60 protein-coding genes (2 of these 60 only partly in view) are annotated in these 55,983 nt (G+C 58.6%); 40 read left to right on the top strand and 20 right to left on the bottom strand.

The window, feature by feature from the left end:
- The 5 genes in view from DQ393_RS05980 to DQ393_RS05960 are tightly spaced (at most 17 nt apart) and all read left to right on the top strand, a layout consistent with a single transcriptional unit that may run on beyond the window.
- On the top strand, positions 1-685 hold the 3' portion of the coding sequence (locus DQ393_RS05980; protein ID WP_112340878.1) for a baseplate J/gp47 family protein. 398 nt of this gene lie to the left of the window's left edge; the window shows 685 of its 1,083 coding nt (coding positions 399-1,083); the start codon falls outside the window, past its left edge; the stop codon is at positions 683-685.
- Positions 675-1,451 (top strand): putative phage tail protein, encoded by a 777-nt coding sequence (locus tag DQ393_RS05975; RefSeq protein ID WP_181592290.1) that lies wholly within the window; start codon positions 675-677, stop codon positions 1,449-1,451. Before DQ393_RS05980 ends, DQ393_RS05975 begins: the two co-directional genes overlap by 11 nt.
- Positions 1,452-1,468: 17 nt before the next feature.
- Positions 1,469-2,590, top strand: coding sequence for a hypothetical protein (locus DQ393_RS05970; RefSeq protein WP_112340876.1), 1,122 nt, complete (start codon positions 1,469-1,471; stop codon positions 2,588-2,590).
- 9 nt (positions 2,591-2,599) lie between these two features.
- Positions 2,600-3,133, top strand: a complete 534-nt coding sequence (locus tag DQ393_RS05965) for a DUF4376 domain-containing protein (RefSeq protein WP_112340875.1) — start codon at positions 2,600-2,602, stop codon at positions 3,131-3,133.
- Positions 3,134-3,148: 15 nt separating this feature from the next.
- Positions 3,149-4,273: a hypothetical protein gene (locus DQ393_RS05960; protein ID WP_112340874.1), complete on the top strand. Its 1,125-nt coding sequence runs from the start codon at positions 3,149-3,151 to the stop codon at positions 4,271-4,273.
- An 82-nt stretch (positions 4,274-4,355) separates the two neighbouring features.
- Here DQ393_RS05960 and DQ393_RS05955 read toward each other — a convergent pair whose 3' ends face one another.
- Positions 4,356-6,503 (bottom strand): acyltransferase family protein, encoded by a 2,148-nt coding sequence (locus DQ393_RS05955; protein ID WP_112340873.1) that lies wholly within the window; start codon positions 6,501-6,503, stop codon positions 4,356-4,358.
- A 52-nt stretch (positions 6,504-6,555) separates the two neighbouring features.
- Between DQ393_RS05955 and DQ393_RS05950 the strand changes: the two genes are divergently transcribed.
- The 4 genes from DQ393_RS05950 to DQ393_RS05935 all read left to right on the top strand — a co-directional run bounded on the left by DQ393_RS05950 (position 6,556) and on the right by DQ393_RS05935 (position 8,486).
- Complete coding sequence (locus tag DQ393_RS05950) at positions 6,556-7,242, top strand: TIGR02594 family protein (protein WP_112340872.1); 687 nt, start codon at positions 6,556-6,558, stop codon at positions 7,240-7,242.
- A 26-nt stretch (positions 7,243-7,268) separates the two neighbouring features.
- Positions 7,269-7,604, top strand: coding sequence for a cell wall anchor protein (locus tag DQ393_RS05945; RefSeq protein WP_112340871.1), 336 nt, complete (start codon positions 7,269-7,271; stop codon positions 7,602-7,604).
- A gap of 11 nt (positions 7,605-7,615) precedes the next feature.
- Positions 7,616-7,873, top strand: a complete 258-nt coding sequence (locus DQ393_RS05940; protein WP_112340870.1) for a hypothetical protein — start codon at positions 7,616-7,618, stop codon at positions 7,871-7,873.
- 133 nt (positions 7,874-8,006) lie between these two features.
- Positions 8,007-8,486: a hypothetical protein gene (locus DQ393_RS05935; RefSeq protein WP_112340869.1), complete on the top strand. Its 480-nt coding sequence runs from the start codon at positions 8,007-8,009 to the stop codon at positions 8,484-8,486.
- On the opposite strand, the gene DQ393_RS05930 is transcribed toward DQ393_RS05935, so the two are convergent.
- The 4 genes from DQ393_RS05930 to DQ393_RS34090 all read right to left on the bottom strand — a co-directional run bounded on the left by DQ393_RS05930 (position 8,476) and on the right by DQ393_RS34090 (position 10,434).
- Complete coding sequence (locus DQ393_RS05930) at positions 8,476-8,670, bottom strand: hypothetical protein (RefSeq protein WP_112340868.1); 195 nt, start codon at positions 8,668-8,670, stop codon at positions 8,476-8,478. The two genes, DQ393_RS05935 and DQ393_RS05930, sit on opposite strands and share 11 nt — an antisense overlap.
- Entirely contained in the window at positions 8,667-9,395 is a 729-nt protein-coding gene (locus DQ393_RS05925; RefSeq protein ID WP_112340867.1) for an SOS response-associated peptidase, read from the bottom strand. Before DQ393_RS05925 ends, DQ393_RS05930 begins: the two co-directional genes overlap by 4 nt.
- An 11-nt stretch (positions 9,396-9,406) precedes the next feature.
- Positions 9,407-10,135, bottom strand: coding sequence for a hypothetical protein (locus DQ393_RS05920; RefSeq protein ID WP_112340866.1), 729 nt, complete (start codon positions 10,133-10,135; stop codon positions 9,407-9,409).
- Positions 10,136-10,200: 65 nt separating this feature from the next.
- On the bottom strand, positions 10,201-10,434 hold the full coding sequence (locus tag DQ393_RS34090) for an Arc family DNA-binding protein (RefSeq protein WP_112340865.1): 234 nt from the start codon (positions 10,432-10,434) through the stop codon (positions 10,201-10,203).
- 199 nt (positions 10,435-10,633) lie between these two features.
- Here DQ393_RS34090 and DQ393_RS05910 point away from each other — a divergent pair, with 199 nt between their 5' ends.
- Positions 10,634-11,035 carry a hypothetical protein gene (locus tag DQ393_RS05910; protein ID WP_112340864.1) on the top strand — a complete coding sequence of 134 codons (402 nt, stop codon included), beginning with the start codon at positions 10,634-10,636 and terminating at the stop codon, positions 11,033-11,035.
- 6 nt (positions 11,036-11,041) lie between these two features.
- On the opposite strand, the gene DQ393_RS05905 is transcribed toward DQ393_RS05910, so the two are convergent.
- Complete coding sequence (locus DQ393_RS05905; RefSeq protein WP_281023972.1) at positions 11,042-11,287, bottom strand: Arc family DNA-binding protein; 246 nt, start codon at positions 11,285-11,287, stop codon at positions 11,042-11,044.
- Between the two features lie 88 nt (positions 11,288-11,375).
- On the opposite strand from DQ393_RS05905, the gene DQ393_RS05900 reads away from it, so the two are divergent.
- A complete protein-coding gene (locus DQ393_RS05900; protein WP_245430263.1) occupies positions 11,376-11,531 on the top strand; it encodes an Arc domain-containing protein in 156 nt (51 codons plus the stop codon).
- Positions 11,532-11,578: 47 nt separating this feature from the next.
- Entirely contained in the window at positions 11,579-11,962 is a 384-nt protein-coding gene (locus DQ393_RS05895; RefSeq protein ID WP_245430262.1) for a thermonuclease family protein, read from the top strand.
- A gap of 317 nt (positions 11,963-12,279) precedes the next feature.
- Here DQ393_RS05895 and DQ393_RS33340 read toward each other — a convergent pair whose 3' ends face one another.
- The 5 genes from DQ393_RS33340 to DQ393_RS05875 form a co-directional block, all read right to left on the bottom strand.
- The gene (locus tag DQ393_RS33340) at positions 12,280-12,441 is read right to left on the bottom strand and encodes a hypothetical protein (RefSeq protein WP_169645987.1); all 162 of its coding nucleotides are present in this window, start codon (positions 12,439-12,441) and stop codon (positions 12,280-12,282) included.
- A gap of 224 nt (positions 12,442-12,665) precedes the next feature.
- Positions 12,666-13,439 carry an amino acid ABC transporter ATP-binding protein gene (locus DQ393_RS05890; RefSeq protein ID WP_095434785.1) on the bottom strand — a complete coding sequence of 258 codons (774 nt, stop codon included), beginning with the start codon at positions 13,437-13,439 and terminating at the stop codon, positions 12,666-12,668.
- Positions 13,440-13,457: 18 nt separating this feature from the next.
- The gene (locus tag DQ393_RS05885; RefSeq protein ID WP_112340861.1) at positions 13,458-14,612 is read right to left on the bottom strand and encodes an amino acid ABC transporter permease; all 1,155 of its coding nucleotides are present in this window, start codon (positions 14,610-14,612) and stop codon (positions 13,458-13,460) included.
- Position 14,613: 1 nt separating this feature from the next.
- Positions 14,614-15,807: an amino acid ABC transporter permease gene (locus DQ393_RS05880; protein ID WP_112340860.1), complete on the bottom strand. Its 1,194-nt coding sequence runs from the start codon at positions 15,805-15,807 to the stop codon at positions 14,614-14,616.
- Positions 15,808-15,902: 95 nt separating this feature from the next.
- Positions 15,903-16,928, bottom strand: a complete 1,026-nt coding sequence (locus DQ393_RS05875) for an amino acid ABC transporter substrate-binding protein (protein ID WP_112340859.1) — start codon at positions 16,926-16,928, stop codon at positions 15,903-15,905.
- A gap of 371 nt (positions 16,929-17,299) precedes the next feature.
- Here DQ393_RS05875 and DQ393_RS05870 point away from each other — a divergent pair, with 371 nt between their 5' ends.
- Positions 17,300-18,487, top strand: a complete 1,188-nt coding sequence (locus DQ393_RS05870) for a cystathionine beta-lyase (RefSeq protein ID WP_112340858.1) — start codon at positions 17,300-17,302, stop codon at positions 18,485-18,487.
- Positions 18,488-18,589: 102 nt separating this feature from the next.
- On the opposite strand, the gene DQ393_RS05865 is transcribed toward DQ393_RS05870, so the two are convergent.
- Together DQ393_RS05865 and DQ393_RS05860 are read right to left on the bottom strand one after the other, a co-directional pair.
- On the bottom strand, positions 18,590-19,753 hold the full coding sequence (locus DQ393_RS05865) for an FAD-dependent monooxygenase (RefSeq protein WP_112340857.1): 1,164 nt from the start codon (positions 19,751-19,753) through the stop codon (positions 18,590-18,592).
- Between the two features lie 28 nt (positions 19,754-19,781).
- A complete protein-coding gene (locus tag DQ393_RS05860) occupies positions 19,782-20,027 on the bottom strand; it encodes a zinc-finger domain-containing protein (RefSeq protein WP_112340856.1) in 246 nt (81 codons plus the stop codon).
- A 201-nt stretch (positions 20,028-20,228) separates the two neighbouring features.
- Between DQ393_RS05860 and DQ393_RS05855 the strand changes: the two genes are divergently transcribed.
- Entirely contained in the window at positions 20,229-21,014 is a 786-nt protein-coding gene (locus DQ393_RS05855; RefSeq protein ID WP_112340855.1) for an alpha/beta fold hydrolase, read from the top strand.
- Positions 21,015-21,022: 8 nt separating this feature from the next.
- Here the strand turns inward: DQ393_RS05855 and DQ393_RS05850 are convergent, their stop codons facing one another.
- A complete protein-coding gene (locus DQ393_RS05850) occupies positions 21,023-21,823 on the bottom strand; it encodes an enoyl-CoA hydratase-related protein (protein WP_112340854.1) in 801 nt (266 codons plus the stop codon).
- Between the two features lie 77 nt (positions 21,824-21,900).
- Here DQ393_RS05850 and cysE point away from each other — a divergent pair, with 77 nt between their 5' ends.
- From cysE to clpA, 5 genes are all read left to right on the top strand, one after another.
- Positions 21,901-22,764, top strand: coding sequence for a serine O-acetyltransferase (gene cysE, locus DQ393_RS05845; protein ID WP_112340853.1), 864 nt, complete (start codon positions 21,901-21,903; stop codon positions 22,762-22,764).
- Between the two features lie 125 nt (positions 22,765-22,889).
- Positions 22,890-23,093 carry a DUF3126 family protein gene (locus DQ393_RS05840; protein WP_112340852.1) on the top strand — a complete coding sequence of 68 codons (204 nt, stop codon included), beginning with the start codon at positions 22,890-22,892 and terminating at the stop codon, positions 23,091-23,093.
- A 350-nt stretch (positions 23,094-23,443) separates the two neighbouring features.
- Complete coding sequence (locus DQ393_RS05835) at positions 23,444-23,809, top strand: phasin family protein (protein ID WP_112340851.1); 366 nt, start codon at positions 23,444-23,446, stop codon at positions 23,807-23,809.
- 286 nt (positions 23,810-24,095) lie between these two features.
- Positions 24,096-24,449 carry an ATP-dependent Clp protease adapter ClpS gene (gene clpS / locus DQ393_RS05830; RefSeq protein WP_069612294.1) on the top strand — a complete coding sequence of 118 codons (354 nt, stop codon included), beginning with the start codon at positions 24,096-24,098 and terminating at the stop codon, positions 24,447-24,449.
- 10 nt (positions 24,450-24,459) lie between these two features.
- Complete coding sequence (gene clpA, locus DQ393_RS05825; RefSeq protein ID WP_112340850.1) at positions 24,460-26,994, top strand: ATP-dependent Clp protease ATP-binding subunit ClpA; 2,535 nt, start codon at positions 24,460-24,462, stop codon at positions 26,992-26,994.
- A gap of 107 nt (positions 26,995-27,101) precedes the next feature.
- Here the strand turns inward: clpA and DQ393_RS05820 are convergent, their stop codons facing one another.
- The 4 genes from DQ393_RS05820 to DQ393_RS05805 all read right to left on the bottom strand — a co-directional run bounded on the left by DQ393_RS05820 (position 27,102) and on the right by DQ393_RS05805 (position 30,069).
- On the bottom strand, positions 27,102-27,530 hold the full coding sequence (locus DQ393_RS05820; protein ID WP_112340849.1) for an HIT family protein: 429 nt from the start codon (positions 27,528-27,530) through the stop codon (positions 27,102-27,104).
- 41 nt (positions 27,531-27,571) lie between these two features.
- Positions 27,572-28,759, bottom strand: coding sequence for a GNAT family N-acetyltransferase (locus DQ393_RS05815; RefSeq protein ID WP_112340848.1), 1,188 nt, complete (start codon positions 28,757-28,759; stop codon positions 27,572-27,574).
- Positions 28,760-28,882: 123 nt separating this feature from the next.
- A complete protein-coding gene (locus DQ393_RS05810; RefSeq protein WP_112340847.1) occupies positions 28,883-29,602 on the bottom strand; it encodes a glycerophosphodiester phosphodiesterase in 720 nt (239 codons plus the stop codon).
- Complete coding sequence (locus tag DQ393_RS05805; protein WP_112340846.1) at positions 29,602-30,069, bottom strand: RidA family protein; 468 nt, start codon at positions 30,067-30,069, stop codon at positions 29,602-29,604. The genes DQ393_RS05810 and DQ393_RS05805 overlap by 1 nt, the downstream gene beginning before the upstream one ends.
- A gap of 135 nt (positions 30,070-30,204) precedes the next feature.
- On the opposite strand from DQ393_RS05805, the gene DQ393_RS05800 reads away from it, so the two are divergent.
- From DQ393_RS05800 to lpxB, 14 genes are all read left to right on the top strand, one after another.
- A complete protein-coding gene (locus tag DQ393_RS05800; RefSeq protein ID WP_112340845.1) occupies positions 30,205-31,032 on the top strand; it encodes a cell envelope integrity EipB family protein in 828 nt (275 codons plus the stop codon).
- Positions 31,033-31,237: 205 nt separating this feature from the next.
- The gene (gene rpsB / locus DQ393_RS05795; RefSeq protein ID WP_047633284.1) at positions 31,238-32,005 is read left to right on the top strand and encodes a 30S ribosomal protein S2; all 768 of its coding nucleotides are present in this window, start codon (positions 31,238-31,240) and stop codon (positions 32,003-32,005) included.
- 376 nt (positions 32,006-32,381) lie between these two features.
- Positions 32,382-33,308, top strand: coding sequence for a translation elongation factor Ts (gene tsf, locus DQ393_RS05790; RefSeq protein ID WP_112340844.1), 927 nt, complete (start codon positions 32,382-32,384; stop codon positions 33,306-33,308).
- Positions 33,309-33,546: 238 nt separating this feature from the next.
- A complete protein-coding gene (pyrH, locus tag DQ393_RS05785; protein ID WP_047633286.1) occupies positions 33,547-34,266 on the top strand; it encodes a UMP kinase in 720 nt (239 codons plus the stop codon).
- Between the two features lie 55 nt (positions 34,267-34,321).
- Positions 34,322-34,882, top strand: a complete 561-nt coding sequence (gene frr / locus DQ393_RS05780; protein WP_112340843.1) for a ribosome recycling factor — start codon at positions 34,322-34,324, stop codon at positions 34,880-34,882.
- A gap of 109 nt (positions 34,883-34,991) precedes the next feature.
- Positions 34,992-35,738 (top strand): isoprenyl transferase, encoded by a 747-nt coding sequence (locus DQ393_RS05775; protein WP_112340842.1) that lies wholly within the window; start codon positions 34,992-34,994, stop codon positions 35,736-35,738.
- Positions 35,738-36,571 (top strand): phosphatidate cytidylyltransferase, encoded by an 834-nt coding sequence (locus DQ393_RS05770; protein WP_112340841.1) that lies wholly within the window; start codon positions 35,738-35,740, stop codon positions 36,569-36,571. The genes DQ393_RS05775 and DQ393_RS05770 overlap by 1 nt, the downstream gene beginning before the upstream one ends.
- Before the next feature lie 125 nt (positions 36,572-36,696).
- The gene (gene rseP, locus DQ393_RS05765) at positions 36,697-38,370 is read left to right on the top strand and encodes an RIP metalloprotease RseP (RefSeq protein WP_112340840.1); all 1,674 of its coding nucleotides are present in this window, start codon (positions 36,697-36,699) and stop codon (positions 38,368-38,370) included.
- 200 nt (positions 38,371-38,570) lie between these two features.
- Positions 38,571-40,904: an outer membrane protein assembly factor BamA gene (bamA, locus tag DQ393_RS05760; RefSeq protein WP_112340839.1), complete on the top strand. Its 2,334-nt coding sequence runs from the start codon at positions 38,571-38,573 to the stop codon at positions 40,902-40,904.
- A 51-nt stretch (positions 40,905-40,955) separates the two neighbouring features.
- Positions 40,956-42,023: a UDP-3-O-(3-hydroxymyristoyl)glucosamine N-acyltransferase gene (lpxD, locus tag DQ393_RS05755; protein WP_112340838.1), complete on the top strand. Its 1,068-nt coding sequence runs from the start codon at positions 40,956-40,958 to the stop codon at positions 42,021-42,023.
- Positions 42,016-42,489: a 3-hydroxyacyl-ACP dehydratase FabZ gene (gene fabZ / locus DQ393_RS05750; protein ID WP_112340837.1), complete on the top strand. Its 474-nt coding sequence runs from the start codon at positions 42,016-42,018 to the stop codon at positions 42,487-42,489. Before lpxD ends, fabZ begins: the two co-directional genes overlap by 8 nt.
- Positions 42,486-43,301: an acyl-ACP--UDP-N-acetylglucosamine O-acyltransferase gene (gene lpxA / locus DQ393_RS05745; protein ID WP_112340836.1), complete on the top strand. Its 816-nt coding sequence runs from the start codon at positions 42,486-42,488 to the stop codon at positions 43,299-43,301. The genes fabZ and lpxA overlap by 4 nt, the downstream gene beginning before the upstream one ends.
- Position 43,302: 1 nt before the next feature.
- The gene (locus DQ393_RS05740; protein WP_112340835.1) at positions 43,303-44,184 is read left to right on the top strand and encodes an LpxI family protein; all 882 of its coding nucleotides are present in this window, start codon (positions 43,303-43,305) and stop codon (positions 44,182-44,184) included.
- A complete protein-coding gene (gene lpxB, locus DQ393_RS05735) occupies positions 44,181-45,362 on the top strand; it encodes a lipid-A-disaccharide synthase (RefSeq protein WP_112340834.1) in 1,182 nt (393 codons plus the stop codon). Before DQ393_RS05740 ends, lpxB begins: the two co-directional genes overlap by 4 nt.
- A 27-nt stretch (positions 45,363-45,389) precedes the next feature.
- On the opposite strand, the gene gltA is transcribed toward lpxB, so the two are convergent.
- The gene (gene gltA / locus DQ393_RS05730) at positions 45,390-46,679 is read right to left on the bottom strand and encodes a citrate synthase (protein ID WP_112340833.1); all 1,290 of its coding nucleotides are present in this window, start codon (positions 46,677-46,679) and stop codon (positions 45,390-45,392) included.
- 281 nt (positions 46,680-46,960) lie between these two features.
- Here gltA and DQ393_RS05725 point away from each other — a divergent pair, with 281 nt between their 5' ends.
- The gene (locus DQ393_RS05725; protein ID WP_348627995.1) at positions 46,961-49,459 is read left to right on the top strand and encodes a ComEC/Rec2 family competence protein; all 2,499 of its coding nucleotides are present in this window, start codon (positions 46,961-46,963) and stop codon (positions 49,457-49,459) included.
- Here DQ393_RS05725 and lexA read toward each other — a convergent pair.
- Positions 49,440-50,162 carry a transcriptional repressor LexA gene (lexA, locus tag DQ393_RS05720; RefSeq protein ID WP_112341060.1) on the bottom strand — a complete coding sequence of 241 codons (723 nt, stop codon included), beginning with the start codon at positions 50,160-50,162 and terminating at the stop codon, positions 49,440-49,442. The two genes, DQ393_RS05725 and lexA, sit on opposite strands and share 20 nt — an antisense overlap.
- A 426-nt stretch (positions 50,163-50,588) precedes the next feature.
- Between lexA and DQ393_RS05715 the strand changes: the two genes are divergently transcribed.
- The 6 genes from DQ393_RS05715 to DQ393_RS05690 all read left to right on the top strand — a co-directional run.
- The gene (locus DQ393_RS05715; protein ID WP_112340832.1) at positions 50,589-51,476 is read left to right on the top strand and encodes a VOC family protein; all 888 of its coding nucleotides are present in this window, start codon (positions 50,589-50,591) and stop codon (positions 51,474-51,476) included.
- A complete protein-coding gene (gene kdsA, locus DQ393_RS05710) occupies positions 51,473-52,312 on the top strand; it encodes a 3-deoxy-8-phosphooctulonate synthase (RefSeq protein WP_112340831.1) in 840 nt (279 codons plus the stop codon). The genes DQ393_RS05715 and kdsA overlap by 4 nt, the downstream gene beginning before the upstream one ends.
- Positions 52,313-52,461: 149 nt before the next feature.
- Positions 52,462-53,736, top strand: coding sequence for a phosphopyruvate hydratase (eno, locus tag DQ393_RS05705; protein WP_112340830.1), 1,275 nt, complete (start codon positions 52,462-52,464; stop codon positions 53,734-53,736).
- Between the two features lie 222 nt (positions 53,737-53,958).
- Complete coding sequence (locus tag DQ393_RS05700; protein ID WP_112340829.1) at positions 53,959-54,270, top strand: FtsB family cell division protein; 312 nt, start codon at positions 53,959-53,961, stop codon at positions 54,268-54,270.
- Between the two features lie 157 nt (positions 54,271-54,427).
- Positions 54,428-55,471 (top strand): pyruvate dehydrogenase (acetyl-transferring) E1 component subunit alpha, encoded by a 1,044-nt coding sequence (pdhA, locus tag DQ393_RS05695; protein WP_095434818.1) that lies wholly within the window; start codon positions 54,428-54,430, stop codon positions 55,469-55,471.
- A 16-nt stretch (positions 55,472-55,487) separates the two neighbouring features.
- Positions 55,488-55,983: the 5' portion of a pyruvate dehydrogenase complex E1 component subunit beta gene (locus DQ393_RS05690; RefSeq protein WP_112340828.1), read on the top strand. The gene runs 887 nt beyond the window's last position; 496 of the gene's 1,383 nt are visible here — the first part of the coding sequence; its start codon is at positions 55,488-55,490; the stop codon falls past the right edge of the window.

Raw genomic sequence — 55,983 nt, 5'->3', positions numbered from 1 at the left:
GTCCGAGAACAAGGGCTCGATTGCCAACCGCGAGAGCGACGGCCTCCTGTCGCTGGCGGACCCTGTGCTCTATCCGGATCTCGGTACGAGCTGGACTGTGGCATCCGGTGGTCTTGGCGGCGGCGCTGATATTGAACTGGACGACAGCCTGAGAGCGCGCGGTCTGCAGCGCAAGCGCAACCCTCCGGGTGGCGGAACGCTGACGGATTATGAGCGCATCGTGCTGGCCGTACCGGGCGTCAAGGCGGCATGGGCGTTTCGCGGAACCCTGTCACCGGGAACGCTCTTCGTTTTCTTTCTTTTCGAAGGGCGGGCAAACTATATCCCCGAGCCATCCGATGTCGTAGTCGTTCAGGCGGCCGTCGATGCGCAGCGGCTGATCCGGGTCGATGACGGCGTCATGGTTGCGCCGACGCCGCTTCCTGTGAATATCACCATCCACGATCTTTCGGCCGACACCCCGGAGATTCGCGCCGGCATCGCCAGCGCCATCCAGGCGATGTTCCTCGCCAAATGCAGGCCAGGCATCGCCGGCAATACCTTCACGCTCTGGGATGCATGGATCGATGAAGCCATTTCCGGCGTGGCGGGTGAAGACAGCCACGAGCTGATTGCGCCGTCCGCGCCGATCGTGCTCACCAATGGGCAGTTTCCGGTGCTGGGGACGATCGATTATGGCCCGTGATCCCGGACTGAATACCGTGACGACAGCGGCATCCGGCGCCAGTGATGTCCTCGCGATTACCGGTCCCTATGATGCGCTTGCGAACCCGAGCAATGACGACCTGATCGGCGCGGCTCTTACGATGCTGCCACAGGGTGCCGCATGGGGATCGCCGGATGGCCAGGCGATTTCGCTGAAAAGTCGGTTGGCCGGCCTGATGCGCGTTGTGGTCGACAGCTTCCAGTGGCTCTATCAGCGCATTTGGACGCTCGCCCGCAATGCCAGTGTGCAGGGCGTGGACGAGCTGCTGCCGGAATGGGAGGCCGAATACGGCCTGCCCGACAATTGCGTGACGGGTGAAACCAGCGTCGCCGAAAGGCTTCGCGCCCTGGCGGCGAAGGTGGCCGCGATCGCGATCATTACGCCGGGAGATTTCATTCGGCTGGCGGCGACCTATGGCTTCGCCATCCAGATCGAGGAGCCCGCGATTTTCGAATGCGGCTTCTCCGAATGCGGCGGCGAACACACGGTCGGCGACGTCAGACAGGAATGCTACTGGATCATCCGGACTTACAGCCTGGCAGTGGACTACTTCCGGGTCGGTGAGAGCGAATGCGGCTACGACCTGCTGTTTGATTACGGCGACGGCGATCGGCTTCTCTGTATCCTGCGTCGCGTGGCGCCTGCGTGGACCATCCCGATCATCGAAATCATCTACCTGCTGACCGACGAAGACGGTCGTGTCCTGACCGACGAAGGCGGCAATTTCCTCAACGTGACCATCTAAACCTCTGTGAGGCTTTCATGAAATATCAATCGCCATACGGATCGGATGATCCGGATGCATCGTATGTCGACCGCAACAACGCGACAGCAACAAAGGGTTCCGCAGTTCCAGCAAAAGCAATCGAGCAGCCCCAGCGTGAGTTGGTGGCGTTGATTTCGGCTGCCGGCCTGACGCCTGGCGATGGCGATCTATCTCAGGTAGCGAAAGCCATTCAGGCCGGCAAAATCAACTACGCCGTTGCCGGCGGCACTGCAAACGCGTTGACGGCAACCCTGACGCCGCCGCCAACTCAGCTGACGGTCGGCATGCGGATTTTTCTGAAGACCCCTTTCATCAACAGCAGCGCGACGCCGACACTCAACGTCAACGGCTTCGGTCCCGCAACAATTGTTGGCAATGACGGATCGACATTGCCGGCGCGCGCATATGTGACGGACATGGTCGCCGAGTTCGAATGGGACGGGGCCAACTGGCGTCTGCTCGACTATACCTCTCTGCAAACGCCGCCGCGCAATGTCACGTCTTATTCAGTGGCTGGAAGTTATACGTTCATCGTGCCGGCGGGCGTCTATAAGCTCTATTGCACGTGCGTTGGTGCCGGTGGTGGGGCCGGAGGTATCGGACAACGTTCGGACGGCAGCCCGAAAGCCGCCGGCGGCGGTGGTGCGGGGGGATCGGCATTCGGGTGGATCGATGTCGATCCTGGCCAATCCATCGCTATAACCGTCGGTGCAGGCGGCCCTGGCGGCGCGGCAAGCGCCAATGCTCCGAGCTCGGACGGCGGCTCTGGTAGCACTGGCGGGACTTCAAGCATAGGCGCGTACATGTCTGCGACTGGCGGGTCCGGCGGCAGTGGTGTGGATTGCTCTGGTGGCGCCGGCGGCACGGGTGTTGGTGGTCAGATCAATCAAATCGGCGGAGCCGGCACAGATGGTTCTGGCGCTACCAATTTGAATTCATACGGCGGCGCCGGCGGCGCTTCAAGCCAGGGCGGCGGCGGTCGGCCCTCTACCACTAAAAACACAATTCAGGATGGACAGGCCAAGGGCAGTGGCGCGGGGTCCTGCTACTACAATGGCTGGACAAGCACCAAGTCTGGCGGCAATGGCGCTTCCGGCCTTGTCATCCTTCAATATTGAGGATTGGAAATGACACAGACTTTTGCTCGTGTGGCCGATGGCCTTGTCATAGAAGTTGTCACGCTTCCGGATGGTGTAGACATCGCAGAGAGCTACCACGTCGATCTCGCCGAGACCTTCTTTTCTTGCGACGCGACGGTGCAGCAAGGATATGCCTATGACGGCAAGAAATTCACATCGCCTGTGGCTCCCGAGATTACCATGGCCGATCTCGTTGCCTATGCCGCAGCAAAGCGGTTTGCCGTCGAAACCGGTGGGATATTTGTTGGTGGATTCTCAATCTCTACCGATAGGGCGAGCCAATCTCTAATCATCGGGGCTTATAATTATGTGCAGGCAAACCCGGATGTAACAGTGAAGTTCAAGACGGCGGCCGGTTTTGTCAATTTGACGGCAGCGCAGATAATGACGGTTGCGAATGCGGTCGGCGCGCACGTCCAGGCAGCTTTTGCAGCGGAATCAGAGATCATTGCTAAAATTTCCGACGGCACGATTAATGCGCCTGCTGACATCGATGCGGCTTCTTGGCCTGCCAATAGCTAAAAATAGGAATAGACGATGAAGCTGACCAAGCTCTTGCTCGGCGCCTTGGCCTTGTGTGCCATTGCGTTCGGTGCGCACGCACAATCTGCCTCGGTATCGGTCAACAATCTTCCGACCAGGACGCTCACCAATGTCGTTGGGCACGATATCAACGGTTTGGCCGGCCGCGAACCCGTCACGGACTTTGTTAAGCCAGGCACGACATCGCCGACTTCGGGTAATCTTGCCTGCTGGGGTACGACTGCCAATCTGATCGCCGATTGCGGAACACCGGGTACGGCCGCCACCAAGAACATCGGCACGAGCGGCGCGAATGTTCCGCTTCTGAATGGGGCGAATACGTGGAGCGCTGCGCAAGCGTTCAGTAGCCTGACATCTTCCAGTGCAATTCCCGTCACATCCGGCGGTACCGGCGGCACGACCCAGGCGGCGGCACGCATTGGCATTGGTGCGGCAGCCTCGGGTTCCAATGGTGACATTACGTCTCTCTCCGGTCTAACCACGGCGCTATCCGTGGCTCAGGGAGGTACGGGGGGCAATACGCAAGCAACGGCTCGCACTGGCCTTGGTCTGGGCAGCATCGCCACGCAGGCTGCTTCTGCTGTTGCCATAACGGGCGGTTCCGTAGATGGAACGGCAGTTGGCGCAACGACCGCGACGACCGGCCGTTTTACGACCGTGACGGCGACTGGCACGATCACACCATCTTCCACGGCTGGCATCTTGGGAACTGCGACAAACGATAATGCCAATGCCGGCAGCATCGGGGAATTTCAATCGGCGACTACCACGGGCACGGCGATCACGGCGAGTGCAGCTCAAAATGCCACGAGCGTCAGCCTGACCGCCGGCGACTGGGATGTGCAGGCCACGGCCGTATTTACAAATAGCTCATCTGAGGTAGCGCCATCCAACGTTCAGGTTGGCGTCAACACCGTCAGCGCCACAATGCCCACGACTCTGGGATCAAGAACACTGAATAATGCGACCTTCGCGGCTGGGGCCGTTATAGGACAATCTTCGCCCATCGTGCGCATCAGTCTGGCCGCCACGACGACTGTATATGCGGTGACATTTCAGCAGACGGCCGGCGCCTCGGCTACAGTGAGCGGTTTTATCCGGGCAAGGCGGGTGCGATAGCAGTCATCGGAATCGCCGGAATTGGAATTCCTTGGCCGATGTGGCCGTGATCCGCTCAGCTGCTTCACTGAGGCTGGTACGGTCATTTGAGAAGCGTATAGCCGATGCGTTTCGCCAAAGCTTTCCCGACAATCACTCCAGCCGTTAAGGATAGATGGTCGCGGTCTCGGTAGAAAACTTGCCCGTCTTTCTGGACTGGACATCCGTTATTATCGCAAAGGTGGTCCTGGCTGTCGAAAATGAAGACTCGATCGCGATAGCGATCTCTGAGTGATGAAAATTCGCTCATCATGCTGGCCCGCTGTTCGCGGGCTTCATCCACGTCAACCGTGCAAGATAAGTTCTCTGCAGTCCAACCGATCTTGATCGGTCGGGTGGGAAGGAGGCATGTGCGATAATTTGCGAGCGTCAGTGTTGGGTTGTCGCCGACAAGGAGAACTTTCTTTCCTGCGCTTATGAGCCTCGCAACGGTATCGGCGAGAGCTAGCGTCGCAACATTCAAATTTCCGCCATTCCTGCCGTTGTAGGAGTATTTGTCAGCGCCGTTTTCATAATGTGACTCGTTGGAGTTGTATTCTGTTGCAACAAAGGCAAGGATCACGACTGAGGCCTTTGACGCAGCGGCGTACCCGATACGAGCATTGTTGATCTCGCTGCACTTTGCTCCCGAGTCACCATAGGGGTCTAGTGGACGGCCGCCAGCGAGGCGCTCGACCCCGAGGAGGGGTGGACAGCCGCCGTTCAGGATAAACGCCTGGATAGGGGCAATGCTGCTCGATTGGGCTAGCCCTGGCAAGAGTTGACCGGCGTGGCTATCGCCGAGAAGGATTGCCTTCGGCTCCCGCCCGCCAGTGAAATCGTAGCAGTCAGTATACGACCCCACCTTAAATGGGCACGGGGACCGCATAGCCTCTACTACTTGGAGAAAGGTCTTGTTGTCGTTTGGCACTCCCGCAAACGCGGATTGTCGTAAGTCGAGCTGAAAAATGGCGATCGAAGCAGCGGCCGCCAGGCAGGTAGTCGCTGTAATGGCCGGTTTGGCATTGCCTGTACGTCGCCTAAATGGCTGCTCGACAAAGTAAAAAGTTGCGGCAGCTAAAGCAAAAGCTGCACCAATGGCCGCCAATCTGGTCCATATCGACGGCTCCACATCGCTGACGATGTGGAGATAGGAGATGATTGGCCAGTGCCACAAGTAGAGGGAGTAGCTAATCCTCCCCACCCATACGATGGGCTTTGCAGAGAGAAACGTTCTATTGAGCAGAGCAGTCTGCCCAGATTGTATAAACAATACCGCCGCCAAAACAGGGGCCAGCGCCGCAGCCCCCGGGAATTGGTTTTCGCGGATGAATGCAAGTCCTAGGACAAGGATGATCGCGGCTGAGACGGAATAAACTCCGCCGAAGGGATGGGGGCGGCTGAAACGACCATTTCTGCGTTGGTGCAAGAAGGCGAGAGCGCCGCCGGCAGCCAGTTCCCAGAAGCGAGAGATTGGAGAGTAAAATGCCATCGCTTGATCGCGAGGAAGCTCAAACACGCTGTACGCAAATGATCCAAGTATAAGGATGGTAAAAAATAAAATGCCTAGCCGAAGCCGATACATCGCCACGCAGACAATCGGCCAAAAAATATAGAACTGTTCTTCAATTGCTAGACTCCACGTGTGGAGCAGAGGCTTGTAGATGGACTCCGTATCGAAGTAGCCGGCTTCATTCAGCAGCGTGAAATTAGCCGCGAAGAAGGATGCACCTATGGCGTGTTTCGCCAGCTCCTCCATTTCGTTTGGAAACAGCACAAGCTTTCCAAATGCGATAGTCGCTAGAAGCACAACGGCAAGGGCAGGAAATATCCTTCTTGCCCGGCGCTCATAAAAATCGAGTACGCTAAAACCCGGGCCAGCGATCTCTTTCATCAGGATTGTTGTGATGAGATATCCTGAAATGACGAAGAAGATGTCGACGCCGATGAAGCCGCCACCCACCAAAGAAGGGAAGGCATGATACAAAACCACTGACGAAACGGCGATGGCCCTCAAGCCGTCAATGTCAGGGCGATACTGCAGATTTGACAAGCGCGAGCTTCCCTTCAAGGCGCAATCTCTTTGGTCGAATTTCTTCGACTTAGCAACGCAATTCCTGATTTCATAGCGCTCTTCAGGGTGGTTTTTCAAGGCGACCACCGGCTGATCTGAAATACGATCCTTTAGACACGCCGTGGCGCGCCCGCTCAATTTTCTCTTCCACCAATGGCCGCGTCGGCGGCCTTTTTCATTGGAGCATCACATGGATACCACCGTGCAGACAGCGCAGCGGCGCTTGATCGCGCTTGGCTATAGTGTCGGCAACGCCGGCGCAGACGGGATCCTCGGGAGGGCAACGATCGCTGCCTTGACCAAGTTTCAGACCGATAGGGGCTTGGACCTGCAATATCCCGGTACGCTCGGGCCGAAAACCTTGGCTGCCCTCGATCTCGATAAATCGCCGGCGCTGCCGCCATGGATCAGCCTGGCGAAAACGAAGATGGGGCTGAATGAAGTGCGCGACAACAAGGCGTTGTCGTCTTTCCTGAAGAGCGATGGCGTAACCCTTGGCGATCCTGCGAAGCTGCCCTGGTGCGGCGATTTCGTCGAGACCTGCATAGCGGTCTCTTTGCCGCGCGAGCCGATGATCGCCAATCCCTATTGGGCGCTCAACTGGCTGAAATTCGGCGTCGAAGTGCCGAAAGACCAGCCCGTCATGGGCGCGATCGGTGCGGCCGAACGCAATGGCGGCGGCCACGTCTTCTTCGTCGTCGGCCAGGATACGAACTATTACCACGCGCTCGGCGGAAACCAGTCGAATTCCGTCAGCATTGTCAAGATGGACAAGGGCCGCGTTCGTGGCCTTCGTTTCCCATCGACATACCCAATGCCGTCCGACGTGCTGCCCTACACCACGTTTAACGGCCAGATCTCCGTAAACGAAGCCTAGCCCCTCAAAAACCAAAGGATCATTCCATGCGCATCCTCCATCTCTCGATGGCGGCAAGCCTTGTGCTGTCCGCTGTTTCGCTCTCCGCCTGCCAGACGACCGGCCAGGTCGACACTGCAATTCAGCAGAACCTTCCGAAAGTATGTTCGGCGCTCGAAATCGCGCACGTCGCGTTCTCGGCCGTCGCCGCCACCGGCAAAATCGGGTCGAAAACGGTTGCCAAGGAAGCGGCAGCCTATGCCGGTGTCGAGACGATCTGCGCCGACCCATCCCACACAACTGTCGTCGATGCCGTCGTGAAGGTCGCTCAGGCCTACGCCGTCGTCACCAGCGCCCTCCAGCAGGCCAAGGCCGCTCAGTAAAGGAAAGCAACATGTTCAATACGAATGCCATCCACAATCTTCTCAATATCCTGATCGCGGCCCTGGCGGCCGCTACGGCCTTCATGATCGCGAGCGGCTGCACGCAGCTCGTCACTGGTCTCCTGGAATGCTCTCAGTCCTGGATCAGCCCGAAATATGCGGCAGCAATCGTGGCGCTGCTCGGCTCGTCGAAGATCCTGATTAACGTCGTCCGGGACGGGTTCGGCGGATTGATCAAGCCGCAGCCGCCGGTCGACAAGAGCAAGTGATCGAGCGGCTTCTCATCGGCGGATTTTGCATCTCATGCGCCACGCTGACAGCTCTCCTGCTGCTGGCGTGGCATTCAATCTAAATTATCAGGGCACGAGACTTCAAAGGGGCGGCACGTTGGAAGAGGTTGTCATGCAGTTTCCACAGAGAAGCAAGCGATTTGAGTGGAATTTCAATACGATCGTCACACTTGGAAGCATGGTGGCTGGCCTCGCCGTCACTTCGGCCGGCTGGGGAATAACCTATGCAAACATGCGGAATGACAATGCCGATCTGCGAAAGCAGATCATCGATCTGACAAACCGCATGGATAAGGATGGAGCCGATAAAAAGGCCCAGCTTGCCGACGTCCAACAGCAGCTCGCACAAATAGCGCCTTTGACGTTCCAGACGACGCGCGCCACCGAGAGCGCAGCCGAAAACAAGAAGGCGATAGAAATGACAAACGCCCGCATCGATCGTGTCGTCGAAGCGTTCGGCGGAAAGTTGGATACCGTGATCGACAGCGTCAACAAGGTCAGCACACAGGTCCAGGTCCTCAGCTCGAAGCTTGAGGACATGCAGGGAAAGGCCGACAAGACACTGTTCCGAACGCCGGTCGTCAGGCCTTAGGGCGATCCCCATAACGCGGCTGGCGATAGTCCAGCCACTGATGCTCATAGCAGAACCATTTCGTCTCGCCCTTGCCGATATCGTATCCCCAGCCGCCCCACGCCTTGCAGCCGGGATGCTCGCAATAGTGATTGACGTGAACCGTATCCATCGGCCGATCTATGGAAGGGGCTGTTTCGCTCATAGCAATGGCGGCTCCGATTCGTCTTCGACCGGCACAATGAGGTCGGGCCGGTTATTTTTCACTGAACCGACGTCGCGGCCGATTTTCCACATCGTCATCAGATCGGCCGGGAATGGCTTCATGATGTCTGCGGGATCCGGTTCAGGCGACAGCCAGCGCTCATAGTCGTCCGGGTGCAGGATCACCGGCATGCGGTCGTGAATGGTTGCCATCAATTCGTTTGGTGCGCAGGTGATGATCGCGAACGTCCTTCGATCGAGGCCTGTGTCCTTATCGCGGCGAAGGGACCAGATGCCGGCGAGAACGAAAGGACTGCCGTCCTTCATGGCGATGGCATAGGGCTGCTTGTTTTTGCCGGTCCCATGAATGTCTTTCCACTCGAAAAACCCGTTGATCGGCACCAGGCAGCGCTTTGACTTGTAGGCCTGTCGGAACAAGCCGTTCGTCTGAATGCCTTCCGCCTTAGCATTGATCGGAGCCGGCCGGCCGATTCCTTCATCCTTTGCCCACTCCGGCACAAATCCCCATCGGGCTGACGCGAAGATCGGCCCCATAATGTCCGGTTCCTGCACGACATCCCTGATGATGATGGGATAGGATTGCGTCGGCGCTCCATTATAGTTTGGAAAGCTGTTCGATAGCGGCTCGGTATCGCCTGGGCGTGCAAACGAAAAGTTCGATAGCAGTTCCCGTAATGACGCCTTGATATAGATGCGACCGCACATGCCTTCTCTCCCTAAGCCTGTTTCCCGTTCAATCGCATGATGGCGTCGTAGCACTTCTCCGCTCGACACGCCGCCTCTCTGGCTGATCGCTCCCAACCGGCAGAGCGGCTTTCCCGTTCCGGCCGCTCCAGCGGAATGTGCTCTACCAGCCAAAACCATTTTTCGTCCTGCCTGATATAATCAAGCTTGAAGACGCGCCCGACACAGGCGCCATTCTTGTATCCGACCAGATCATTGCCATTGCGGTCCGCCCATGTGTGCCGCCACTTATAGCGCGGCTTCTCGTCGGAACCGATGCGTTCGTAGGCCTTCCAGCCATTGAACTCTTCTGGCTTCGGTGGCTCCGGCTCCTTTTCGATCTCCGTTACGGTGTAGTCGGAAAGCATCATTGCGCGCACCTGGTCGCAGATCAGGTCGACGACCTCTTCCTTCTCCTCGGTCGAAATGCTTGCCAGCTTGAAAGCCGTTTCGTCATCGATACCGAGAAGGATCGCTTCGATCTTGGCGGCAACTTCTTCCTGGTCGGCGGCCATCTCTCCCTTGGTGACATCAAGCGATCGAAGCAGCTCTTTCGCCATATCTCTCGCAATGTAGGGCACCACATCCAACTTGCGGCGCTTGCCGACTGCATAACCGGCGAAATCGCGCCGCGTCTGCCTGCTCGTGCGCCCGATACAGGCGCATGTGACAAAGCGAAGAATTTCGTAGGCGGGTGTGATCTGGCGAATATCGCGGGGCATAAACCTTCCTCATCTTTTGTTGCCGCCGCATGATCGTTCTTATTATGTTCCGGGTGAGGGTTGAGTCAAGATCGCTTCAATCTGATCAGTTTCAGCTTCAGCCGCTCGATATCAGCAAGAATATCGGCAAGCTCCGCATCTGGCGCTTCTGCGGGGGAGATGGCTGCCACGAACGACGCTTCGAGGCGCGCGAGGATCTCTGCCGTCATCGACCTTTCGCTGGCGCGGGAGGCGGCAGCAATTCGCCGCTTCAGGTCTTCGGGTATCCGCAGTTTGAAATGTAAGTCTTCTCTTGCCATGCCAGGCTATACCCCCGGCTTCTTCGCTGTTGTCATCCCCCAGGTCGACGACCATAGCATGGAACGAAAGCAAAGTCTTAACCATGCATCACCTCGCATCGCGTGCCGCCAAGGTGGGCCATCGGTGGGACATATCACACAGGCTGTAATTATGGCATGCGTATAAACGTTGAGGCTTTATTTCGGGGGCAATACCGTAATGGAATACGATGCACAGCGTGCCGGGATTGACGCCGGCGCGGAAGATATTCCGTGTCCGACACGGCGGGGAATTCTGGGTGGACTGGCGACCTTCGCCGCCGCCGCCTCCATGCGGCAAATCGTGGTGGCGCACGATCAATATGACGCCGTACTCCGCTATCTTCACAGTGAGTTTATGGATGCCGCGGCTCGCCTCCGTCGAGCGGACGCTCAGACATATAACGGCTTGTATCGGCGTATGCTGGCTCTCGCGACAGCCCTTTCGGTTGTTCCGGCCGCTGCGCCTCGGTCCCTTCGGCTCAAGCGGGAAGTGGCTTGCTGGTCTCTTGAGGATGGCTGCTACACCGTGGTGTTGCCGCCTGATCTGACGGCGGCACTGACCGGTAACTGCGCGACCTGACTCGGCCTACTTCTTCCGGCTTAACTTCGCGACTTTCGATTTCAGCCGCTCCAGCTCCTCCAGGATGTCGACGATCTCGACATCCTTCGGATCGATGCCAAGCGCTCGGCCGGACTGAAACGATTCCTCAAGGCGAGCGAGGATTTCCGCGTTGATCGAGCGGTTGTTACGTGCGGCTGCCGCGACGATGGCGGCCTTGACCTCAGGCGTCATCCGGATCCTGAATTGGAGCTTTGTCTGATCTTCTGCCATGGGACACGAATTGCACCAAAGGGGTCCTTGATGCAATTGGGCCACATTGGTACTAGTACCATCATGGTCCATATAGGAGAAGCTTCTTATGAGCGGGCAAAATCTGGTTCAGGTGAAGATCAAGCTTCCAGTCGACATCAAGAAGTGGGTAGAAGGCGAGGCGGAGAAGAACATGCGCTCGCAGAGCGCCGAGATCGTCTTCGCCCTCAAGGAAAAGATGGACCGGCAGAGGGCTCAAAAATGATAATCCGATCTCTAGCTCTTACTTCGGTCGCCATAGCGGCGATCGCCATGCTTCCGCATGCAGGCCTGGCGCAATCCACACCGAAGCATTTTACGATCTGCGAGGAAGGCATTCGCCGGATCGACTGCGTCGTCGATGGCGATACCTTCTGGATGGACGGCATCAAGATCCGGATCGCCGATATCGATGCCCCGGAAACGCATCCGGCGCGCTGCGACAGCGAACAGCAGCTCGGCGACGCTGCAACCAGGCGCCTGCAGGATCTGCTCAATGCCGGTCCATTCGAGTTGGCCGCCGCAGATCGTGACCAGGATCTGTATGGCCGCAAGCTGCGGATCGTTGAGCGCGACAGTCAGTCGATAGGCGTAGAGCTGGTGAGCGAGGGGCTAGCTCGAAAATGGGAGGGTCATCGCAGGCCTTGGTGCTACTAGTTGCAGACCCTCCAGGCTTACCAAGTTGCGTTTGGCAATCGAAAGTTCGCATCACAAACGGGCCGCGACGTCCAGCTCATTGCTCGAATATATGAGGGGATGACCGAGAAAATATCTAACAAAATCAAACGTCACCAATCGCCCCTCATTTCTTGCTTCCATCATTGAAATTATTAGTAAATTTCCAACTTTTGGGAGTCCTGCAGGGGTCGCCACTTTCTCGTTGGTCCATACCGAAGACATAGGTAACAGATTGTCCCTAAGGCATGGGTAACAATCTGGTGCCGTTAGCCGAGTGATATCAGGACCATTCCTGTTCAGTTTGCCGCCGTCGGCCAGCCGCCGGCATCCGCAGGCCTTGTGGCGTCGACCGTCATCTGGATGAGGTCGTAGCCGAACATCGATCCGGCCAGTTTGATGGCGATGATGGCTGCGCTTAAAAGTGCAAGGCCACCGATGATTCTGTCGCTTTTCTTCACGGCCCACTTCCCGACGTCTCGTGAACGCCGCGTTATTCACGGCGGCAGAAAGTATATCGCGTTTTATGAGAAGCGCTACAGGGCTTGCTCATGCTGCCAATCGCCAGACTTATGCTCTGCCGTTACGCCGATTGCTTGTCATTGCCTCGGGCAATATTGCGCCCCATAAAAAACCCGCCGGCTGCGATGCAGGGGCGGGTTTTGTTCATTCGATCTATTTCAAATCAGTGCAGGATCTGGCTGAGGAATAGTTTGGTGCGCTCATGCTGCGGATTGTCGAAGAATTCCTTCGGCGAATTCTGCTCGACGATCTGGCCCTGGTCCATGAAGATGACGCGGTTGGCGACCTGGCGGGCGAAGCCCATTTCGTGGGTCACGCAGAGCATGGTCATGCCTTCCTCGGCAAGGCCCACCATCGTGTCGAGCACTTCCTTGATCATTTCCGGATCGAGTGCCGAGGTCGGCTCGTCGAACAGCATGATCTTCGGGTTCATGCAGAGCGAGCGGGCGATCGCCACGCGCTGCTGCTGGCCGCCGGAAAGCTGGCCGGGATATTTCTTGGCCTGCTCCGGGATCTTGACGCGCTTGAGGAAGTGCATGGCGATTTCTTCCGCCTGCTTCTTCGGCATCTTGCGCACCCAGATCGGCGCCAGCGTGCAGTTTTCCAGAATGGTCAGGTGCGGAAAGAGGTTGAAGTGCTGGAACACCATGCCGACTTCGCGACGCACTTCGTCGATCTTCTTCAGATCATTGGTGAGCTCGACGCCGTCGACGATGATCTGGCCCTTCTGATGCTCTTCCAGGCGGTTGATGCAGCGGATCATCGTCGACTTGCCCGAGCCCGAGGGGCCGGCAATGACGATACGCTCGCCGCGCATGACCTTCAGGTTGATATCGCGCAACACATGGAAGTCGCCATACCACTTGTTCATGTTGATCATATCGACCGCGACCTCGGTCTCGGAAACGGTCATTTTCTTCGATTGGGCTTCAGCCATTTTATATTTCCCTCAATTTTATCGCTTGTGGCCGGTGTCGAGGTGGCGTTCCACGAACCCTGAATAGCGCGACATGCCAAAGCAGAACAGCCAAAAAACGAAGCCGGCAAAAACAAGACCCGTCACCGGCGTCACCGCAGTTGCCCAATTGGCATCCGAGAAATTCTGACGGACGATGCCGAGCAGGTCGAACATGCCGATGATCGCAACGAGTGATGTGTCCTTGAACATGCCGATATAGGTGTTGACGATGCCGGGAATGACCAGCTTGATCGCCTGCGGCAGAATGATCAGCCGCATCTTCTGCCAGTAGCCGAGGCCGAGCGAATCGGCGCCCTCGAATTGGCCCTTCGGTATCGCCTGCAGACCGCCGCGAATGACCTCCGCCATATAGGCCGAGGTGAAGATCGCAACGCCGACCACGGCGCGCAGCAGCTTATCCACTGTCCAGCCCTGCGGCATGAAGAGCGGCAGCATGTAGCTGGCCATGAACAGCACCGTGATCAGCGGTACGCCGCGGATGATTTCGATGAAGGTCACGCACAACATGCGAAGGATAGGCAGCTTCGACCGGCGTCCCAGCGCAAGCAGAATGCCGAATGGAAAGGACACCGCGATTGCGACGAAGGCGATCACCAGCGTCACGAGCAGACCGCCCCATCTCTCTGTTTCCACGGTTTCAAGCCCGAAGCCGCCATGCAGCAGGAAGAACGAGATAACCGGCAGCACGAAGAATGCCAGGATCGCATTCAATCCTTTTCTAGGAACCGACGGTATCAGGAGCGGCACGAAGGCGATGACCGTGAGGATGATGACGAGCACCGGCCGCCAGCGCTCGTCCGGGGGATAGAGGCCGAACATGAAGACGACGAATTTCGCGCGAACGAAGGCCCAGCAGGCAGCGTTCCAGCCATCCGGCTGCGTTCCGCCCTGAACCGTGGTGGCGCAGAATGTGCGGTCGGTTCCGTTCCATACCGCCTGTATGAACAGCCAGTTGACCAGATGCGGGATCGCCCAGGCAAGGAATGCGATGGCAAGCACGGTCAGAACGATGTCCTTCGGCGTGGCGAAGAGGTTCTTTTTCAACCAGTGCCACACGCCTCTTTCGCTGGCGGGTGCCGGCTGTGCCGTCAGAAGCGACTTGCTGACGAAGTGTTGATCTACGCTTGACATCCTATCTCTCCACCAGGGCCATCTTGGCGTTGAACCAGTTCATGAACAGCGACGTTACGATGCTCAAGGCGAGATAGATGACCATCCATATGATGACGACCTCGACCGCTCGGCCGGACTGGTTGAGGATCACGCCGCCGACGGCGACGAGATCGGCATAGCCGATAGCGATGGCGAGAGACGAGTTCTTGATGAGGTTGAGATATTGGCTCGTCAGCGGTGGAATGATGATGCGCAGCGCCTGCGGAATGACGACAAGCCGCGTGACGGCGGTTGCGCGGAGGCCGAGTGCGCCCGCCGCCTCCGACTGGCCCTTCGGCACGCCGCGAATGCCGGCGCGCACGATCTCGGCAATATAGGATGCGGTATAGAGCGAAAGCGCCAGCAGAAGCGCGATGAATTCCGGCCCTACGACCGTTCCGCCCGTAAGATTGAACTTGCCGGCGACGGGATAGTCGAAGGAAAGCGGCATGCCCGCCGCCAGGAAGACGAGCAGCGGCAGGCCGATCAGGATACCGAGCGACACCCAGATGGTATGGAATTGCTGCCCGGTTGCCGCCTGACGCCTATGTGCCCAGCGCGCCACGAAAAATACGGCCGCTATGGCGACGAGGAAGGCAACGCCGACGGCCCACATGCCCGCGGCGAATATCGGGCTCGGAAAGGCGAGGCCGCGATTGCTGAGGTAGCTGTAAAACGGCAGATGCACGGCATCGCGTGCCTGCGGCAGCAATACCAGAACGCCGCTGTACCAGAAGAAGATGACGAGCAGCGGCGGGATATTGCGGAAGATTTCGACATAGGTATGGGAAAGCTTCGCAACGAGCCAGTTGCTCGAAAGTCTGCCGATACCAACGACGAAGCCGACGATGGTCGCAGCGATGATGCCCACAAACGATATCAGAAGCGTGTTGAGCACGCCGACGATGATGGCGGTGCTATTGGTGGAGTCGCTGGAATAGGGGATCAGGGCCTGTCCCAGATTGAAGCCGGCACGACCTTCGAGAAAGCCAAATCCGAAGGAGCGGTTCAATGCGTGCAGATTGTCGATCGTATTCGTGACGATGAACCAGCAGAGGCCGGCCAGAATGATGATCGTGATGGCCTGATAAAATGCACCCCTGACTTTGGGGTCGTATAGCGCCGCCGATAAGGGTGAGCGCTCGCCTTCAGGCGAATTTGCGGTAATTGCCATGCAGATTTTTCCCCAATGTGCCCGTTTCAGGCTTGTTTTCTTGAGGTGAGAAAGGCGGTTTGCCGCCTTTCTCCGATAGTTAGGCTATTTCCGGCTTAGCGGACCGGAGGCGCGTACTGGATGCCGCCCTTGTTCCACAGAGCATTGAGGCCGCGAGCGATCTTCAGCGGGCTGCCTGCACCGATGTTGCGGTCGAAGATTTCGCCGTAGTTGCCGACGCCCTTGATGATGTTATAGGCCCAATCGTTGGTGAGGCCGAGATCGGTGCCGATGGTGGAACCCTGCTCGGCGCCGAGGAAGCGCTTGATATCAGGATTTGCCGAGCCCTTCATCTCGTCGACATTCTTCTGCGTGATGCCGAATTCTTCGGCATTAACAAGCGCGTAGGCCGTCCAGCTAACGATATTGAACCACTGGTCGTCACCCTGACGAACGGCCGGGCCGAGCGGCTCCTTGGAGATGATTTCGGGCAGAACGACGTTATCGTCCGGGTTCTTCAGCGTCAGGCGCAGCGAATAGAGGCCGGATTGGTCCGTCGTGTAGACGTCGCAACGGCCGGAATCATAGGCGGTATTGACTTCCTCGAGCTTGTCGAAGACCACCGGATTGTACTGCAGGTTGTTGGTCTTGAAGTAGTCGGCAAGATTGAGTTCGGTCGTCGTACCGGACTGGACGCAGACGGCAGCGCCGGAGAGTTCGAGCGCCGACTTCACGTTCAGCTCCTTGCGAACCATGAAGCCCTGGCCGTCATAATAGGTGACGGGGCGGAACTTGAGGCCAAGCGCGGTGTCGCGGTTGATGGTCCAGGTCGTGTTGCGAGAAAGCACATCGATTTCGCCCGACTGCAGGGCCGTAAAGCGGTCCTTTGCGCTGAGAGGCGTGTACTTGACCTTGGTCGGATCGCCGAAGACGGCCGAAGCCACTGCCTTGCAGAAGTCGATGTCGAAGCCGGCCCAGTTGCCGGATGCGTCTGGCTGCGCAAAGCCGAGAAGGCCGGTATTCACGCCGCATTGAACAAAGCCCTTGGCCTTTACGTCGCTCAGCGTCGACGCCGAAGCGCCCGACGCGGTGTAGGCCAATGCTGCGGCTCCGAGGAATGCGGAGAGAGCAAACTTTTTCATCTTTCCCAACCTTTGTCTCTTTGTTTTATAGTAAAATGTAATCGCTTCCGAAGCAGGCTCTTGGAGAACCACGTTCCTTCCCCTCCCGGTGCGAGTGGTTCTATCACAGTCGCAAATGGTGTAGCGGTCAAGAGATCGCCTCAATAATTGCGGATTTATTCGGCATTTTTGCCTTTCGCGGCTGAAAAAATGGCGTTTGGCGCCAAAATGGGCGGCATTTTGCCGAAAAACTGCGCGAAATTGGAGTTTTTTCAATGGTTTCGTTATTTTAGCCTTCGAATAAAAAGCACTGCGGGAAGGATCGGGGTTGACCCCACCGGACTTGCCCGCCACAACTCCGGTTTCCTACAGCGCCAAAGGCATATCCGGATATGAAAGACAAAGACACATTGCTGCAGAACGCCGGCATCAACACGCGTTTATCCCATATCGGCAACTCGCCCTTCGATTTTCACGGATTCGTCAATCCGCCCGTCGTCCATGCTTCCACGGTGCTGTTCCCCAATGCGCGCGTCATGGAGACGCACGACCAGAAATATACCTATGGCACACGCGGCACGCCGACGACGGATGCGCTCTGCGAGGCGATCGATGCGCTGGAAGGGTCGGCTGGAACGATCCTCGTGCCGTCCGGGCTTGCGGCGGTCACCGTGCCATTCCTCGCTTATTTGTCTGCCGGTGATCATGCCCTGATCGTTGATTCGGTCTACGGCCCGACACGCTTCTTCTGCGACACCATGCTGAAGCGCTTGGGTATCGAGGTTGAGTACTACGATCCCATGATCGGAGCCGGCATCGAACAATTGATCAGACCGAATACCAGGCTGGTTCACACCGAGGCGCCGGGTTCCAATACTTTCGAGATGCAGGATATTCCCGCCATCTCGGCGGCGGCTCACCGGCATGGCTGCGTGGTAACGATGGACAATACCTGGGCGACGCCGCTCTTTTTCAAGCCGCTCGATCACGGTATCGACGTCTCCATTCATGCGGTCACGAAATATCCGGCCGGCCATTCCGATATTCTGATGGGAACCGTCTCCGCCAATGCGGCGCATTGGAAGCAGTTGATCGGCGCGCATGGGCAGCTCGGCCTCTGCGGTGCGCCGGACGATGCCTATCAGGTGCTGCGCGGTCTGCGGACCATGGGTGTGCGCCTGGAGCGGCATCAGGAGAGCGCGCTTGCGATCGCTCGGTGGCTCGAGGGCAGGGAAGAGGTCGCACGCGTACTGCATCCGGCCCTACCGAGCTTCCCTGGCCACGAATTGTGGAAGCGCGATTTCAAAGGCGCAAGCGGGATATTCTCTTTCGTTCTCGCAGTCGACGATGCGCAGAAGTTCAAGGCGAAAGCCCATGCCTTCCTCGATGCCTTACGCATTTTCGGTCTCGGCTATTCCTGGGGCGGCTTCGAAAGCCTTGCCCTGCACGTCAATCTCAATGACCGGCGCGTCACCAAGGCTCCGACGGAGGGTCCGGTTATCCGTCTGCAGATCGGCCTCGAAGACGTCGCCGATATCAAGGCGGATATCGAGAAGGGCTTCGCCGCAGCTGCCGCATAATTCCTTAAATCGGGATCGATTTAAGGATAAAGTTATGCAGCAGGTTGAAAGTGTTACAGCGCCGCGCGTCACATGTGACGCGCGGCGCTGTGGGAGGCTTGATCAGCCGATGGCGCGATAGCCGTAGATCCAGTCCATGTCCGCCGCGAGGCTTTGCGGCGGACGGAACGAAAGGACGAGGTCGCGCGCCATCCGGATCGGCCCGCGCGCGTGATAGGCGAATTGATTGAAGGCGGCGCGCTGGCGCAGGCGGGCGATACGCGGAGCTCGATGTTTCTCGTAGAGATCGAACGCTTCCGCCAGCGGACGTGTCGCCAGCATACCCGCCAGCTCGAAGGCATCCTCAATCGCCATCGCCGCGCCCTGAGCCGCAAACGGCATCATCGCATGCGCGGCGTCGCCGATCAGGATCGTGTCTTTGCCGTTGTGCCAGCGGCCGTCACCGATCTCGTAGAGTGGCCAGAAGCTCGCCTGCTCCTGTCTTTCCAGCATGTGCAGGATCGCATCGTTCCAGCGGGAGAAGCCGCGCAGCATACTTTCTCGCTGAACCTTGCTGCCGGTGGCGTTCCAGTCATGGCTGGCGCTGCTGCCGGAAACGATCGCAACCATATTGAACGCAGCATTTTCCCTGATCGGGTAGCAAACGAGATGGCTGGAGCGGCCGAGAAAGGCCGTGACGCTGGTGCGGTTCAGGATCGACGGCGCGGATGCTTCCGGCATCGTGAAACGCCATGCGATGTTTCCGGAAAAGAGTGGCGAGGGGGCGCCGGGCACGAATGCGCGTGTCTTCGACCAGACGCCATCGGCGCCGATGACGAGATCAAAGTCGCGGTCAGCAATCGCGTCCGGTATCGCTTGGTCTTCAATATCGATGCGTCGGCCAAGATGCAGTCTGCACAGCGCATTGCCGGCGACGGCTTCGAGAAGCGCCTTCTGCAGCGTGGCGCGATGCGCCGTCCCGTAGGGTGCGCCCCACCGGTGTCTTGCAAAATTCCCGCATGGGACGGATGCGATTTGCCGTAGCGAGGAGCCGGAAACCAGCTGAACCTCGTCAGGCTCCAGCCAGACGGGCCGAAGCGCATCGAGCACGCCAAGCGTGTCGAGGATGCGGGAAGCGTTCGGGGATATTTGCAAGCCGGCGCCGACTTCGGTCAGCGCTCCGGCCTGTTCGAAAATGTCCGATTCTATGCCATGTCTTGCCAGCGCCAGCGCTGCCGTCAATCCGGCTATTCCGGCGCCGACGATGGCGGCTCTTTTGACCGGCATCGATTGTGTCCGATCGCAATCGACGGGATTAGGCTGCCTTGAAGTGGAAGACGCAGCCGGCGGGGTTGGTCTGATCCGCCTTCAGCGACGGATTGTAGCGATAAAGCGTCGAGCAGTAGGAGCAGACTTTCTCCGTCTCGTCGCCGAGATCGATGAAGATGTGCGGATGATCGTAGGGAACCGAAGCGCCGGTGCACATGAATTCCTTCACGCCGATTTCGATGACGCGATGTCCGCCGTCGTTCTGGAAATGGGGAATATTGTGGCCGGCCATGATGATCTCCGAATGCGTCCTGCCGTGAGCGGCATGAATGTTGCGCCAGACTTAGTAGCCCCTCTTTATAATCCTTCTTCCCGATTGTGTAGTGCGAAAGTCCGGCTTGATGCAGAGATTTTCGCAGGCATAGGGTTCATTTGATACTGCCGATAAAATATGGTCCGGCGCCAACAGAACCAAGCTTGTAAAGACGAAGCCATGAATTTGAATGCTCCCAGGATGTCCAATTTCGTCAGAGATGGATTGAAGCTTGCCTTTTTCGATGAAGGCGATCCCAGCGGCGCCCCGGTGCTGCTGATTCACGGTTTTGCCTCGACGGCGATTGCGAACTGGGTCAATCCGGGCTGGCTCAAGACATTGGGCGAAGCGGGTTACCGTGTGATCGCCATCGACAATCGTGGCCACGGCTTGAGCGACAAGCTTTATGACGCCGATGTCTACCACCCCTGGATCATGGCCGAGGATGCCGTGGCACTGCTAGACCATCTGGCTATCCCCGAGGCACACGTGATGGGTTATTCCATGGGCGCGCGCGTTGCCACTTTCATGGCGATCGCGCATCCCGATCGTGTCCGCTCGCTGGTGCTGGGGGGGCTTGGCATCGGCATGGTCGAGGGGGTCGGCGACTGGGATCCGATCGCGGACGCTCTGGTGGCGCCGTCGCTCGATGACGTCACGCATCCGCGCGGGCGCATGTTTCGCGCCTTTGCCGAGCAGACCAAAAGCGACCGACACGCGCTGGCCGCCTGTATTCAGGGCTCGCGCGATCTGGCGGCGAGGGAAGATGTGGCAAGGATCGAGGCGCCGGCTTTGATCGCCGTCGGCACCAGGGACGATATTGCCGGCTCCGGTCAGGAATTGGCTGCACTGATGCCGAATGCGGAGGCCATCGACATCCCGAACCGCGACCATATGCTGGCGGTCGGCGATAAGATCTTCAAGGCAGCGGTTCTGGAATTCTACCAGCGCTTGGAGAAGCGTTAGGTTTCAAATCACCTGCCGGTGAAATGGGGTTTGCGCCGCTCGGCAAAAGCAGCGCGGCCCTCGGCATAATCGGCGCTGTCGAAGGTCTCGGCGCCGATCACCTCCGCTTCGCGCAGCAGGTCGGAATTCTGCTCGATGGCGGCGCGGATCGCGAGTTTCGAGGCGTGCAGCGCGATCGGCGCATTGGCAGCGATCGCGTGGGCGAGGGCGGAGACTTCACTGTCGAAAGCACTTGCGTCGATTTCCTCAAGAAGAAAACCGGCGGCAACCATCTTCTCGCTCGACATAGGCGCGCCCGTGAACAGCGTGACCTTGGCCATCTGCGCTCCGAGGGCATTGACGATGTCCTGCACGGCATCAGCTGGATAGGCGATGCCGAGGCGAACGGCGGGGACGGAAAACCGGGCGCCTCGTTCGGCGATCCGCAAATCGCAGGCCGCCGCCAGTCCGAAGCCGCCGCCATAGCAGATGCCGCGGATTGCAGCGATCGTCGGCACGCGGCAATGCCGGATTGCCTCGAAAGCCCGGCTGTTCAACGCCTCGTAGGAGACCGCTGTCGCGGAGTTCTTGCGCTCGCTGTCGAATTCGCTGATATCGGCGCCGGCGGAAAAATCCGCGCCGCTGCCGCGAAGGACGACCACATGCGCGTGCGCTTCGTCGGTCAGGATGCGCACGGCCTGGGGGATGGCGCGCCACATGGCGGCGGTCACCGCATTTTTCCGATCGGGGTTACTGATGGTGATGGTGCCGATGGCATCGCCGCACGTCGCGCGGATGAGACCGCCGGCAAAATCATGCTCGAAATTCATCACCTGACCGACCCATTTGTCTTGTGTGGCATTTATTCTATATAATGCACCCCTGACAGAAAATCGGGAGGCCGCCAATGGTCGCAGCAACGGACATTCGCCCAGTAGAGGGCTTGGGCGCGGTTAAGGTCATGGATCCTATCTGGGACAGCATGCGCGAGGAAGCTCGCGCCGCTGCCGAGCGGGATCCGCTGCTTGCCGCCTTCCTCTATTCGACGATTATCAATCACCGTTCGCTGGAGGAATGCGTCATCTATCGCATCTGCGAGCGCCTCGATCATCCCGACATGCAGGCCATCCTCCTGCGGCAAACGTTCGAGGAGATGCTGGCCGACTGGCCCGAATGGGGGTCGATTCTCCGCGTCGATATCCAGGCCGTCTACGACCGTGATCCCGCCTGCCTGCGTTTCCTGGAGCCCGTGCTTTATTTCAAGGGATTCCACGCGTTGCAGACGCATCGCCTTGCGCACTGGCTCTACAATCACGGCCGCCGCGATTTCGCGCTCTATCTGCAGAGCCGTTCCTCCAGCATCTTCCAGACAGACATCAATCCGGCGGCGCGCATCGGCAAGGGAATCTTCCTCGACCACGCGACCGGCCTCGTTGTGGGTGAAACGGCCGTGATCGGCGACAACGTCTCGATCCTGCACGGGGTCACGCTTGGCGGAACCGGCAAGGAAGGCAGCGACCGTCATCCGAAAATCGCCCATGGCGTATTGATCGGCGCCGGTGCCAAAATTCTCGGCAATATCCAGATCGGCCATTGCTCGCGCATAGCCGCCGGCTCCGTGGTGCTGAAGGAAGTGCCGCCGAAGACGACGGTTGCCGGCGTTCCGGCTAAGGTGGTCGGCGAGGCCGGTTGTTCCGAGCCGTCGCGCTCCATGGATCAGTTGCTCGCCGAACGCATGGTCGTCGATCAGATCCTAGGTGCGGGAATCTAGGAAAAATTCAGCCTGACTTTCGGAGGCTTACGCTGTCGGCGGAAAGGTATGCACGCCTCCGGTCTTTACACCGCCGCTTTTCCTATGCAAGAAGCAGCCAACCGAGATCCTCACGGAGAAGCATTGTGAAGCCTGAAGAAATCAAGAAGCTCGACGCCTATTTCAAGCGCACGTTCAACCCGCAGATGGTGGTGAAGGCCCGTCCGCGCAAGAACGATTCTGCGGAAGTCTATCTCGGCGAAGAGTTTCTGGGCGTCGTCTATATCGATGATGAAGATGGCGATCGCTCCTATAATTTCTCGATGGCGATCCTGGACGTCGATCTCTGATTTTGTCGATCTCGTACAGTGATTGAACATTCGGGCCGTATTTCATTGAAATGCGGCCTTTTTCTTTGGCAATTGCCGATTTAATCATTCCGGAGCCGTTTTGAATCGCCGCTGCTTTTCCAGTCTAGCTGCCAATATTTTGACCAAAGCCTGTGGTTGCAAGGACGATGATATATATTAGAAAAAACAAAATGATGCGGCGCACTCATCGTCGCTGACACCGTATTGTTATCGGAAATGCAACTAAGGGAAGATATTGCGTCGCACAAGACTACTTGACTAATTGTGCGGCGCATTTAAGCTTTACCCTGTAAACCGGCCGTCGGCCGGCCAACAAGGGACGGAGAAGCATGTTCAATTTCGATGAAGCGAACAAGAAGGGCAAGGAAGCCATGGACACGGCGCTGAAGAGCTATTCCGATGTCACCAAGGGCTTTCAGGCGATTGCTGCCGAAGCTGCAGAATATTCCAAGAAATCTTTCCAGGATGGTGTTGCACACTTTGAAACGCTCGCCGGAGTCAAGAGCTTCGAAGCTGCCTTCGAACTGCAGAGCAGCTATGTGAAGTCCTCCTATGAAAACTTCATCGCCGAAGCCACCAAGCTCGGCGAAATGTATGCCGATCTCGCCAAGACCGCCTATAAGCCGTATGAAGCGCCTGTCGCTGCCGCGACCAAGGCTGCCGGCAAGGCCGCCGCAACGGCAACCGCCGCTTAAGTTCTCGCCGAAAGGCAAATTTCCGGAAGGACCGGCTACGCGACGCGTGGCCGGTCTTTTGCGTTTTGGCGTGCCGAACCTGAGCCAAGGATATGCAGCGACTTTTTTGGCCGCAGCCCGCTTTGTCAGCGAATTGTGATTGCAGTGTCCAGCAAGGGGCTTAAAATCACGCCAATATGAACTAAGTTAGAGGTTCGGATATCCGGCCCGACCAAGTGAAGAACCCAACCCCAGTGCCAAGTCGGAATGCGATAGCTTCTGCCGGATGATTTGAGGAATGAATGAAATGATCGCTGAGCCGATCCGGATGCAAAACAACAGCGAAAGGAACGGGGACAACGGAAATCGCGGGACCTCGGTGATTACGCGCACCAAGCCCAAAACCAAGAAACCCAATCTATACCGCGTGCTGCTTCTGAATGATGACTATACGCCCATGGACTTCGTGATCCATATCCTGGAGCGTTTCTTTCAAAAGGATCTCGAGAGTGCCACCCGCATCATGCTTCATGTCCACAATCACGGCGTGGGCGAGTGCGGGATATATACATATGAAGTAGCCGAAACGAAGGTGAGCCAGGTGATGGATTTTGCCCGGCAGCACCAGCATCCGCTGCAATGTGTTATGGAAAAGAAGTGAGGATCTGAACGTGCCAACATTTTCGCCTAGTCTTGAGAAGGCGCTGCATCAGGCACTGACCTACGCGAACGAGCGGCATCACGAGTATGCCACGCTGGAACATCTGCTTTTGGCGCTGGTAGACGACGCCGATGCCGCAGCTGTCATGGGCGCGTGCAATGTTGATCTCGACGCGCTCCGTAAGACTCTGACTGAATACGTCGATAATGAACTCTCCAACCTGGTCACGGGCTATGACGAGGACTCGAAGCCGACCTCCGGCTTCCAGCGCGTCATCCAGCGTGCCGTGATCCATGTGCAATCTTCCGGCCGCGAGGAAGTGACGGGCGCCAATGTTCTCGTTGCGATTTTCGCGGAGCGGGAAAGCCATGCTGCCTTCTTCCTGCAGGAGCAGGAAATGACCCGCTATGATGCGGTCAACTATATCTCCCACGGCATCGGCAAGCGCCCGGGCTCCTCCCAGACCCGCACGCCGCGCGGCGCCGAGGAAAGCGAATCCGAGAGCAAGCCGACCTCCCGCGGCGAGCAGGAGGAGGGCAATGGCAAGAAGCAGCAGGATGCGCTGAAGGCCTATTGCGTTAACCTCAACGAGAAGGCCAAAAACGGCAAGATCGATCCGCTGATCGGCCGCAACTCCGAGGTCAACCGCACCATCCAGGTGCTGTGCCGCCGCTCGAAGAACAATCCGCTCTATGTCGGCGACCCCGGCGTCGGCAAGACGGCGATTGCCGAAGGCCTTGCCAAGCGGATCGTCGAGGGCAAGGTTCCGGAAGCTCTGGCCGATGCTACGATCTTTTCGCTCGATATGGGCACGCTGCTGGCCGGCACCCGTTATCGCGGCGATTTCGAGGAACGCCTGAAGCAGGTCGTCAAGGAGCTCGAAGAGTATCCGGGCGCTGTGCTGTTCATCGACGAGATCCACACCGTCATCGGTGCGGGCGCCACCTCCGGCGGCGCGATGGATGCGTCGAACCTGCTGAAGCCGGCCCTTTCCTCAGGCGCGATCCGTTGCATCGGTTCGACCACCTACAAGGAATACCGCCAGTTCTTCGAGAAGGATCGGGCACTCGTCCGCCGCTTCCAGAAGATCGACGTCAACGAGCCGAGCATCGAGGATGCCATCGAAATCATGAAGGGCCTGAAGCCCTATTTCGAAGAGTATCACCACCTGCGCTACTCGAACGACGCCATCAAGACGGCCGTGGAGTTGTCGGCTCGCTATATCTCCGACCGCAAGCTGCCGGACAAGGCGATCGACGTGATCGACGAAACGGGTGCCGCACAGATGCTGCTGCCGCCGTCGAAGCGTCGCAAGCTGATCACCGAAAAGGAGATCGAAGCGACCGTCGCGACCATGGCCCGCATTCCGCCGAAGACGGTTTCCAAGGATGACGAAATGGTTCTCGCCAACCTCGAACAGGAACTGCGTTCGGTCGTCTACGGCCAGGATACGGCGATCGAAGCGCTCTCGACCTCGATCAAGCTCGCCCGCGCGGGCCTGCGCGAACCGAACAAGCCGATCGGCTGCTACGTCTTCTCCGGCCCCACAGGCGTCGGTAAGACCGAAGTCGCCAAGCAGCTTGCTTCGTCGCTCGGCGTCGAGCTGCTGCGCTTCGACATGTCGGAATATATGGAACGTCATACGGTTTCCCGTCTGCTCGGTGCACCTCCCGGCTATGTCGGTTTCGACCAGGGCGGTCTCCTGACCGATGGTGTCGATCAGCATCCGCACAGTGTGGTTCTGCTCGACGAAATCGAGAAAGCGCATCCGGATATCTTCAATATCCTGCTGCAGGTCATGGACCATGGCGCGCTGACCGACCATAACGGCAAGAAGATCGACTTCCGCAACGTCATCCTCATCATGACGACCAATGCGGGCGCTTCGGAAATGGCCAAGGCCGCTATCGGCTTCGGTTCGTCCAAGCGTACGGGTGAGGATGAAGAGGCTCTGAACCGCCTGTTCACGCCGGAATTCCGCAACCGTCTGGATGCGGTCATTCCCTTCGCGCCGTTGCCGACGACTGTTATCCACAAGGTCGTTCAGAAGTTCATCATGCAGCTGGAAGCGCAGCTTTCCGAACGGAATGTGACCTTCGACCTGCACGAGGACGCCATCGCCTGGCTGTCCGAGAAGGGCTATGACGACAAGATGGGCGCCCGTCCGCTGGCGCGCGTCATCCAGGAAAACATCAAGAAGCCGCTGGCGAACGAAATCCTCTTCGGCAAGCTGAAGAAGGGCGGCGTCGTCAACGTCACGGTCGGCAAGAAGGAAGACGGTTCGACCGGCATCCTGCTCGAAGCGATCGCCGACACCGCTCCGATCCGGCCGAAGCCGGAAGCCGAAGTCGGCGATGCGCCGGCCGAGGTGGAAGAGGATGACGGCGATGTCACCGTCAAGGCTAGAAGCCGCGTCGGCAAGGCTGCAACGGCAGCCGACAGCCGCCGCTCGGCCAAGGCCTCGCCTTCGAACGAAAGCGGCGTGTCTGACAGCAAGTCACCGCGCAAGGGCGGCGGCACGGTTCCGAAGGTGCCGCGCAAGTAATCACCGATCGGTGATTTGAGAAAAATGAAACGGCTGCATTAGGAATAATGCAGCCGTTTTCCGTATTTATGCAGAAAAGCTCATAAATACCTTGAGAGTTCAGAGCATCAGGCCAACGCCTCGATGATCTTCCTGGCGTTCTCCGCCAAGACAGCGCCATCCTCCATCTTGCCCGAATGCGGTTTCAGCGCGACTCCTTCGAGGCGCGGGATGACGTGGAAATGCAGATGGAAGACGGTCTGCCCCGCGGGGGGCTCGTTGAACTGCGCGATATAGACGCCGTCCGCTTCGAAGGCTTCCCGAACGGCAACGGCGATCTTCTGCACCACAGTGATAGCCTGCTGCAATGCAGCCGGGTCGGCATCGAAAATATTGCGCGAGGGCGCCTTCGGCACGACAAGCGTATGGCCCGGCGACTGCGGCATCACATCCATGAAGGCGACGGTGTGCTCATCCTCGTAGACGCGGTAGGAAGGGATCTCGCCTTTCAGGATCTTTGCAAAGATATTGTTGTCGTCATAGGCGGGGCTGGTCATCCAGTATCTCCTCGTCTTGCGTTTGTGTTTATGCCGAACGGTTAGATATCCTGCCGCTCACCCTTGCGAAAGGGGCTGTGCTCGGTAAGGATTTCGCTCATCTCCTCCACCTGCTCCCGTTCATGCTTCAGATAGTCGGCAACGGCGCGCCGCAGGCCCTGATGACCAATATAATGCGCGGAATGCGTGATGACGGGAAGATAGCCGCGCGCCAGCTTGTGTTCGCCCTGCGCCCCGGCTTCCACGCGCTTCAAGCCTTTGCTCAGCGCAAAATCGATCGCCTGATGATAGCAGACCTCGAAATGCAGGAAGGGATGATCCTCGATGCAACCCCAGTGGCGGCCGTACAGCGTCTCGCCGCCGATGAAGTTGATGGCGCCGGCGATATAACGGCCTTCGCGCTTCGCCATGACGAGCAGGATGTCGTCAGGCATGCGCTCGCCGATCAGCGAATAGAATGTCCGGGTGAGATAGGGGCGGCCCCATTTGCGGCCGCCGGTATCCATATAGAAGGCGAAGAACTGATCCCAGATGTTCTCGGTGAGGTCGCTGCCAGTCAGCCAGTCGATGGTGATGCCATGCTCGACCGCCGCGCGCCGCTCCTTCTTCAGCGCCTTGCGTTTGCGCGATGCCAGCGTCTCCAGGAATGCGTCGTGATCGGCATACCCCTCGTTGATGAAGTGGAACTGCTGGTTGGTGCGATGCAGATAGCCGTCGGTTTCGAAAACCGAAACCTCATCTTCCGGCAGGAAGGTGATGTGAGCCGAGGAAACGCCGAGCTGCCGGGTGACTTCTTTCAGGCTTTCGGCGAGCGCGGGCTGCAGCACGTTCCTATCCTGTCCCTCGGCGACGAGCAGCCGCGGCCCGGTGGCGGGTGTGAAGGGAATGGAGCATTGCAGTTTCGGATAATAGCGGCCGCCGGCACGCTCGAAAGCATCGGCCCAGCCATGGTCGAAGACATATTCGCCCTGACTATGGCTCTTCAGGTAGCCTACGACGGCACCAAGCAATTCGCCGCCGTCGGTTTCAAGCAGCAGATGATTGCCGAGCCATCCCGTTTTGTCGGTCGCGGAGCCGGACTCCTCGAGCGACGACAGGAAAGCGTGCGAGACGAAGGGGTTGTAGGGCAGGATGCTGCCGGTTCTGGACGCTCCGGCCAGCTTCGACCAGCTCTCCGGGGCGATGTTCTTGAAGGATCGTTCGACTCGAATGGATAATTCGTCTGTCATCAAACTCTTGCGCTTGGAAGGAAGGGAGGGGCTCTCACCGCTGCGCCTCCACCAGGAAGGATATGTCGTAGGCGCAGCGATAATTTGGGTTTGCGCAAAGCCTCTCCTTCAATCGATCCCGATTTATGAGGCCAGGCGCGGGTCAAAACCTTCGAAGGTCATCTGGTCTGCATTGGCAAATGTATGTTTGCGGGCCGCTTCGTCGCGCACGGTCCAGGTGATGACCGGAATACCGCGCTGGCGTTGCGCCGTAACAAAGGGATTCGGCAGGTGGCCGTAAAAGTACGAGATGAAGTCTAGCCCAAGATGCATGGCTTCGTCATGCTGAAAAAACGTCTCGGGCTTGTTTCCTTCGGCCGTCAATCCCACAGGGTAGGGCGCTTCCAGCGCCTTGAGGTCCTTGAGCAGCCAATGGTCGAAACTCATCAGCGCCACATGGCCTTTGTACCCTTCGAGCACTTCGAGCACGGATTCTGCAAAGCCCTCGTCGTCGCCTTCGCGTCCCTTGAGTTCGAGCACGAGCGGCACCTTGCCGTCGCAGAGCCGCAGGAGCTGCTTCAACGTCGGGATCTTGTCCTCGGTGCCGCCGACCGATAGCAGTCCGAGTTCGGCCGAGGTGCGCTCGCGCACTTCGCCCGGCAGGTTGCAGACGCGCTGCAGGTCGTCATCATGGAAGACCACCGGAACGCCGTCGGAGGCATAGTGCAGGTCGCACTCGATGGCAAAGCCCGCCTCGATGGCGCGGCTGAAGGCCGAGAGCGTGTTTTCCCAGACCTCCTTGTTCATGTCATGATAGCCGCGGTGAGCGACGGGACGCTCGGTCAACCAGGCAAGCTTGTTCATTATGCAATTTCCAGAATGGCATCGATTTCAACGGCGGCATTGAGCGGCAGCGCTGCCATGCCGACGGCGGCGCGGGCATGCTTGCCGGCTTCGCCCAATATATTTGCCAGAAGATTGGATGCGCCGTTGATCACAAGGTGTTGTTCGACGAAATCGGGCGTCGAGGCGACGAAGCCGTTCAGCTTGATCAGCCGCCTGATCCGGCCGAGATCGCCGCCGAGGGCTGCCTTTGCTTGGGCGAGAATATTGATCGCGCAAAGTTCGGCCGCGCGCTGGCCGCCTGCGACATCCACATCCTTGCCGAGATGGCCGATGACGCCGATCTTACCGTTTTCCATCGGCAACTGGCCCGACAGATAAAGAAGATTGCCGCTGATGACATAAGGAACATAGTTGGCCGCGGGTGCCGCTGCCTCTGGCAGAACGATGCCGAGTTCCTTCAGGCGACCTTCGATGGCGTCGGACATTTTCATCTCCCGTTTTGTTGTAAAAACTTCAAAAATCCGGCATCAAGACTAAATTCCGTCACTTAGGATCGGCAGCCTCGTTTCAGCCGAAAGCGTTCTTATAACATCGCATGCGAGTCCAACAGGAGATAATGAATGTTCCGCTCGAGTCTTGCTGCCGCCGTCGTTTCGGGGCTGGGCATTCTGTCACTGGGGACTTCGGCCGCCTATGCAGCCGGCCCGAGCGGGCTGATCGCGCATCGCGCCGTCTATGATCTCGAGCTGAAGGATGCTTCCGATCGCTCTGGCATTTCCGGCATGGTCGGCCGCATGGTCTATGAGTTCGAAGGCTCCGATTGCACCGGGTTCACCACCAATTTTCGCTTTGTGACCAAGATCGACACGGGCGATTCCACCCGCGTCAGCGACCAGCAGACGACGACATTCGAGGATCTCGGCAAGCGCCTGTTCCGCTTCGAGACAAAGTCCTTTACCGATAACCAGCTCGACAAGGACGTGCGGGGAGCTGCAAGCGACGATCAGAGGGGCATCAAAGTCGATCTGACACAGCCGCACAGCAAGCAGGTCGAACTCATCCAAAGCCGCTTCCCGACGGAACATATGCTCGACATCATCCACAACGCCAAGCTTGGCAGGAATTTCTTCGAGGCGCAGGTCTTCGACGGCTCCGATGACGGCGACAAGCCGCTCATCGCCACCACGGTCGTGGGCAAGGCACAGCCTCCGGCCACGGATGATCCCGATGCTGACAAGGCCGGCGCCTTCGCCAAGACATCCTTCTGGCCGGTGACCGTGGCCTATTTCAACGAGAAGTCCACCGGCGACGCCACCCCTGTCTACCGCATGTCCTTCAAACTCTACGAGAACGGCATAACGCGTGATCTCACCATGGATTACGGCGACTTCGTATTGACCGGCAAGCTCACCAAGCTCGAGGTTCTCGATACAAAGGCCTGTCAGTAGCCTGCTGCGGGACGGATTGAGATAAGAATCGGCTATTTTGAGCCTCAAGCCTTGCATTCCAAGTGAATCGACTGTATGGGCACCCGCATTCCACACGTAAGGCATGGGATTGTCCGGGAGAAATCCGGATCGTTCCGCCCGGTGGCATTCTCGAAGAGGGTGCTGTTCGCCTTGCGGAGGTTCAACCGGTAAAGGAGACAAAGGCATGGCATTGCCTGATTTTTCTATGCGCCAGCTTCTGGAAGCTGGTGTTCACTTCGGTCACCAGACGCATCGCTGGAACCCGAAGATGAAGCCCTACATTTTCGGCGATCGTAACAACATCCACATCATCGACCTCGCCCAGACGGTTCCGATGCTGAGCCGCGCCCTGCAGGTCGTCAGCGACACCGTTGCTCGCGGCGGCCGCGTTCTGTTCGTCGGCACCAAGCGTCAGGCGTCCGAACTGATCGCCGACAGCGCCAAGCGTTCGGCTCAGTACTACGTCAACGCCCGCTGGCTCGGCGGCATGATGACCAACTGGAAGACGATCTCCAACTCGATCCAGCGTCTGCGCAAGCTCGACGAAATCCTCTCCGGCGAAGCCCAGGGCTTCACCAAGAAGGAGCGTCTGAACCTTGAGCGCGAGCGCGAAAAGCTCGACAAGGCCCTCGGCGGTATCAAGGACATGGGCGGCACGCCGGACCTGATGTTCATCATCGACACCAACAAGGAAAAGATCGCGATCGACGAAGCCAAGCGCCTCGGCATCCCGGTCGTCGCCATCATCGACTCGAACTGCGATCCGGACCTCATCGACTACCCGATCCCGGGCAACGACGACGCTTCGCGCGCCATCGCTCTCTACTGCGACCTGATCTCGCGCGCTGCCATCGACGGCATTGCTCGCCAGCAGAGCGCATCGGGCCGTGACCTCGGCGCTTCCGAAGAAGCTCCGGTCGAGCCGACCCTGGCGGACGGCACCGAAGCCTGATCGCGCGGTGCGGCGGACAATATACCGTCCGCCCAAGCGCAATGACATCCGGGATAAGGCCGTTTGCGACTTCAACAAGTTCGAGCGGCCTTATCGCGTTTTTGGTAACTGCTTGCCCGCTGCATAATTCCTTAAATCGGAATCGATTTAAGGGTAAATTATGCAGCAGATTTAAAGTGCTACAGCGACCTTTGCGCGTCATCTGTGACGCGTGGCGCTGTAGGCGGAAAATCCAGGCATGTTCCAATCAAGAATTCCACAGTATGACGCTGCTTCATAACGCTGTCATACTTACGGGTACATTTCGTCCCTCAAATCGGTGCCGCTTCGGCTTAATGCCTTCTGCCGCACCGTATGAACCGACAAGAGGAAGCTTATGACCGAGATTACGGCTGCACTGGTGAAAGAACTGCGCGAAAAGTCTGGCGCAGGCATGATGGACTGCAAGAAGGCGCTGACCGAAACGAACGGCGATATCGAAGCCGCGATCGACTGGCTGCGCGCCAAGGGCATCTCCAAGGCCGACAAGAAGTCCGGCCGCACCGCCGCTGAAGGCCTGGTTGCCATTGCCGGCGCCGGTCACAAGGCCGTTGTTGTCGAACTCAACTCCGAAACCGACTTCGTTGCTCGTAACGACGCCTTCCAGGACCTCGCTCGCGGCATCGCCGAAGTCGCGCTGTCCACCAACGGCACGGTCGAAGCCATTTCGGCTGCGACCTATCCCGCATCCGGCAAGCCCGTCGCCGACGCCATCAAGGACGCGATCGCCACCATCGGCGAGAACATGACGCTCCGTCGTGCCGCCAAGCTGGAAGTCGAGCACGGTGTCGTCGCGACCTACATCCATAACGCTGCTGGCGACGGTATCGGCAAGCTCGGCGTTCTGATCGCCCTGAAGTCGGTCGGTGACAAGGCTGTTCTGACGTCGATCGGCCGTCAGATTGCCATGCACATTGCTGCTACCAACCCGCTGGCTATCCGCGCCGAAGAGGTCGATGCCGCCGTCGCCGAGCGCGAACGCAACGTCTTCATCGAGCAGTCCCGCGAATCCGGCAAGCCGGAAGCCATCATTGAGAAGATGGTCGAAGGCCGCATGCGCAAGTTCTTCGAGGAAGTCGCTCTTCTTTCGCAGGCTTTTGTCATCAATCCGGACCTGACGGTTGGCGCTGCCCTCAAGGAAGCTGAAAAGACCGCCGGCGCCCCGATCGAAATCACCGGCATGGCCCGCCTGCTGCTCGGCGAAGGCGTCGAGAAGGAAGAAAGTGACTTCGCTGCGGAAGTTGCGGCTGTCGCCAAGGGCTGATCTGAGCATTTCCAGGAAAAGTGCATAGCGGTTTTCCGTTCGGAATGCGTAAGGAAACAAAACGATAGGGCTTTTCCGCAATTTGAAGAAGTGCGGAAAAGCACGGTCGAAAAGAGACATATCCCGGTTTGGCGAAACCATATCAGGGAAAACGTATGGGCATCGCGTGACAACGCGGTGCCCTTCGTGTATCCGGCTTGCACAATCATTTCCCCGATGATCACTTCAAGGAGCTACGATGTCCCAGCCGATCTACAAGCGCGTGTTGCTCAAGGCCTCCGGTGAAGCTCTGATGGGCAGTCAGGGCTTCGGCATCGACGTGACCGTCGCCGACCGGATTGCCGGCGATATCGCGCAGGCGCGCGCGATGGGCGTCGAGGTCGGCGTCGTCGTCGGCGGCGGCAATATTTTCCGCGGCGTTGCCGTGGCCTCGAAGGGCGGCGACCGGGTGACCGGCGACCATATGGGCATGCTCGGCACCGTCATCAATGCGCTGGCGCTCGCGACCTCGCTGCGCAAGCTCGATATCGACACCGTGGTGCTCTCCGCCATCTCCATGCCGGAAATCTGCGAAAGCTTCTCGCAGCGCGCGACGCTTTATCATCTCTCGCTCGGCCGCGTGGTGATTTTTGCCGGCGGCACCGGCAATCCGTTCTTCACGACGGATTCCGCCGCTGCGCTGCGAGCCGCCGAGATGGGCGCGGAAGCGATCTTCAAGGGAACGCAGGTCGACGGCATCTACTCCGCCGATCCGAAGAAATTCCCCGATGCCGAGCGCTTCGACCATCTGACGCACAGCCAGGTGCTCGAGAAGGGATTGGCCGTCATGGATGTGGCCGCCGTGGCGCTCGCGCGCGAGAACTCCATTCCGATCGTCGTCTTCTCCATCCACGAGAAGGGCGGTTTCGCGGAAATCTTGACCGGCGGCGGCCGCAAGACCATCGTATCAGACAATTGACGTTCCTATGGCGCCGGGCATGCCCGGTGCCGCCTTATTCGACGGGAGTATGAACATGAGTGAAGGCACCGACCTTAAGGAACTGAAGCGCCGCATGGATGGCGCCATCTCGGCATTCAAGAGCGATATCGCCTCTCTGCGCACCGGGCGTGCGTCCGCCAACATCCTCGATCCGGTCACGATCGAAGCCTATGGTTCGCGCATGCCGCTGAACCAGGTCGCCAACATCACAGTACCGGAGCCGCGTATGCTGACGGTTTCGGTGTGGGACAAGTCGATGGTCAGTGCTGTCGAGCGTGCCATCCGTGAATCCAATCTCGGCCTTAATCCCATCGTCGACGGCCAGAACCTGCGCATCCCACTGCCGGAGCTAAACGAAGAGCGCCGCCGTTCGCTGGTGAAGGTCGCCCACGAATACGCGGAAAAGGCGAAGGTTGCGATTCGCCACGTTCGCCGCGATGGCATGGATGGTCTCAAAAAGGCCGAAAAAGACGGTGTAATCGGCCAGGACGAGAGCCGCTCTCTCTCCGAACGTGTGCAGAAGATGACGGATGAGACGATTTCGGAAATCGATCGCTTGCTAGCCGACAAAGAAAAGGAAATCATGCACGTCTGATCGCATGCCGGGGAGAGGCCGCGCTTTTGATTTGGCAATATTGAAAGCGGTGGCCGCGCCCTAGATTACGAGACCAGAGCGTATTTCCGCCGAACGAAACCGGACCCATATGTCAGCTCCCATGTTCTCTGTCGTACCCGAACACGTTGCCATCATCATGGATGGTAACGGTCGCTGGGCCAATGCACGCGGCCTGCCGCGCACTATGGGTCACCGCAAGGGCGTGGAGGCAGTCAGGGAAACGGTCCGGGCTGCCGGCGATATCGGCATCAAATACCTGACGCTGTTTGCCTTTTCCTCGGAAAACTGGCGCCGCCCCGAGACTGAGGTCAGCGATTTGCTAGGCTTGCTCAAGGCCTTCATTCGGCGCGATCTCGCAGAACTTCATCGGCAGAACGTCCGGATTCGCGTCATCGGTGATCGCAGCAACCTGCGCGGCGATATTCTGCCTCTGCTGATCGAGGCGGAGGAAACCACCCGGAACAATACGGCCCTGACGCTGGTGATCGCCTTCAATTATGGCTCGCGCGACGAGATCACCCGCGCCTTCGCGAGCCTCGCAAGAGATGTCGAGGCCGGGCGGCTGCGTCCGCAGGACATCAGCCCGGAACTGGTCGATGCCCGTCTCGACACTGCCGGAATTCCCGATCCCGACCTCATTATCCGTACGAGCGGCGAGGAACGGCTTTCGAATTTCCTGTTGTGGCAGGCCGCTTATTCCGAGTTCATGTTCGTGCCGGACTATTGGCCTGATTTCAGCCGTGATCTGTTCTTCTCCGCGCTGGAAAAATATGCAGCGCGCGACCGGCGCTTTGGCGGCCTTTCCGCCAAGCAGGCGGCCGCCGTGGGGTCCTGATGAGCCGCGAACTCAGGCTGCGCATTATTTCCGGCATCATTCTCGCCGTCATCGTCCTTGTCGCCACTTGGTATGGCGGCTTGAGCTTTCGTCTTCTTTCGGCTGCGATCGGTCTGCTCGTCTACTACGAATGGTCGACGATAACGGATCTGCATGGCCGTGATCCCCAGGGAAATGCCCTCGGCTGGCTTGGTCTCGTGCTGATTGCCGGGGCGACGGTCCTGGGCGAATCCGTTTATTCGATCGAAATTCTGGCGGTCTTCGCCATTGTCACGGCGATCATGGTCGGGGTTCGCGCCAGAAGCTGGTGGCTGCCGGCCGGCATATTCTATTCCGGACTGACGACGATTGCGCTTTCAGAGATTCGCGATGACGATCTGCGCGGCTTCGTCCTGATGCTGTTTGTTTTCGCCACCGTGTGGGCAACGGATATTCTCGCCTATTTCGTCGGGCGCGCCATCGGTGGCCCAAAGCTCGCCCCGCGTATCTCGCCGGGCAAGACATGGTCGGGCGCAATCGGCGGTGCCATCGCGGCGGTTGTCGCGGGAACTGCGGTCGTCTGGAGCTTCTTCTCCGCCGATGAGCTGCGGATTCCCATCCTTGCCCTAGTGCTTTCCATGTGCAGCCAGATCGGCGATTTGTTCGAGTCGTTCATCAAGCGCAAGTTTGGCGTGAAAGACTCCAGCCATCTGATTCCCGGCCATGGCGGTGTCATGGATCGGGTCGATGGACTAATTTTTGCTTGTTTTGCAGCGTTTTTGTTGGCTATCGTAATGTCGCTGACAATGAGCGGCGAGACCTTTTCATTGGGCGGCGTTCTGCTCGGGGTCTGATACTAGAGCAATCCCGGGAAAACTGCGCAGCGGTTTTCCGTCCGGAATTGCGAGAAAACAGAAAAATGGAACGGTTCGGTGCTTCCGTGAAAGCTGAACCGCTCTAACACGGACAGGATCGTTGCATGGGTAGCGCGGCTGGCTTCATCGGTTTCTTGACGAACAACGTCATCACGTTTGTCTTCGTCCTGTCGCTGCTCGTTTTCGTGCATGAGATGGGTCACTATCTGGTCGGCCGCTGGTCCGGCATCCGTATCATGGCTTTCTCGATCGGTTTCGGCCCGGAGATCGCCGGATTTACCGATCGGCACGGCACGCGCTGGAAGCTTTCGCTCATCCCGCTCGGCGGCTATGTGCGCTTCTTCGGTGACGAGGATGCCTCCAGCAAGACTGATGTGGATCAGCTTTCCGCCATGACGGAGGAGGAGCGGGCGCAGTCCTTTGCCGGTGCCAGGCTCTGGAAGAGGGCCGCTACGGTTGCGGCCGGCCCGATTGCCAATTTCCTTCTTGCCATCGTGATCTTCGCCGTCCTTTTCAGCATCTATGGCCGCACGGTCGCCGATCCGGTCGTCGCCATGGTGACGCGTGACGGCGCTGCTGCCGAAGCCGGCATTGAGCCGGGCGACCGTCTTGTTGCCATCGACGGCAATAAGGTGGCGACATTCGATGAAGTGCAACGCTATGTCGGTCTTCGCCCAGGCCGCACCATCGTTCTGACGGTCGAGCGCGACGGCCAGAAACGCGATTTCCAGATCGTGCCGAAGCTCGTCGAAGATACGGATCAGTTCGGCAACAAGATGGAAATGGGCCGTATTGGTATTGCGCTCGTCGATCCGGTGGTGACCGCGGTTGAGCCGGGAGGTCCGGCCGCCAAGGCTGGCTTGCAGGCAGGCGACCGGCTGATCGCGGTCGACGGCAATAACGTCGCGACCTATTACGATATCGGCCGCTACGTGGCCGACCGTCCCGGCAAGAGCATCGTGCTGACCATACAGCGCAGCGGCACGGTCCGCGATGTCCCGATCATGCCCGAGACGCTTGTCGATACCGATGCGTCCGGTAACAAAAAGGATATCGGCAGCATCGGAATCGCACCGATCGATCCGATCATTGCCTCGATCGGTTCCGACAGTCCTGCTCAGATGGCCGGCCTGGAGCTTGGTGACCGCATTCTTTCTGTGGATGGACGGGACATCGGCTCCATCGGCGAAGTGCAGCGCTATGCGGCTGGTCACGCCGATAAGCCCATGGCACTGACGGTCAAGCGCGGCGGCCAGATGCGCGACTTGACGGTGACGCCCAGGAAGTCGGCGGAGACCGATGCCTTCGGTGCGCAGACGGAGATCGCTACCATCGGGATCACCGACGGCCAGAAGCCGATTAAGCTGCGCTATGAGGCCTATGGGCCCCTCCGGGCGCTTGCTGAAGGTGTGAAGCAGACCGGCAGCATCGTTTCCGGTACTTTCGAATATATCGGCAATGTCATCGGCGGTTATATGAAGGCCGATCAGCTGGGAGGCCCAATCAGGGTTGCGCAACTTTCGGGACAAATGGCAACCTTGGGTTTTGCGGCGGTGCTCCAATTTGCCGCCATACTTTCTGTTTCAATAGGGTTATTAAATTTGATGCCCGTGCCGGTACTTGATGGCGGGCATCTGATGTTCTATGCGATTGAAGCCGTAAGGGGAAAACCCCTGGGTGCAAGGGCGCAGGATATCGCTTTCCGGATCGGATTTGCGATGGTGCTCTCACTCATGGTGTTTGCGACCTGGAACGACATCAGTTCCAGAATAGGCTAGTGGGGCTACGACGAGAGGAAATTACGATTTATTTACGATGTTTCAAAGCTGTAGTGGCGAATGAGCCACGCTTTGAAATGAAGTAAACAGAAATTAACGTGCTCCCTTGCTTGTATGTCAAAAGCGGGTAAAACGACACACGTGGCCGGAATCGGGTTCGCTCGAGGCTGGGGACGATTGAAAAAAGGTAAGAAGTGAAAATGAAGGCTGGTTCAAAATTTTTGAACGCAGTGTCGGCGGTAGCGCTGTCTGCTGGTGTTGTTGCGTCTGGCGCTGGTGTTGTCACCCTTGCCTCTGCCTCGGTCGCGGAAGCAGCTGTCATTCAGCGCGTTGATGTTCGCGGTGCGGAACGTGTCGGCGCGACGGCAGTTCGCGACAATATCACGATCAAGCCCGGAAAGAACTTCTCCCCCGGCGACATCGACGCTTCGGTGAAGCAGCTTTATGCCACCGGATATTTTTCCGATGTCCACATTACGGTTTCGGGCGGCACCCTGGTCGTAACGGTCAAGGAAAACAAGCTCATCAACGCCGTGGTCTTCAACGGCAACCGCAAGATCAAGGACGACAAGCTTCAGGGCATCATTCAGACCCATTCGGCAGGCCCGTATAACGAGGCTAGCGTTCAGGCTGATATCAAGACCATCAAGGATGCCTACGCTTCGATCGGTCGTAACGATGTCGAGGTGACGACGCAGACCGCGGAAGTCTCTCCGGGCCGCCTCAACGTCGCATTCGTCATCAACGAAGGCGATCGCACCAAGATCGACAAGATCAATTTCTCGGGCAATCAGGCCTATGGCAGTGGCCGCTTGGCTTCGGTGATCAGCACCAAGAAGAGCAACTTCCTGTCGTTCCTGACCCGTAAGGACGTCTACAGCCCTGAACGCCAGCAGGCCGACCAGGATGCGCTGCGTCAGTTCTACTACAATCACGGCTACGCCGATTTCCGCATCGTCAGCGCCGACGCGACGTTGAACGAGCAGAACAACGAATACACGCTGAACTTCAACGTGGACGAAGGTCCGCGCTACACCTATGGCGACATCAACGTGGTCTCGACGGTCGAGGGCATCAATGCCGACGAGCTGAAGGGTCTCATCATCACCCACAAGGGCGATGTCTATAGCGCCAAGGATATCCAGACCTCGATCGAGAACATTTCCAAGCGCGTAGCCTCCGCTGGCTATCCGTTCGCCCGCATCACGCCGCGTGGCAATCGCGATCTGTCCGGTCACACCATCGGTATCGAGTATCTGGTCGATCAGGGCGAGCGCGCCTATGTCGAGCGGATCGAAATCCGCGGTAACACCCGTACGCGCGATTACGTCATTCGCCGCGAGTTCGATCTCAACGAAGGCGATGCCTTCAATCAGGAAATGATCACGCGCGCCAAGCGCCGCCTCGATGCGCTGGGCTATTTCACCAAGGTCGATATCTCGACGGCGCAGGGCAGTGCTGCCGACCGCGTCATCGTGATCGTCAACGTCGAAGACCAGCCGACCGGCTCCTTCGGCATCGGTGCCGGTTACGCTGTCGGCAACAACGGTGGCCTGCTGCTTGAAGCTTCGGTCGAAGAAAAGAACTTCCTTGGGCGTGGCCAGTACATCCGTATTGCGGCCGGCGCCGGCACGGAAGGTAACCGCACCTACAACATCTCGTTCACCGAGCCCTATTTCCTCGGCTACCGCCTTGCTGCTGGTTTCGATATCTTCAAGAACCAGACGTCGAGCGACGACTTCTACGATTACTCGGAAGAAGGCTTCTCGCTGCGTGTCACCGCGCCGATCACCGAGAACTTCGCGACGACCCTGCGCTATAACTACAAGCGCCTGACCTACGATGGCACGAGTGATTGGCAGAACAATCTCTCTGCTCCGTATCTCAACCTCGTCGAGAACGGTCCTTGGACGCAGTCGACTATTTCGCAGACATTCACCTACAACACGCTTGATGATCAGAACCTGCCGCGCGAGGGCATCATCGCCAAGTTCACGCATGAATATGCTGGTCTCGGCGGCGACTCCGACTTCTACAAGCTGAGCGGTAAGGCTCGTTACTACCAGATGATCAGCGACGAAGCCGATATCATCGGCTCGCTTACCGTTGGTGCCGGTTACGTGATGCCCACGGATGGCAAGCTGAACGTCTTCGATCAGTTCACGCTCGGCGGCCGTGAAATCCGCGGCTTCGAGAATGCCGGTATCGGCCCGCGTTCGTCGCATGGCGATCCGCTCGGTGGTACGACCTACTTCACGGCTTCGGCTGAAGCCAGCATGCCGATGCCGGGTGTGCCGCAGGATATCGGTCTGCGCATTGCAGCCTTCGCCGACGCGGGCACGCTCTATGGCAACAAGGCGAATCTCTTCGGCGATACGCTTCACAATGATAGCTCAATCCGCGCATCGCTCGGTGCCGGTCTGATCTGGTCGTCGCCGTTCGGTGTCATCCGCGTTGACTACGCCGTGCCGGTCTTGAAGGAAGATTACGACAAGACTGAGAATTTCCGGTTTGGCATCGCCAACCAGTTCTGATATCGGCAGTCCAGAACTTCGGGCTTGAACACCGTTCTGGAGCTGGTGCTTATGGAACATACTGGTTTTTTCCCGCCCCATGGCGGCATCAGCCTAAGGCAACTGGCTGAGCATCTTGGGGCGGAACTTGCTGATGCGGCCTCTTCGGAGGTCGCCATCAGATCTATCGCCCCCGTCTATCGGGCAGGCGAGGGTGATATTTGCTATATCCTTTCCCGAAAGAATCGCGCTGAGTTGGAGACCTGCAGGGCCTCCGCCATCATTTGCTTGCCGGCGCTGAGGTCTTTCGTTCCCGATCATATTCCGGTGCTTCTGTCGAAGAAACCGCATACGGATTTCGCGATCGTCGGCGGCCTGCTGCATCCGGAAGCCATGCGGCCGGTCACATTCACGGTAAACCCGGGAACGATTTCACCGGCCGCCGTTGTTGATCCGACAGCAAAGCTGGAGGCCAATATCGGCGTCGAGCCGGGTGCTGTCATCGGCGCCGGCGCTGAGATCGGCGAGGGCACTTATATCGGCGCCAACGCTCTTATCGGACCAGGCGTGAAAATCGGACGCAATTGTAGCATTGGCGGCGGCGCCAGCGTGCTCTGCGCCTATCTCGGCAATGGCGTCATCGTTCATAATGGTACGCGCATCGGCCAAGACGGGTTCGGTTATGCGCCGGGACCTCGTGGCATGGTCAAGATCGTTCAGATCGGCCGCGTCATCATCCAGGACAATGTCGAGATCGGCGCCAATACGACAATCGATCGCGGCACCATGGACGACACTGTGATCGGCGAAGGCACCAAGATCGACAATCAGGTTCAGATCGGACATAACGTCCGCATCGGCCGGCATTGTGCTATCGTCAGCCAGGTGGGTATCGCCGGCAGCACGGTGATCGGCGATGGTGTCCAGATCGGCGGCCAGGCGGGCCTCAATGGCCACATCCACATCGGCGACGGCGTGCAGATCGGCGCCAAGAGCGGCGTGATGAACAGTATTCCGGCGGGAGAGCGCTATGCGGGCCTTCCAGCGCGGCCTCTATGGGATTTTCTAAGGGAATCGGCGGAGATCGCAAAGCGGTCAGGAGCCAGGGAAAAGAAAGACGGGAGTGCGGAGCATGACTGAGGAAGCCAAGGCGTCGTTGTCGTCGGCTGACGTTCTGGAAATTATGAAGCTGTTGCCGCATCGCTATCCCTTCCTGATGGTCGATAAGATCATTGAGATCGATAGCGACAATTCCGCGATCGGCATCAAGAACGTAACGGCCAATGAGCCGCAATTCACCGGCCATTTTCCGGAATCGCCGATCATGCCGGGCGTGCTGCTCATCGAAGGGATGGCCCAGACCGCTGGCGCGATCTGCGCTCGCAAGGATGGCATTGGCGGCAACCTCGTCTACTTCATGACAATCGACAACGCCCGCTTCCGCAAGCCGGTCGTTCCGGGCGACCGGGTCGAATTCCATGTCGTGAAGCTGAAACAGCGTGGCACCATCTGGAAGTTCCATTGCGACGCCAAGGTCGACGGCTCTTTGGTCGCCGAAGCCGATATCGGTGCGATGATCGTACGGAAGGATCAGGAACAGGCATGAGCAGCATAGCAAAGAGCGCCCGCATTCATAAGCTGGCGGTTGTCGAAGACGGCGCCGTCGTCGGCGAGAATGTTGTTGTCGGCCCGTTCTGCTATGTCGGTCCCAAGGTTGTTCTGCATGACGATATTCAGTTGCTCAACAATGCCGTTGTGACGGGTCGTACGACGATCGGTAAGGGAACGAAGATCTTTCCGATGGCCGTTGTCGGTGGTGATCCGCAGAGCGTTCATCATCATGGCGAGGAAACGACGCTTGATGTCGGCGAGAACTGCACGATCCGCGAGGGTGTGACGATCAATACCGGTACGGCCGATTACGGCGGCAGGACGGTCGTTGGTAACAACAACCTGTTCCTTGCCAATTCGCATGTCGCCCATGATTGCCGCGTCGGCAACAACGTCATCATGTCAAACAATGTCATGCTGGCAGGCCACGTGACGATCGAAGACCGCGCCATTCTCGGCGGCGGCTGCGCCGTGCATCAGTTTACCCGTATCGGCCGTCAGGCCTTTATCGGCGGCCTTACCGCCGCAAGCTACGATGTCATCCCCTATGGCATGCTGAACGGCAATCCGGGCGTGCTGTCTGGACTGAACGTCGTCGGCATGACGCGAGCGGGTATAGACCGGGCCGTCATCCACCGCGTTCGCCGCGCCTACAAGAGCATCTTCGAGAACGAAGGCTCGATCCGTGACAACGCGGCTGCGATCCGCGATGAATATGCCGATTGCAAGGAAGTGGTTGAAATCCTTGATTTCATTGCTGCCGATAGCGACCGCGCTCTGTCGTCGCCCAATCGCGGCAAGAGCTGACGTGGTTTCGGCCGGCCAAAACGGCAAAGGCAGGCTGGCGATTATCGCAGGCAGCGGCCTTCTGCCGGTTTATGTTGCCGACGCCGCCCGCCAGGCCGGTGAAAATCCCGTTATCATCGCTTTGACGGATGAGGCGGACCGGGACTGGTCGGCCTTTGATCACGCCAATCTCGGTGTCGGCAATTTTGCGGGCCTGGAGGCTATGTTCCGCCGCCACGGCGTGGATCGCGTCGTCATGTCCGGCGGTGTCGCGCGCCGGCCATCCTGGCGGCAGGTGCATCCGACTTGGCGCGTCATCAAGGAATTGCCCTCGACCATACGCACGCTTCTGTCAGGTGGTGATAACGCCGTATTGCAGATGGTCATTCGCCTGATCGAGGCGGGCGGCGTTCGTGTCGTCGGTGCGCACGAGATCGCACCCGATCTACTGGCGACGACTGGACCTCTTGGAAAATTCTCTCCATCGGACGAGGATCTGCGCGACATCGCTCAAGGTGCCAAGGCGGCCGATGCGCTGGGGTTGCTCGATGTCGGGCAGGGCTCGGTCAGCGTCGGCGGTCGCGTCGTTGCGCTCGAGGGGGCCGAAGGCACGGACAAGATGATCGAGCGGGTTGCCGAGCTGCGCGCAGCGGGACGCATTTCGACGCGTCGACGCGGCGTACTCGTCAAGCTCTGCAAGCCGCAGCAGGATGTCCGAGCCGACCTGCCATCCATCGGCGTATCCACTGTGTCGAATGCCAAGAAGGCTGGTCTTGCCGGAGTTGCCATCGAAGCCGGCAGAGCGCTGATCCTCGACCGGCAGGCTGTGATTGCCGCCGCCGACGAAGCCGGCATTTTTGTCTGCGGCATCGACCGAGGCCTGAGCGCGGAGGGCTTCATGTGAGCGGTGCACCTTTGAAGCTTGCCGTCGTTGCCGGCGAGGTCTCCGGCGATCTGCTGGGGGGAGATCTCGTTGCGGCCCTGAAGCGGCGTTACGACGGGCCGATCGAGTTGATTGGCGTCGGCGGCGAGGCGTTGGAAGCGCAGGGCCTGCGCTCGCTCTTCGATTATTCCGAACTCTCGATCATGGGGTTCATTCAGGTCATCAAGCGTCTGCCGAAGCTGATTGCCCGTATCCGGCAGACGGCCGAAGCCATCATTGCCGCAAAGCCCGATGTTCTTGTGATCATCGATAGCCCCGATTTCACCCATCGCGTCGCAAAGAAGGTGCGCAAAGCTCTGCCCGGTCTTCCGATCGTTGATTATGTCTGCCCCAGCGTCTGGGCGTGGAAGGAATATCGAGCGCAGAAGATGCTCGCCTATGTCGATCATGTGCTGGCCGTGTTGCCGTTCGAGCCCGCCGCGATGCAGCGCCTGGGCGGCCCGGCCACGACCTATGTCGGCCACCGTCTGACTGTGGATGCCGATCTGTTGGAGACGCGTCGTCTGCGTGCATTGCGCGGTCTCGCCAGCGCCGATACGCAAAAAACGATCCTGTTGCTGCCCGGATCGCGTGCATCGGAGATCCGGCAGCTTCTTCCGGTTTTTGAGCGGGCTACTGAAGAACTTAGCCGGCGAAACGATAATGTTCGTTTTCTGTTGCCGACTGTACCGCGGCAGGAAGCTTTGGTGCGCGCTCTTGTCGGAAATTGGCAGGTCAAGCCGGATATCGTCGTCGGCCAAGATGCCAAATGGAGCGCTTTTGCTAAGGCTGATGCCGCCATGGCAGCCTCCGGCACCGTGATTCTGGAACTGGGACTTGCCGGTGTTCCCGTGGTGTCGACCTACAAAACGGAATGGCTGGCGAAGTTTGTGCTCTCGCGCATCAAGATATGGACGGCGGCCTTGCCGAACCTGATCGCCGATTACGCTGTCCTGCCAGAGCTGATCAACGATGTTCTGCGGCCAGGAATGCTCGTTCGCTATATGGAGCGCCTGGCGAACGACACGCCGGAGCGCGCCGCGATGCTTGCGGGTTACGATCTCGTCTGGGAGCGAATGCAGACGCAGGAGCCCCCCGGCGATAAGGCGGCGCAGATCGTTCTGGATATGCTAGCCCATAAAAAAACCGGTCATCTCTGACCGGTTTTTTTGTTTCAATACCGAAGCTTAGCGCTTGGAAACAGGCACATATTCGCGCAGCGGTGCGCCGGTGTAGAGCTGCCGCGGACGGCCGATGCGCTGATGTGGATCCTCAATCATTTCGTTCCACTGAGCGATCCAGCCGACGGTGCGGGCGAGAGCGAACAGAACGGTGAACATGGTCGTGGGGAAGCCGAGAGCCTTCAGCGTGATGCCGGAGTAGAAGTCGACGTTCGGATAGAGCTTCTTCTCGATGAAATATTCATCCGTCAGAGCAATGCGTTCGAGCTCGATTGCGATGTCGAGCAACGGGTCGTCCTTGATGCCGAGCTCGCCCAGAACCTCATGCGCCGTCTTCTGCATGATCTTGGCGCGCGGATCGTAGTTCTTGTAGACGCGATGACCAAAGCCCATCAGGCGGAACGGATCGTTCTTGTCCTTGGCGCGGGCGATGAATTCCGGGATGCGGTCGACGGTGCCGATCTCATTCAGCATGTTCAGCGCGGCTTCGTTGGCGCCGCCGTGGGCCGGACCCCAGAGGCAGGCAATGCCTGCTGCAATGCAGGCGAACGGGTTGGCGCCGGAAGAGCCCGCCAGGCGAACCGTCGAGGTCGATGCGTTCTGCTCATGGTCGGCATGCAGGATGAAGATGCGGTCCATGGCGCGAGCGAGCACCGGATTGACGACATAGTCTTCGCACGGAACAGCAAAGCACATGCGCAGGAAGTTGGACGCATAGTCGAGATCGTTCTTCGGATAAACGAAGGGCTGGCCGATATGGTACTTGTAGGCCATGGCGGCGAGCGTCGGCATCTTGGCGATCATGCGCAGGCTTGCGACCATACGCTGGTGCGGATCGGTGATGTCGGTCGAGTCGTGATAGAAGGCCGAGAGCGCGCCGACGCAGCCGCACATGACGGCCATCGGATGGGCGTCGCGGCGGAAGCCGGTGAAGAAGCGCGACATCTGCTCATGCACCATCGTGTGGTGGGTCACGCGATAGTCGAAGTCCTTCTTCTGCGCCGTCGTCGGCAGCTCGCCGTAAAGCAGCAGGTAGCAGACTTCGAGGAAATCGCCATGTTCGGCCAGCTGATCGATTGGATAGCCGCGATGCAGCAGAACGCCTTCGTCGCCATCGATATAGGTGATGCTGGACTCGCACGATGCGGTCGAGGTGAAGCCAGGATCGTAAGTGAAAGTGGAGGTGTTCTTATAAAGGGCACCAATATCAATGACACTTGGGCCGATGGTTCCGGTCTTCACCGGCAAATCCACCGTCTTTTCACCCCAAGTTAGTTTCGCGCTTTGTTCCGTCATGCTGATCCTCCAAGATTTGGCGGGATTGACGCCATAAAAAGCGCCAAAAGGTTAAGCGACTACCGACTAGCTATATGATCCAGAGCCTAATGCCAAGTTATCCCATTGCCGAATTGTGCAATGCGGTATCAACTTTTGGGCACTGCGGTAGCGTCATTGACAAGGCTGCGCCGGGAAACCGGCTCCATTTCGTTTCTCTCATGCCGATTTCGGTTGAAATCACTGCATGGTGACGGCAAAAATCGCGCCAAAGCTGTAGTTTTGTATTGGGGCGGTGGCGAGTGCCTAATTTGGAGGCAACGGAGCAGCGGGAAGATGGCCGGGATGTCGCTGCGCCTTCGCAGCTTCGCCCTGCCGTTGCGACGATCATGCTTCGCACCAAGGTGCGGCAAGGAGAGCGGACGCAGGATCAGGCGCCGCTGGCTTCGCGTCTCCTTCTGGTCGCGGGCCGCATTGGAGGAAGCGTTGCCCGACTGGTCGAAGAGGAGGCGACACACGGCCGCGCCATCCTTTTCGCGTCGATCTATATGGGCCTTGGTGCCATCTTCTGGTTCAAGGCTAGTAGCGATCCGCCTCCGCAAGCCGTGCTGGCGGGCCTCTGTGTCTTTGCCGCCAGCTTCGCGCTCCGGCGGGAAGCGGGTAGGCTGTCTCGCCACCTGCTTTTCGCCGGCATGCTTATTTGCCTCGGCATGGCGCTGGCGCAATGGGAAAGTTGGCGGGTTTCCACTGTGATGCTCGACTCGGCGGTGACGACGACCGTCACCGGCCGCGTCGAGCGGCGCGAATCCTATGACAATGGAGGCTGGCGCTATGTCGTCCGGGTCGAGACGACGGAAAAGCCTACGATTCGCCGTTCGCCGGAACGGGTCACGATCTTCATACGCAAGCAGGCGAAGCCGTTCGATCTCGGCGATCGCATCCAGGGCAAGGCGCGTCTGACACCGCCGTCCGGGCCTGCTCTGCCTGACCTCAATGATTTCGCCTTCAGTTCCTATTTCAATGGAATCGGTGCGAACGGTTTCGCCTATGGCAACCCGACCTTATTGTCTCCATCCGGTGATGGCGTTGCAGATTCGCCGCTGGATAAGGCCGATATCTGGCTCGCCGGCCTGCGCAACGGCATCGGAGACAGGATCCGGGAAACCTTGCCGGGAGATACGGGCGCCTTTGCGGCAGCACTTGTCACCGATGAGAGACGTGCGATCTCCAAGGATACGACCGAGTCGCTGCGAATTGCCGGTCTCACTCACATCATCGCAATTTCAGGGCTGAACATGGCGCTGTCGGCCGGCATCTTCTATGTCGGCCTGCGCTATCTGTTCAGCTTGTTTCCGGGAGTTGCTCAGGCCTGGCCGACCAAGAAGTTCGCGGCCTTCGGCGCGCTTTTGACGGTAACGGCCTATTACCTGATTTCCGGCTTCGGCGTATCCGCCGAACGCGCTTTCATCATGATGGCGATCATGCTGGTGGCCGTACTTTTCGATCGGCCGTCGCTCAGCCTTCGCAATGTCGCGCTATCCGCCATCGTCATCCTCATTCTGTCGCCGTCGCAGGTGCTCGGCCCAAGCTTCCAGATGTCGTATGCAGCGACGCTGGCGTTGGTGTCGGGCTATTCGCTGTGGAAACGACGGCCGCACCGCGAAAACATCCTCTCGCGGATCCGTCTGATAAGCCCGCTGCTCTTCGTGTCGCGCTTCTTCGGTGGCGTGTTGTCGACCTCGTTCATCGGCGGTGCGTCGACGGCCATCTTTTCGATCGAGCATTTTCACCGGCTTGCGACATACGGTCTCGCCGCCCACCTTGCGGCCATGCCGGTCGTCTCCTTCATTGTCATGCCGTTCGGCATGGCCGCAATGCTGCTGATGCCTCTCGGCCTGGACGGGCCGTTTTGGAAAGTCACCGGCGAGGGACTGGAACTAGTCATCCTGATCGCCAAAACAGTGGCCGGTTGGGGAGGCGACATCACCTTCGGCCGCCAACCCGGCTGGCTGATGCCGACCTTCATTGCCGGCTTTCTGACCATGACCGTGCTGCGGACCCGGCTTCGCCATTTAGGCTTGCTGTTGCTGCTTTCATCCATCGGCGTGGCGGCATTCGGCTCAGGTGTGCCGAAGCCGGATCTGATGATTTCCGAAGATGGTGTCTTGGTTGCATTGCGCCAGGATAATATACTTGGCACAAATCGCGAAAGGCCGCAGGCCTTCATTTTCGAACAATGGCAGAAGGCGCTGGTCGCAACCGAACATCAGCCACCCACCATGCTCCCCGCTGATGACCGGCTTCCGCAGATCAATAAGACGACCGATCGCCGCCGCCGGTTAAGCAGGGAAGAGCAAAATGCAGTCCGCAAGGCGATGGAGGAGGCTCTGGATCGGACAATGCAGGGAAGTTTCGCCTGTCAGAAGGGCGCATGGTGCGTGGCGATGCTCGACAACGGCGCCATGTTGGTCACCATCGAAAATGCCGCCTATCTGCCGCCGGCTTGCGATACCGCAAACATCGTCGTCACGCCGATCCGGCTACGACTTGATCATTGCCGTTCCGGCGCAATGCTCATAACCGGTGCGACATTGCGCAAAACCGGGTCCATCGAAATGACGCTCACAGCCGATAAGCCCATTGTCTCTGCCGCTTTCGAAAACCCTCAGCGGCCATGGACCAGGCACCGAACCTATGATTGGCGCACCGGCAAATTCGGTACACCACCTGCGCAGATATCACCCGTCAATGATAGTCCAACTGTTGGTGATAACTCGTCTGTTAATGATAGCGCCGAATAAGCCCTACAAGCTTGCCCTGGACCTTGACGCGATCCGGCCCGAAGATACGGGTTTCATAGGCTGGATTGGCGGCTTCCAATGCGATGGAAGCGCCCTTGCGGCGGAATCGCTTCAGCGTTGCCTCTTCGTCGTCGACGAGCGCAACGACGATATCACCGGGATTGGCTGTCGTCGAATTGCGGATGATGACCGTGTCGCCATCGAAAATTCCGGCGTCGATCATCGAATCGCCCCTGACCTCCAGCGCATAATGCTCGCCGGAGCCGAGCATATCGGCGGGGACGGTAATGTCGTGCGTGTTGTTCTGAATGGCGGAAATCGGAACACCGGCGGCGATGCGCCCCATGACCGGTACCGATACGGAACTATTGTGGTCTTCGTTGGCAACCTTTGCCGGGGCTGGAGGCGCAACCGGCTGGGGTTTGCCGAGGCTGCCCTCGATAATGCTCGGTGAAAAGCCGCGTCGTGGCTGCAGGCTTGAATTATAGGCCTCCGGCAGCTTGATGACTTCGAGTGCCCGCGCCCGATTGGGCAGGCGGCGAATGAAGCCGCGTTCCTCGAGCGCGGTGATCAGACGGTGAATGCCGGATTTGGATGCCAGATCCAGTGCGTCCTTCATTTCGTCGAAAGATGGCGGGACACCGGATTCCTTCATTCGCTCGTGAATGAAGAGAAGCAGTTCCTGCTGCTTGCGCGTCAACATCGTCTTGGAACCCCAAATCAAGAAAATCGTCGTGAAACAAATCCAGAACGGACACTATATGTTCCATATGTGTTCTGCAAGTGCTTAAATTTCGGTAAAGCTTCGCGGAGCCTGTCAAATAATTACCGTCATCGAATGGATCGCTTGAAATTCCTTGCGAATTATATCCGCGCTAATTCATCGATAAATATGAGAAATGCCGATTTGTTCGCCTTATGGACGATTCATCTCAATCCTGCTCTGCTCGTGTGCGGATGAAGACGGCGACTGGCACATAACCCCGACCGCAGTTGAGAATCAGTGCGCTCGGGTTGCCGCAGTTGCGTCCGGCCCACGTTCTCCTGCGCTTTCACGGGCTTGGCTTTCGGCTTGAATTGAGCATTGTATGAGCGCAAGTCTGCTTTTGCAGGCAAACAAGGGAGGACCATGACTTTGTCGCCGCATCCGCTGGATCATCTCGTGCTGCCGACCGTCAACATCGCTCTGGCGCGGGAGCGCCTGGGCAAGCTTGGCTTCACGGTCGCACCGGATGCGCGCCACCCCTTCGGCACTGAAAATGCCTGTGTGTTCCTTGCCGACAAGACCTATCTCGAACCGTTGGGCGTGGCGTCGCAGGAGCAATGCGAGACGAGTATTGCCGACGGGAATGTCTTTGTTGCGCGCGACCAGGCCTATCGCTTCCGCGTTGCCGAGGATGGTTTTTCGGCCCTGGTATTCGGCACGGACGATGCTGTCGGCGATGATGGGCGTTTCAAGGCGGCCGGGATTTCGGCTGGACCCATGCTGGATTTCTCCCGGCCGATGAAGATGCCGGATGGAACGGAAACCACGGCCGGTTTTCGCCTCGCATTTGCGGCGGATCTGCGTGCGCCGGATTTCCTGGCCTTCTGCTGCCAGCGCATCAATCCGCTACCGGCCGATCGCAGCGTGCTCGAGCGCCACAAAAACGGGGTGACCGGCATTGCGCGGGTGGCGCTTTCCGCGCTGAAACCGGCGGTGTATCGCAGCTTTTTCGAAGAGGTCGTTGGCGGTCCGCGAATCTCGGAGCATTCCTTTGGCCTGACGATCAAGGCGGCCAATGTCGATGTCGAAGTTTTGACGCCGGAAGGAATGGAAGCATTCTACGATTTGCCGGTCCATACCAGCGATCCCGGGCTGCGCGCACGCGCAATCCTTTTCAAAACGCGCGATCTTTCCGTGACATCGTCGCATTTCGCTGCTAACGGCGTCACCTACACGCGTAAGAACAATCGTATACTGGCAAGGCTGGCGCCCGGACAGGGCGCATTGTTCGCTTTCGAGGAGATAGCATGACCACGAATTCCGAAGTCACCGTCGGTGAGGGTGCCTCCAAGGTCCTCTTTTCCAACAGCGCCAAGCTGTCGCTGATTGCCGGCCCCTGCCAGATGGAAAGCCGAGACCACGCTTTCATGGTTGCCGGCGTCCTGAAGGAACTCTGCGGCAAGCTCGGCATCGGCCTTGTCTACAAGTCGTCCTTCGACAAGGCCAACCGTACGTCACTGTCGGGCAAGCGCGGCATCGGCCTGGAAAAGGCGCTGGAGGTCTTTGCCGACCTCAAGAAGGAATATGGCTTTCCGGTTTTGACCGACATCCACACGGAAGAGCAGTGCGCCATCGTTTCCAAGACGGTCGATATCCTGCAGATCCCGGCCTTCCTGTCGCGCCAGACCGATCTTCTTGTTGCCGCGGCCAAGACCGGCCGTGTCGTCAACGTCAAGAAGGGGCAGTTCCTTGCGCCCTGGGACATGAAGAATGTGCTTGCCAAGCTCAATGAGAGCGGCAATCCGAACATTCTTCTCTGCGAGCGCGGGGCTTCCTTTGGTTACAACACGCTGGTCTCGGATATGCGCTCGCTGCCGATCATGGCAGCGATGGGCGCACCCGTCATCTTCGATGCGACCCATTCCGTACAGCAGCCTGGCGGGCAGGGCGGTTCGACTGGGGGCGACCGCCGCTTTGTCGAGACACTGGCGCGCGCTGCAGTCGCCGTCGGCGTCGCAGGTATTTTTGTCGAGACGCATGAGGACCCGGACAATGCGCCCTCGGACGGCCCGAACATGGTCTATCTGAAGGATATGCCGCGGCTTCTGGAGAAGCTGCTGGCCTTTGACGCCGTGGCCAAGGCTTAAGAAGTATCGGGCATTCAACAGGCTGACATGAATTTGCTTTACGCGGCCTGCAGGAGTGCCAAATCGCGGCGCGGATCGCCATTGTAATTTCCGCGCCTTCGATTAAGACGATTTAAATCGATTTATAAACCAGCGAGCAGGAAGCTATCATGACCGCAATCACCGACATTATCGCCCGCGAGATTCTCGACAGCCGTGGCAATCCGACTGTCGAAGTCGATGTCTACCTCGAAGACGGCAGTATGGGCCGCGCGGCGGTTCCGTCGGGCGCGTCGACCGGCGCGCATGAAGCCGTCGAGCTTCGCGATGGCGGCAAGCGCTACCACGGCAAGGGTGTCGAGAAGGCAGTCGAAGCCGTCAATTCGGAAATCTTCGACGCGATCGGCGGCATGGATGCCGAAAACCAGATTCAGCTCGACAACATCATGATCGAACTCGACGGCACGCCGAACAAGTCGCGCCTCGGTGCCAACGCCATCCTCGGAGTCTCGCTCGCCGTCGCCAAGGCTGCCGCCCAGAGCGCCAACCTGCCGCTCTACCGCTATGTCGGCGGCGCTCATGCCCGCCTGCTGCCCGTTCCGATGATGAACATCATCAACGGCGGCGCTCATGCCGACAACCCGATCGACTTCCAGGAATTCATGATCCTGCCGATCGGCGCAGACTCGATCCGCGAAGCCGTCCGCATGGGTTCGGAAGTCTTCCATGTTCTGAAGAAGGAACTGGCATCGCAGGGCCACAACACCAATGTCGGCGACGAAGGTGGTTTCGCGCCAGGCCTCTCCAGCGCCCCGGCAGCCCTCGACTTCATCATGAAGTCCATCGAAAAGGCCGGCTATAAGCCGGGCGACGAAATCGCTCTCGGCCTCGATTGCGCCTCAACCGAATTCTTCAAGGACGGCAAGTACGTTCTCGAAGGCGAAGGCCGCACGCTGGAATCCGGCGCCATGGCCGAATACCTCGCAGAACTCGCAGCGAAGTACCCGATCGTTTCGATCGAAGACGGCATGGCTGAAGACGACTGGGAAGGCTGGAAGACGCTGACCGACCTGATTGGCAAGAAGACCCAGCTCGTCGGCGACGACCTGTTCGTCACCAACTCCGCCCGCCTGCGCGACGGTATCCGCATGGGCGTTGCCAACTCGATCCTCGTCAAGGTCAACCAGATCGGCTCGCTGACCGAAACTCTCGACGCCGTCGAAACCGCGCATAAGGCCAACTACACGGCCGTGATGTCGCACCGCTCGGGCGAAACGGAAGATTCCACCATCGCCGATCTCGCCGTTGCCACCAACTGCGGTCAGATCAAGACCGGCTCGCTGTCGCGCTCCGACCGTCTTGCCAAGTACAACCAGCTCATCCGCATCGAGGAAGCGCTTGGCCCTCAGGCAAAGTATGCCGGCCGCTCCATCCTGCGCGGCTGATGCCTGATCCGCGCGGTCCGCGTGGGTCTGCGACGAGATTATTCGCTGAAATCGAACCGCGCTCCCGGGCGCGGTTTTTTGTTGGACCGCGTAGTTAGAGTCAACGGACGGTTAATCTCTGCCGGTTACATTAGCGCTAGGTGTTTGATTTAATGTGATCTTGTCCGAGCCCACATTGGCTTTGGAGCGGGATCGCCTAAAGCCAGAGCGTTTCGAGCGAGTATGTGGACAAAGTATCATAAGAAGAGAAAGTTCGGGCGTTTCATCCTTCCCGCCATCACCATCGCCTTTGTGAGCTATTTCGGTTATCATTGTATCCATGGTGACTACGGCTTGAAGGCGACTGAAGTATTCGAGCAGCGCCGCGTCGACCGCGCCAAGGAATTGGCGGAACTGGTCGCCAAGCGCGAACACCTTGAGAAGGAGGTCACGCTCTTGAGCGACGGCTCCCTGGATAAGGACATGCTCGACCAATATGCGCGCTATCAGCTGACCTATTCCAAGGCGAACGAGATCGTTATCTTCAACAAATAGCCGTAATTAACCGAATTTCGGTTAATCGACTTTTTTCAATTAATATCAATAACTTGCGAAGAATATGAGCCATGCAATTATAGCATTGCTGTGGCGAACAATCTTGCCTATGTTACGCCTCACCACAAAACGAGGCTACTCACACAGGGAGGGTTGAATGGCGCCGCGAAAAAACGCGACCGTTTCCAGCCGCAAAACAGCATCAAGGCCTGCCAAGGAAACCAATGGCGGCCCGATCGCCGATTTCGATCGCGATGCGGAGCTCAAGGCTTACCGTGAGATGCTCTTGATCCGCCGCTTCGAAGAGAAGGCCGGCCAGCTTTACGGCATGGGCTTCATCGGCGGCTTCTGTCACCTTTACATCGGCCAGGAAGCTGTCGTCGTCGGCATGCAGATGGCGCTGAAGGATGGCGACCAGGTCATCACCGGCTATCGCGACCACGGCCATATGCTGGCGACCGGCATGAGCGCACGTGGCGTCATGGCCGAGCTCACCGGACGCCAGGGCGGCTATTCCCGAGGGAAGGGCGGCTCCATGCACATGTTCTCCAAGGAAAAGAATTTCTACGGCGGCCACGGCATCGTCGGCGCCCAGGTCTCGCTCGGCACCGGTCTCGGCTTTGCCAATTGGTACCGCGGCAATGACAATGTCAGCGTCGCCTATTTCGGTGACGGCGCCGCCAACCAGGGCCAGGTCTACGAAAGCTTCAACATGGCGCAGCTCTGGAAGCTGCCCGTGATCTTCGTGATCGAAAACAACCGCTACGCCATGGGCACCTCGACGGCTCGCGCTACCGCGCAGGCCGATTTCTCCAAGCGCGGTGCGTCCTTCGGCATTCCCGGCATTCAGGTCGACGGCATGGACGTCCGCGCCGTCAAGGCCGCAGCTGACGAAGCCGTTGCGCATTGCCGCTCCGGCAAGGGGCCGATCATCCTGGAAATGCTGACCTACCGTTACCGTGGTCACTCCATGTCCGACCCGGCGAAGTACCGCTCCAAGGACGAAGTGCAGAAGATGCGCTCCGAGCACGACCCGATCGAGCAGGTCCGTGTTCGCCTGCTCGAAAAGGGCTGGGCGACCGAAGACGATCTGAAGGATATCGACAAGGATGTCCGCGACATCGTCGCAGACAGCGCCGATTTCGCCCAGAACGATCCTGAGCCGGATGCCTCCGAGCTCTACACCGACATTCTGCTCTAAATCGGGGAGGGACACTATGCCCATCGACATTCTCATGCCCGCCCTTTCTCCGACGATGGAAGAGGGTACCCTTTCGAAATGGCTCAAGAAGGAAGGCGACAAGGTCGTTTCCGGTGACGTCATTGCCGAGATCGAAACCGACAAGGCCACCATGGAAGTGGAAGCCGTCGACGAAGGCACGATCGGCAAGCTGCTGATCGACGCCGGCACCGAAGGCGTCAAGGTCAACACCAAGATCGCCATCCTGTTGCAGGACGGCGAATCTGCAGACGCCATTTCGTCCGCCAAGGCTGCGCCCGCTGCCGAGCCGGCAAAGACCGAAGCTCCTGCCGCCGCTCCGGCGCCGGTCGCTGCACCGGTTCCGGCCCAGCCGAAGGCCGCCGCTCCTGTCGATCCGGAAATTCCGGCCGGTACGGAGATGGTATCGATGACGGTGCGTGAAGCACTGCGCGACGCCATGGCCGAAGAAATGCGCGCCAACCCGGACGTCTTCGTCATGGGTGAGGAAGTGG

Origin of the sequence: Martinezella tropici (genome assembly GCF_003287875.1) — a bacterium.
Lineage (GTDB): Bacteria > Pseudomonadota > Alphaproteobacteria > Rhizobiales > Rhizobiaceae > Rhizobium > Rhizobium tropici_C.
Note: the sequence above shows the minus strand (reverse complement) of the source record. Positions and strands in the feature narration are given on the sequence as shown.

Bases quoted from the DNA above. Each gene is read 5' to 3' on its own strand.
- DQ393_RS05975 (WP_181592290.1), top strand. From the start codon at position 675: ATGGCCCGTGATCCCGGACTGAATACCGTGACGACAGCGGCATCCGGC.
- DQ393_RS05970 (WP_112340876.1), top strand. From the start codon at position 1,469: ATGAAATATCAATCGCCATACGGATCGGATGATCCGGATGCATCGTAT.
- DQ393_RS05965 (WP_112340875.1), top strand. From the start codon at position 2,600: ATGACACAGACTTTTGCTCGTGTGGCCGATGGCCTTGTCATAGAAGTT.
- DQ393_RS05960 (WP_112340874.1), top strand. From the start codon at position 3,149: ATGAAGCTGACCAAGCTCTTGCTCGGCGCCTTGGCCTTGTGTGCCATT.
- DQ393_RS05950 (WP_112340872.1), top strand. From the start codon at position 6,556: ATGGATACCACCGTGCAGACAGCGCAGCGGCGCTTGATCGCGCTTGGC.
- DQ393_RS05945 (WP_112340871.1), top strand. From the start codon at position 7,269: ATGCGCATCCTCCATCTCTCGATGGCGGCAAGCCTTGTGCTGTCCGCT.
- DQ393_RS05940 (WP_112340870.1), top strand. From the start codon at position 7,616: ATGTTCAATACGAATGCCATCCACAATCTTCTCAATATCCTGATCGCG.
- DQ393_RS05935 (WP_112340869.1), top strand. From the start codon at position 8,007: ATGCAGTTTCCACAGAGAAGCAAGCGATTTGAGTGGAATTTCAATACG.
- DQ393_RS05930 (WP_112340868.1), bottom strand. From the start codon at position 8,670: ATGAGCGAAACAGCCCCTTCCATAGATCGGCCGATGGATACGGTTCAC.
- DQ393_RS05925 (WP_112340867.1), bottom strand. From the start codon at position 9,395: ATGTGCGGTCGCATCTATATCAAGGCGTCATTACGGGAACTGCTATCG.
- DQ393_RS05920 (WP_112340866.1), bottom strand. From the start codon at position 10,135: ATGCCCCGCGATATTCGCCAGATCACACCCGCCTACGAAATTCTTCGC.
- DQ393_RS34090 (WP_112340865.1), bottom strand. From the start codon at position 10,434: ATGGCAAGAGAAGACTTACATTTCAAACTGCGGATACCCGAAGACCTG.
- DQ393_RS05910 (WP_112340864.1), top strand. From the start codon at position 10,634: ATGGAATACGATGCACAGCGTGCCGGGATTGACGCCGGCGCGGAAGAT.
- DQ393_RS05905 (WP_281023972.1), bottom strand. From the start codon at position 11,287: ATGGCAGAAGATCAGACAAAGCTCCAATTCAGGATCCGGATGACGCCT.
- DQ393_RS05900 (WP_245430263.1), top strand. From the start codon at position 11,376: ATGAGCGGGCAAAATCTGGTTCAGGTGAAGATCAAGCTTCCAGTCGAC.
- DQ393_RS05895 (WP_245430262.1), top strand. From the start codon at position 11,579: ATGCTTCCGCATGCAGGCCTGGCGCAATCCACACCGAAGCATTTTACG.
- DQ393_RS05890 (WP_095434785.1), bottom strand. From the start codon at position 13,439: ATGGCTGAAGCCCAATCGAAGAAAATGACCGTTTCCGAGACCGAGGTC.
- DQ393_RS05885 (WP_112340861.1), bottom strand. From the start codon at position 14,612: ATGTCAAGCGTAGATCAACACTTCGTCAGCAAGTCGCTTCTGACGGCA.
- DQ393_RS05880 (WP_112340860.1), bottom strand. From the start codon at position 15,807: ATGGCAATTACCGCAAATTCGCCTGAAGGCGAGCGCTCACCCTTATCG.
- DQ393_RS05875 (WP_112340859.1), bottom strand. From the start codon at position 16,928: ATGAAAAAGTTTGCTCTCTCCGCATTCCTCGGAGCCGCAGCATTGGCC.
- DQ393_RS05870 (WP_112340858.1), top strand. From the start codon at position 17,300: ATGAAAGACAAAGACACATTGCTGCAGAACGCCGGCATCAACACGCGT.
- DQ393_RS05865 (WP_112340857.1), bottom strand. From the start codon at position 19,753: ATGCCGGTCAAAAGAGCCGCCATCGTCGGCGCCGGAATAGCCGGATTG.
- DQ393_RS05860 (WP_112340856.1), bottom strand. From the start codon at position 20,027: ATGGCCGGCCACAATATTCCCCATTTCCAGAACGACGGCGGACATCGC.
- DQ393_RS05855 (WP_112340855.1), top strand. From the start codon at position 20,229: ATGAATTTGAATGCTCCCAGGATGTCCAATTTCGTCAGAGATGGATTG.
- DQ393_RS05850 (WP_112340854.1), bottom strand. From the start codon at position 21,823: ATGAATTTCGAGCATGATTTTGCCGGCGGTCTCATCCGCGCGACGTGC.
- cysE (WP_112340853.1), top strand. From the start codon at position 21,901: ATGGTCGCAGCAACGGACATTCGCCCAGTAGAGGGCTTGGGCGCGGTT.
- DQ393_RS05835 (WP_112340851.1), top strand. From the start codon at position 23,444: ATGTTCAATTTCGATGAAGCGAACAAGAAGGGCAAGGAAGCCATGGAC.
- clpS (WP_069612294.1), top strand. From the start codon at position 24,096: ATGATCGCTGAGCCGATCCGGATGCAAAACAACAGCGAAAGGAACGGG.
- DQ393_RS05820 (WP_112340849.1), bottom strand. From the start codon at position 27,530: ATGACCAGCCCCGCCTATGACGACAACAATATCTTTGCAAAGATCCTG.
- DQ393_RS05815 (WP_112340848.1), bottom strand. From the start codon at position 28,759: ATGACAGACGAATTATCCATTCGAGTCGAACGATCCTTCAAGAACATC.
- DQ393_RS05810 (WP_112340847.1), bottom strand. From the start codon at position 29,602: ATGAACAAGCTTGCCTGGTTGACCGAGCGTCCCGTCGCTCACCGCGGC.
- DQ393_RS05805 (WP_112340846.1), bottom strand. From the start codon at position 30,069: ATGTCCGACGCCATCGAAGGTCGCCTGAAGGAACTCGGCATCGTTCTG.
- DQ393_RS05800 (WP_112340845.1), top strand. From the start codon at position 30,205: ATGTTCCGCTCGAGTCTTGCTGCCGCCGTCGTTTCGGGGCTGGGCATT.
- rpsB (WP_047633284.1), top strand. From the start codon at position 31,238: ATGGCATTGCCTGATTTTTCTATGCGCCAGCTTCTGGAAGCTGGTGTT.
- tsf (WP_112340844.1), top strand. From the start codon at position 32,382: ATGACCGAGATTACGGCTGCACTGGTGAAAGAACTGCGCGAAAAGTCT.
- pyrH (WP_047633286.1), top strand. From the start codon at position 33,547: ATGTCCCAGCCGATCTACAAGCGCGTGTTGCTCAAGGCCTCCGGTGAA.
- frr (WP_112340843.1), top strand. From the start codon at position 34,322: ATGAGTGAAGGCACCGACCTTAAGGAACTGAAGCGCCGCATGGATGGC.
- DQ393_RS05775 (WP_112340842.1), top strand. From the start codon at position 34,992: ATGTCAGCTCCCATGTTCTCTGTCGTACCCGAACACGTTGCCATCATC.
- DQ393_RS05770 (WP_112340841.1), top strand. From the start codon at position 35,738: ATGAGCCGCGAACTCAGGCTGCGCATTATTTCCGGCATCATTCTCGCC.
- rseP (WP_112340840.1), top strand. From the start codon at position 36,697: ATGGGTAGCGCGGCTGGCTTCATCGGTTTCTTGACGAACAACGTCATC.
- bamA (WP_112340839.1), top strand. From the start codon at position 38,571: ATGAAGGCTGGTTCAAAATTTTTGAACGCAGTGTCGGCGGTAGCGCTG.
- lpxD (WP_112340838.1), top strand. From the start codon at position 40,956: ATGGAACATACTGGTTTTTTCCCGCCCCATGGCGGCATCAGCCTAAGG.
- fabZ (WP_112340837.1), top strand. From the start codon at position 42,016: ATGACTGAGGAAGCCAAGGCGTCGTTGTCGTCGGCTGACGTTCTGGAA.
- lpxA (WP_112340836.1), top strand. From the start codon at position 42,486: ATGAGCAGCATAGCAAAGAGCGCCCGCATTCATAAGCTGGCGGTTGTC.
- gltA (WP_112340833.1), bottom strand. From the start codon at position 46,679: ATGACGGAACAAAGCGCGAAACTAACTTGGGGTGAAAAGACGGTGGAT.
- lexA (WP_112341060.1), bottom strand. From the start codon at position 50,162: ATGTTGACGCGCAAGCAGCAGGAACTGCTTCTCTTCATTCACGAGCGA.
- DQ393_RS05715 (WP_112340832.1), top strand. From the start codon at position 50,589: ATGACTTTGTCGCCGCATCCGCTGGATCATCTCGTGCTGCCGACCGTC.
- kdsA (WP_112340831.1), top strand. From the start codon at position 51,473: ATGACCACGAATTCCGAAGTCACCGTCGGTGAGGGTGCCTCCAAGGTC.
- eno (WP_112340830.1), top strand. From the start codon at position 52,462: ATGACCGCAATCACCGACATTATCGCCCGCGAGATTCTCGACAGCCGT.
- DQ393_RS05700 (WP_112340829.1), top strand. From the start codon at position 53,959: ATGTGGACAAAGTATCATAAGAAGAGAAAGTTCGGGCGTTTCATCCTT.
- pdhA (WP_095434818.1), top strand. From the start codon at position 54,428: ATGGCGCCGCGAAAAAACGCGACCGTTTCCAGCCGCAAAACAGCATCA.